We start from the raw sequence: 56,978 nt of genomic DNA, 5'->3' as shown, positions 1-56,978 counted from the left end.
GAGCTGGTGATGCCGCTCGTCGAGGGCGAGTGGAACCGCGCCACGCCGTGCCCCTCCTGGTCGGTGCGCGACATCGTGTCGCACATCATCGGGATGGAGTGCGAACAGCTCGGCGACCCGCGCCCGATCCACACCCTGCCGCGCGATCTCTACCATGTGCAGAGTGAGTTCGCGCGCTACATGGAGATGCAGGTCGATGTGCGCCGGCACCACACCGCGCCGGAGATGACCTCGGAGCTGGAGTACACGGTCATCCGCCGGGCGCGGCAGCTGCGCAACGAGACCCGGCCCCCCGACACCATGGTCCGCGCCCCGCTCGGCGCCGAGCAGACCCTGGAACTGGCCCTGCGGATGCGGGCGTTCGACGTGTGGGTGCACGAGCAGGACCTGCGGTGGGCGCTGGGCAAGCCGGGCAACCTCGACTCGCCGGGCGCGTACGTGGCCCGTGACATCCTGTTGCACACCCTGCCGAGAGTCGTCGCCAAGGACGCGGGCGCCCCGCCGAACTCGGCGGTCGTCTTCGACATCCACGGCCCGGTCGAGTTCCTGCGTACGGTACGGGTCGACGCCGACGGGCACGGCACGATCGACGGCGCGCCCTCGCTCGGCCCGCTCGTCACGATCGCGATGGACTGGGAGACGTTCGTACGCCTCGCCTGCGGCCGGGTGCGCCCGCACGCGGTGGCGGACCGCGTGAAGACCGAGGGCGACCAGGAGCTGGCGGCGGCGATCCTGCGGGACTTCGCGGTCACGCCGTAGGGCCCGGGGCCCCCGGCCCGCACGCCGCAGCCGCCGAGGCCCGTCACGCCGGTACGTGCACCGCCTCCACTCTGCTCGCGACCAGGCGCTCCCGCTCGCGGTGCGCCGCGCGGCCGCGCAGCCGCAGGATCTGGGTGACGCCCAGCGCCTGGAGGACGAACACCGAGGCGAACGCGATCCGGTAGTTGTCGCCGGTCGCGTCGAGCAGCACGCCCACCGCGAGCAGCGTCGTCATCGAGGCCACGAAACCACCCATGTTGACGATTCCCGACGCCGTGCCCAGCCGCTCCGGCGGGTTGGCCGGGCGGGCGAAGTCGAACCCGATCATCGAGGACGGGCCGCAGGCGCCCAGCACCACGCAGAGGGCGATCAGCAGCCACATCGGCGTGTGCGGGGCCGGGTAGGCGATGGCGGCGGCCCACAGCGCGGCGGTCGCCGCGACCGTGCCGAGGGCGAGCGGCGCGCGGGCCGCGTGGTGGCGGGCGATGACCTGCCCGTACACCAGGCCCACCACCATGTTGGAGAGCACCACCAGGGTCAGCAGCTCGCCGGCCGTCCCGCGCGAGTGCCCCTGCGCCTCGACCAGGTACGGCATCCCCCACAGCAGCAGGAACACCATGGCCGGGAACTGCCCGGTGAAGTGCACCCACAGGCCGAGCCGGGTGCCGGGCTCGCGCCAGGACTCGGCGATCTGGCGGCGTACATAGGCGGCCCCGGCATGCGTGACCGGCGCCGGCTCGTGGCCCTCGGGGTGGTCGCGCAGGAAGAGCAGCAGCAGGACCAGGACGACCGCGCCCGCGAGCGCGCTGCCCGCGAAGGTCGCGGTCCAGCCGATGCCGTGCAGCGTGCGGGAGATGACGATGGTGGAGACGAGGTTGCCCGCCATCCCGAAGAGGGCCGCGACCTGGGCTATCAGTGGGCCGCGCCGGGCGGGGAACCAGCGCGCGCCGAGCCGCAGGACGCTGATGAACGTCATCGCGTCGCCGCAGCCCAGCAGGGCGCGGGAGGCGAGAGCGGTGCCGTACGAGGGCGAGAGCGCGAAGCCGAGCTGCCCGGCCGTGAAGAGCACGACGCCCAGGGTGAGCACCTTCTTGGTGCCGAGCCGGTCGACCATGATGCCGACGGGGATCTGCATCCCCGCGTACACGAGCAGCTGGAGTATGGAGAAGGTGGAGAGCGCCGAGGCGTTGACGCCGAACCGGTCGGCGGCGTCGAGCCCGGCCACGCCCAGGCTGGTGCGGAAGATGACGGCGACGAAGTAGACGCTGACGCCGATGCCCCAGACGAGGGCGGCGCGGCGGCCTCCTGGCGGGTCACCGGGGAGAGAGGCGCTCACCCCTGAGGCGCCGGAGTTCATCGTTCCTCACCCCGGACCAGCACCTTGACCCAGCTCAGATGCTGGCGCACACAGTGCGCGGCGCGCTCGGCGTCACCGGCCCGGATGGCGTCCAGCATCTCCTGGTGCTCGGCGATGTTCTTGGCGATCCGGTCGGGCTGGGCGTGCATCACGGCGACGCCCATCCGCAGCTGCCGGTCGCGCATCTGGTCGTAGAGCCGGGAGAGGATCTCGTTGCCCGCGTTGCGGACGATCTCGGCGTGGAAGCAGCGGTCGGTGACGGCGACGGCGGCGAGGTCGCCGGCCGCCGCGTTCGCCTTCTGCTCCTCCAGGAGCTCTTCGAGCCGTGCGATCAGCCGTCCGGGCGCGGGAACGGCCTTGCGCGCCGCGAACTCCTCGACCAAGAGCCGCGTTTCGACCACGTCGGCGGTCTCCTGTGCGGAGACGGCGAGGACGAGGGCGCCCTTCTTGGGGTAGAGCCGGATGAGCCCTTCCACTTCGAGCTTGAGCAGCGCCTCGCGCACGGGCGTGCGCGACACCCCGACGGCCTCGGCCAGCTCGCCCTCGGTGAGGAGCGTGCCGCCCTCGTAGCGCCGGTCGAGTACGGCCTGCTTGACGTGCATGTAGACGCGGTCGGCGGCGGGCGGCTGCTTCACGGAGGCCGGGGCGGGCGTGACGGCGGAGGCGGGAGCGGTCGGCATGGGCACAGGATAGATACAACAGGTGTACGTCAGAAAGGGGCGTCCGGATGCCGGAACGCCCCCGGGCGTTCGGATGCCAGAACGAACGCCCCTCGCCTCGCGGCCGCATGGCCGTGCCCCCGGACGCTGACGTCCGGGGGCACTCACACGCGCTTACGCCCAGGTGATCAGCCGCTTGGGCTGCTCCAGGATCGCCGCCACATCGGCGAGGACCTTGGAGCCCAGCTCGCCGTCGACCAGGCGGTGGTCGAAGGAGAGCGCCAGGGTCGTGACCTGGCGGGGCTTGACCTTGCCCTTGTGGACCCAGGGCTGGAGCTTGATCGCACCGACCGCGAGGATCGCGGACTCGCCCGGGTTGAGGATCGGGGTGCCCGTGTCGACGCCGAAGACGCCCACATTGGTGATGGTGACCGTGCCGCCCTGCATCGCCGCCGGGGACGTCTTGCCCTCGCGGGCCGTCGACACCAAGTCGCCCAGGGACGCCGCCAGTTGCGGCAGCGTCTTGTCGTGGGCGTCCTTGATGTTCGGGACGATCAGGCCGCGCGGCGTGGCGGCCGCGATACCCAGGTTCACATAGTGCTTGAGGACGATCTCCTGCGCCGCCTCGTCCCACGAGGCGTTGACCTCGGGGTTGCGCTTGATGGCGACGAGCAGGGCCTTGGCGATGAGCAGCAGCGGGTTGACCCGCAGGCCCGCCATCTCCTTGTCGCCCTTCAGCTCCTCGACCAGCTTCATCGTGCGCGTGACGTCCACCGTCACGAACTCGGTGACGTGCGGCGCGGTGAACGCCGAGCCGATCATCGCCTGCGCGGTCGCCTTCCGTACGCCCTTGATCGGGACACGGGTCTCGCGCTCGCCCGAGGCGACAACGGCCGCGACGGGCGCGGGAGTTGTTTCACGTGAAACACCGGCGGGCGCGGCACCGGCCGACGCGGCCTGCTCGGCCACCGGGGCGGCTGCCGCGTGGACGTCCTCGCGGGTGATGACGCCGTCCGGGCCGGTCGGGACCACACGCGCCAGGTCGATGCCCAGGTCCTTGGCCAGCTTGCGGACCGGCGGCTTCGCCAGCGGCTTGGCGGCCGGGGCGGCGCCGTGGCCGTTCAGCTCGGCCTGCACGGCGGCGGCCGCGGCCTGCACGGGAACCGAGGCCCCCTTGCGCGGGCGGCGCTTGGTGGAGGACTCCGCGACCCCGTAGCCGACGAGGACGGGCTGGCGGCCCTTGGGCGCCTCGGGCTCCTCGGCCGGTGCCTCGGGGACGGGCGCCTGGGCGGGGGCTGCGGCCTCGGCGGCCGGCTCACCGGAGCCCGGGGCCACGTCCACCGAGATGATCACCTCGCCGACGTCGACCGTGGTGCCCTCGGGGAAGCGCAGCTCGTGCACCACCCCGTCGAACGGGATCGGCAGCTCGACGGCCGCCTTCGCCGTCTCCACCTCACAGACGACCTGGCCGTCGGTGACGGTGTCACCGGGCTGGACGTACCACTTGAGGATCTCCGCCTCGGTGAGCCCCTCGCCGACGTCCGGCATCTTGAACTCGCGGAAGCGGGCAGAAGTTTCAGTCATGGTCACGGGACTCCTCAGTACGCCAGCGAGCGGTCGACGGCGTCGAGCACCCGGTCCAGACCCGGCAGGTACTCCTCCTCCAGGCGCGCCGGCGGGTACGGGGCGTGGTAGCCGCCGACCCTGAGCACCGGTGCCTCCAGGTGGTAGAAGCTGCGCTCGGTGATCCGCGCCGCGATCTCCGCGCCCGCGCCGTAGAACACCGGCGCCTCGTGGACGACGACCAGCCGGCCGGTCTTCTCCACCGACGCCTGGACCGCGTCGAAGTCGATCGGGGACATCGAGCGCAGGTCCAGGACCTCGATCGACTTGCCCTCCTCGGCGGCGGCCGCGGCCGCCTCCACGCAGACCTTCACCATCGGACCGTACGCCACCAGCGTCAGGTCCGAACCGGCCACGACCGTACGGGCCTTGTGCAGCGGGTCGGGGATGGTCTCGGTGTCGACCTCGCTCTTGTCCCAGTAACGCCGCTTGGGCTCGAAGTAGATGATGGGGTCGTCGGACTGGATGGCCTGCTGCATCATCCAGTACGCGTCGGAGGCGTTGGAGGGCGAGACCACCTTGAGGCCCGGCACGTGCGCGAAGAGCGCCTCCGGGGACTCGCTGTGGTGCTCGACCGCGCCGATGCCGCCGCCGTAGGGGATGCGGACGACGACCGGCAGCTTGATCTTGCCGAGCGCGCGGGCGTGCATCTTCGCGAGCTGGGTGACGATCTGGTCGTACGCCGGGAAGACGAAGCCGTCGAACTGGATCTCCACGACCGGGCGGTAGCCGCGCAGGGCCAGGCCGATCGCGGTGCCGACGATGCCGGACTCGGCGAGCGGGGTGTCGATGACCCGGCCCTCGCCGAAGTCCTTCTGCAGCCCGTCGGTGACCCGGAAGACGCCGCCGAGCTTGCCGACGTCCTCACCCATGATCAGGACCTTGGGGTCGTTCTCCATCGCCTTGCGCAGCGACTCGTTGATCGCCTTCGCGATGGGAAGCTTCTGTACGGTCATGGCTACTTGCCCTCCCCCGCGGCGAAGCCGCCATCGGACTCAGTCGCGAACGACGCCTGGTAGGCCGCGAACTGGGCCCGCTCCTCGTCGACGAGCGCGTGCCCGTCGGCGTAGATGTTCTCGAAGATGGCCATCCGGTCCGGGTCGGGCATGGCGCGGACCGCCTCGCGGACCCGCTTGCCGAGCGTCTCGGACTCCTCTTCGAGGGAGGTGAAGAACGCCTCGTCGGCGTGGCCCTCGTTCTCCAGGTACGTCTTCAGCCGCAGGATCGGGTCCTTGGCCTCCCACGCCTCGCGCTCCTCGTCGGCCCGGTACTTCGTCGGGTCGTCGGAGGTGGTGTGCGCGCCCATCCGGTACGTGAACGCCTCGACCAGGGTCGGGCCCTCGCCGCGCCGGGCCCGCTCCAGGGCGGACCGGGTCACCGCGAGACACGCGAGGACGTCATTGCCGTCGACCCGGACGCCGGGGAAGCCGTAGCCCTGGGCGCGCTGGTAGAGCGGCACCCGGGTCTGCCTCTCGGTCGGCTCGGAGATCGCCCACTGGTTGTTCTGGCAGAAGAACACGACCGGGGCGTTGTAGACGGCGGAGAAGGTGAACGACTCCGCGACGTCGCCCTGGCTGGAGGCGCCGTCACCGAAGTACGCGATCACGGCCGAGTCCGCGCCGTCCTTGGCCACGCCCATGGCGTAACCGGTCGCGTGCAGCGTCTGCGAGCCGATGACGATCGTGTACAGGTGGAAATTGTTGCTGTTGGGATCCCAGCCGCCGTGGTTAACCCCCCGGAACATGCCGAGGAGATTGGTGGGATCGACCCCGCGGCACCAGGCGACACCGTGCTCCCGGTACGTCGGGAACACATAGTCGTCGTCGCGCAGGGCGCGGCCGGAGCCGATCTGGGCGGCCTCCTGGCCGAGCAGCGAGGCCCACAGGCCCAGCTCGCCCTGGCGCTGCAGTGCGGTGGCCTCGGCGTCGAAGCGCCGGGTCAGCACCATGTCGCGATAGAGCCCGCGCAGCTCTTCGGGGGTCAGGTCAACGTCGTAGTCAGGGTGCTCGACCCGCTGGCCCTCGGGCGTCAGCAGCTGTACGAGCTGAGGGTCGGCGACAGCCTTCCCGGCGCTGCTACCGGTGCGCTTGCTGCTGCGTCGCGGTTTGCGCGCGGCAGTGCTCTCCACGGTCACGTGCGTGCTCCTCCGTCTGTCCGGCCCCCGGGTTCGCCGGTGTGGCCAGTTGCGGCTCCTCGCCTGCTTCCGGTCGCGGTGCACGGGGGTGGGTGCGCCTCACCGGGAACCAGGCGTGACAGGTGCCCCGGCGAGCGCCCTGTCATAGGCACGTTACCCAGTGCTGCGCATTCCTGCGAAACCCCATTTGACCTGCGATTTTGCTTGGATTTCCAAGTAAATCGAGAAAGTGGGGAACAACCACTGGTCACAGCACTGATGACAGCCTTGCAGGCCGCCGGAACAACGGCACGTTATCCCGGTCACCTACGGCACGGGAAGAGCGAATGTGTGAGACTGATTCGGTGCGCGAACCAGGCAAAATCACTGTATTCCTGCTCGACGACCACGAAGTGGTCCGCCGTGGCGTCCACGAAATGCTCTCCGTCGAGGACGACATCGAGGTGGTCGGCGAGGCCGGCACAGCGGCGGATGCCCTGGTCAGGATCCCTGCGACGCGTCCGGACGTGGCCGTGCTCGACGTCCGGCTGCCGGACGGCAGCGGTGTGGAGGTCTGCCGCGAGATCCGTTCCCAGGACGAGGACATCAAATGCCTGATGCTGACCTCGTTCGCCGATGACGAAGCCCTCTTCGATGCGATCATGGCCGGTGCGTCCGGATATGTCCTCAAGGCGATCCGGGGCAGCGAGCTGCTCTCGGCGGTACGGGAGGTGGCGGCGGGCAAGTCCCTCCTCGACCCGGTCGCCACGGCCCGCGTCCTGGAGCGGCTGCGCGACGGCGGCGAGAACAAGCGCGACGACCGCCTGGCGAGCCTGACGGAACAGGAACGCAAGATCCTCGACCTGATCGGCGAGGGCCTGACGAACCGGGTGATCGGCGAACGCCTGCACCTGGCGGAAAAGACGATCAAGAATTACGTCTCCTCCCTGCTGTCGAAGCTGGGGATGGAGCGGCGGTCCCAGGCGGCGGCCTACGTGGCCCGCATCCAGGCCGAACGGCACTGAGCCCTGCCGGGCGGCCGCGTTCGCCTGCGGGCCGGCGAGGGTTGCCCGTGCCCGCGCGGCGCAGCCGCCTGGACGACGAGCCCTTCGCGCCCGCCCATCTATGCCTCGAACCCCAGTTCGTAACGGTCCACCTGTTGGACTATTCCACAGAGCGACACCTGCGCCACGCCGCGTGATCTAACATCTGGCGCGTGCCGCGCTCATATGCAACCCCGCCCGTGAGGAACCTGCTGCGCCGATACGCCTCGCTGGGCGAGCCGCTCACCTGCGAACCCGTCGCCCAGGGCCTCCTCAACCGCGGCTACCGCCTCTCCACCACCCGCGGCGAGTTCTTCCTCAAGCACCACCTCGACGGCGACCGCGAGGCCATCGCCCGCCAGCACGACGCCACCCGCCGCCTCCAGGCGCTCGGCGTGCCCGTCGCGCCCCCCGTACCGGACGCCGACGGCGACACCGTCACCGTCCTGGAGGGCCGCTGCTACGCCCTGCACCCCTGGGTCCACGGCCGCCACCGCGACGGCGCCCAGCTCGGCGCCGTCGGCTCGCGGCGGCTCGGCGCGCTGCTCGGGCTCGTGCACATCTGCCTGGAGAAGGTGATGGAGGGGCGCGGGCCCGCCGCCGACCACCTCAGCGCCGACCCCGCCGACACCTTCGCCCTCATCGACGACCTGCTCGCCCGCGCCCGCCGGCGCCGCCCCCGCGACTGCTTCGACGAGCTCGCCGAACACCGGCTGCGCGAGCGGCGCCACCTCATCGAGCAGCACGCCCACCGCCGCCCGCCACCGCAGGAGGCAGGCGGCTGGGTGCACGGCGACTTCCACCCGCTCAACCTGCTCTACCGCGGCAAGGAGCCCGCCGCGATCGTCGACTGGGACCGCCTCGGCGTCCAGCCCCGCGCGGAGGAGGCGGTACGAGCCGCCGTGATCTTCTTCGTACGCCCGGCCGGGGAGCTGGAGCTGGACAAGGTACGGGCGTACGCCCGCGCGTACCGGGGAGCCACCGGCGCGGACCCGGCGGAACTCGCCGCCGCCGTCCACCGCGTGTGGTGGGAACGGCTCAACGACTTCTGGATCCTGCGCTGGCGCTACCAGCTCGACGACCGAAGGGCCGACCCGCAGTTCCCTGCGGCGTCGGCCCTGGCGGTCTGGTGGACCCGCGAATACGAGGCGGTGTGCGAGGCGTTCGCGGGGTGAGCCACGGACTCCCGCTGGGTCAGGGGACCTTGGGCGTGCTGCCGCCGGCGCTCTGACCCGCGGTCGTGCCGGTGGTGGTGCCCTGGTTCGTCCCCGCGTTGGTGCCCGCGGTCGTCCCCGTGGTGGTGCCCTGGTCCGTGCCCGACGTCGTCCCGGACGTCGTCCCCTGGTTCGTCCCCGAGGTCGTGCCCTGATCCGTCCCGGACGTCGTGCCCTGGTCGGTGCCCGAGGTCGTGCCCTGATCCGTCCCGGACGTCGTGCCCTGGTCGGTGCCCGAGGTCGTCGTCCCCTGGTTCGTGCCCGACGTCGTCCCGGACGTCGTGCCCTGGTTGGTGCCCGGCGACGGCGTGCGCTTCTTGCTGTGCTTGGGCGTCGGCGTGTACGGCGGCGGGTAGTCGCTGCCACCCGTCGTCGACGTCTGGTCCTGGCCGCGGCTGGCCTGGTCGTCGGGGCTCGGCGACGTCTCCGACTCGTCGGACGGCGACGGACTGTGGGAGATCGCCGGCTTCTTCGGCGTCTCCCCGCCACCCTTCTTGCCCGCCGCGTTCACCGCGAACGCCACGCCCGCCGCGATCGCGATCATCGCGAGCACCACGAACAGGACGATCTTGCCCCGGCCGCTCGAAGGGCGTCCGTTGCCGTTGTAGCCGCCGTTGTTGTAGCCGTTGTAGCCGCCCGAGCCATAGCCCCCGTCGTACCCGCCGTCGTCCGGGTTCATCGGCGGCAGGATCGGGCCGCGGAACTGCGAGGTCTCCCCGTGCACGGGGTGGCCCATGGCGCTGGTCGGCGTGGTCATGCCCATGGGAGCGGTGTGGGCGCCCTCGTGCATGACCTCGACCGGACCGGTGTTCCAGGTGCCGGTGTGGCCGCCCTGCGCCTGGAGCATCTGCAATCCGTACTGGACCAGGCCGCGCATCTCCTCGGCGGACTGGAAACGGTCGTCCGGGTCCTTGGCGAGAGAACGCATGACGAGGCCGTCGAGTTCCGGCGGCGCCACATCGGCCACCTGCGACGGCGGCACCGGCGTGTCCTGGACGTGCTGGTACACCACCGACAACGGTGTCTCGCCGGTGAAGGGCGGGCGCAGCGCGAGCAGTTCGTACAGCAGGCAGCCCGTCGCGTACAGGTCGGAGCGGTGGTCGACGGCCTTGCCGAGCGCCTGCTCCGGCGAGAGGTACTGCGGCGTGCCCATGACCATGCCGGTCTGCGTCATCGTCGACTGCGCGCCGTGCAGGGCGCGCGCGATGCCGAAGTCCATCACCTTCACGGCGCCGCTGTGCGTGATGATCACGTTGGCGGGCTTGATGTCGCGGTGCACGATGCCGTGCTGGTGCGAGTACGCCAGCGCCTCCAGGACCCCGGAGACGATGATGAGCGCCTGCTCCGGCGGCGGCGCGTCCGCCTGGACCAGCAGGTCACGGATGGTGCGGCCCTCGACCAGCTCCATCACGATGTAGGGGACGGTCCGGCCGCCCACCACGTCCTCGCCCGAGTCGTACACCGCCACCACCGCGTGGTGGTTGAGCCCGGCCACCGACTGGGCCTCGCGCGTGAAGCGGGCCTTGGACACCGGGTCCTCGGCGAGATCGGCGCGCAGCAGCTTGACGGCGACCGTACGGCCCAGGCGCACGTCCTCCGCCGCGAAGACCTCCGCCATGCCGCCCCGGCCGAGCCGGTGCGTCAGCCGGTAGCGGCCGTCACCGACGAGTCCGCCGACCCACGACTCGTGGTCCTGCGCATCGGGCATCCCGGCGCCGTTTCCCTCGGGTTCGGGTGCCATCAGTCCTCGCCGTCGTGTCTGGCCGCGTCCGCGGTGGTTCCTTACGGTCTTACGGTTGTGCAGTAGTGCACGCTACAGCGTTCGTCCAGGGCACCGGTTCGGGATGGACCGGCCATCCAATCGGTTCCGCGTGTACCCATGCAAATTCCATGCGATTCCTGTAACGCTTACGAGACGCTTGTTGCGCGTACGGTCACGGAACGGGCACCCGGCTTGACGTGTCGACCGCCTCCGGCAGACTTGGCCCGGCTGCATCTCCCGGGGGGCGACCCCCGGACCCCCGGCAGGACACCCACCGGGGATCCCGCACGCCGCGAAGAACAGTGGACCACCGGCACCCAGGGGGATGCACAGTCATGAGCCAGGACGGCGCACAGGGCCGCTATGCGGGCGGCTCCATCGCGGGCGGGCGCTACCAGCTGCGCGACCTCCTCGGCGAAGGCGGCATGGCCTCGGTCTACCTGGCGTACGACGCCGCGCTGGACCGCCAGGTGGCGATCAAGACCCTGCACACGGAACTCGGCCGGGAAGCGTCGTTCCGCGAGCGCTTCCGCCGCGAGGCCCAGGCCGTCGCCAAGCTCCAGCACACCAACATCGTGTCGGTCTTCGACACCGGTGAGGACGAGCTGGGCGGCGCGACCATGCCGTACATCGTCATGGAGTACGTGGAGGGCCAGCCGCTCGGCTCGGTGCTGCACAGCGACATCCAGCAGTACGGCGCGATGCCCGCCGACAAGGCCCTCAAGATGACCGCCGACGTGCTGGCGGCCCTCGAGGTCAGCCATGAGATGGGCCTGGTCCACCGCGACATCAAGCCCGGCAACGTGATGGTGACCAAGCGCGGCGTGGTCAAGGTCATGGACTTCGGCATCGCGCGCGCCATGCAGTCCGGCGTCACCTCGATGACCCAGACCGGCATGGTCGTCGGCACCCCGCAGTACCTCTCGCCCGAGCAGGCGCTGGGCCGGGGCGTCGACGCCCGCTCCGACCTGTACTCGGTCGGCATCATGCTCTTCCAGCTGCTCACCGGCCGGATCCCGTTCGACGCGGACTCGCCGCTGGCCATCGCGTACGCGCACGTCCAGGAGGAGCCGGTCGCGCCGTCCTCCATCAACCGGTCCCTCCCGCCGGCCCTGGACGCGCTGGTGGCCCGCGCGCTGAAGAAGAACCCGAACGAGCGCTTCCCCAGCGCGGCCGCGATGCGCGACGAGATCGCCCGTATCTCGGCGAGCGGCCAGACCGCCGCCGCGCCCGTGATCACCGGCGGCGGCCCGGTCCCCAGCGGCCAGGGCGTCGGCTCGACGGTCTTCCCGCCGCTGGACTCCTCGGCCCAGCCCGGCTACCAGGGCAGCGTCCAGACCCCGTACCAGGCGAGCCCGTACGGCCCGCCGACGCCGGCCCCGACGCCCCAGCCCTCGTACGGCTACCCGCAGCAGCAGCCGATGCAGCCGCAGGCGATGCAGCAGCCGATGCAGCCGCAGGGCGCGATGCCCGCGCAGCACACGCCGCCGCCGTACACGATTTCCCCGAGCACCCCGGCCGCCGCGGGTTCTTCTTCGAAGAAGAACACCCCGCTGATCGTCGGCGTGGTCGCCGTGGCGGTCCTCGCGGTCGGCGGCCTGGTCGCGGCGCTGGTCATGAACAACGGGGGCGACTCGGACTCCGGCGGCGACAGCAAGAAGTCCGGCGAGAACGTCGCGGGCCACAAGGGCCCGGAGCGCAGCCGGACGCTGGACCCCACCAAGTGCACCAGCCCCCAGAAGTCGCCCCTGGACCCGTCGAAGGTCCAGGCACCCGACTTCTCCTACAAGGACATCCTGTCGGTGAAGTCCTGCATCCAGGCGGCGGGCTGGAAGGTCAACACCACCGTCGTGGACAACGGGCAGTGGGGCCAGGACGTGGTGGTGACGCAGTTCCCGGCGGCGGGCGTCGACGTCGACCCCAAGGGGGCCCAGTTCGACCTGACGCTGTCGTCGGGCAACCCGCCGCAGCAGTAGCCGCAGATGTAGCCGCAGAAGTAGCCGCAGCGGTAGGGGACCCGGGCGGCGCACACCCGGGTGACGCACCCGGGATGCCTGGCGGGTCGGCGCATGTGACGCTGACTCCATGGCTTCAGGGCTCCGGGCACGGCTCCGGACACTCGGCGTGGGCGCCGCGCTGGCGGGCCTGCTGCTGGCGGCCCCGCCTGCCATGAGCCGACCCGTTATGAGCGGACCCGCCGTGACCCGGCCCGCCGTGACCCGGCCCGCCATGAGCCGACCCGTTATGAGCGGACCCGTTACGAGCCGACCCGTTACGAGTCAGCCGCCCGTCATGACCCCGCTCGCGTACGCCGAGGACCCGGCGCCGGACGCCGCCCCCTCCTCCCTGGACCAGCGGTTCGCGGGCAACCGGGCCGGAGAGGGCCGGGCCCGGCCGGGCCGCCCGCCGGGGACCCTCCCGTACGTACCGGACGAGTCGGCGCAGCCGATCGCCGACGCGTTCCGCTCGCCCCCGCCGCCCCCGAGCGCCCAGCCGGCGGTGGCCGGCAGGAGCCGGCCGTCGCGGATGTCCACCACCTCGGACCTCCGGGTCCACGTCCTGTCGATGGGCGCGGGCTTGACCCTGACGGGCCTGGGCCTGGGTTTCCTGGCCCTGCGCCTGCGCCGCCCGTAACGCATTGCCCCTTTTCCGGGGGGTGGATCACGTCTCCCTGGGGGCACAACGTGAGGTGAGGCACGTGTGCGAGAGAATGGGCGGCATGGAGATGCCGAGGAACGAACAGTCGCCGGACAGCCCCCACATCCTGGTCGTCGGACAGGACGGCATGGCCATCGGCGGCGGTGACGACGAGTCGCGCGAGGTCCCGGTGACGGAGATGGTCGAACAGCCTGCCAAGGTCATGCGGATCGGCAGCATGATCAAGCAACTTCTGGAAGAAGTACGCGCGGCTCCTCTGGACGAGGCAAGCCGCGTACGCCTGAAGGGCATCCACGCCTCCTCGGTCAAGGAGCTGGAGGACGGCCTGGCCCCGGAACTGGTCGAGGAGCTGGAACGCCTCTCGCTCCCCTTCACGGACGAGGCGATCCCCTCCGAAGCGGAACTCCGCATCGCCCAGGCCCAGTTGGTGGGCTGGCTGGAAGGCCTCTTCCACGGCATCCAGACGGCCCTGTTCGCCCAGCAGATGGCAGCCCGAGCCCAACTGGAACAAATGCGCCGCGCCCTCCCCCCCGGCACCTCCCACGACGACGAGGAAGGCCCGGGGATGCGGTCGGGCCCGTACTTGTAGGAGGACCCGTACGTGTAGGAGGAGTGAGGCGGGGGCGGGGCTGCCTGCGGGCTTGTGGGGCCGGGGGCAGCGCCGCGCGCTGTGGGTGGCAGGCGGGGTGCTGGGGGCAGGGGGACTGCGGCCTGGGCCCCACGCGCAACTTGTGCCGCCAGGGCGCACGGCCTGGAGGGCCATCTCCGCCTCCCAAGCCACCTGTGACGCGCCGGTGTACGGCCTGGGCCCCAAGCCACTTGTGCCGCCAGGGTGCACGGCGAGCACCACGATCCCCCTGAGGGGCGCGGGGAACTGCGCGACCAGCCCCCACCGGCCCGCAGCCGTCGCACACAAGCGGGGTGCAGGGGCGCAGCCCCACCAGGGGTGCAGCCCCGCCAGGGGTGCCGGGGCGTAGCCCCCGCCCAGCGGTCCGGGGACGGAGTCCCCGGGAACCCCCTCCCCCCCCCACCCACCCCCACCCCCGGAGGGTTTGGGGAAAGGGCGGGGAGGGGCTCAAACCACCAACAAAACCTTCCCCACGTGCTTCCCCGCCTCCAACACCCGATGCCCCTCCGCCGCGTCAGCCATCCCCAGCACCCGATCCACAACCGGCCGCACCCGCCCCGCAGGGACCAGCGGCCACACATGCTCCCGAACCGCCGCCACGATCGCCGCCTTCTCCGCCGCCGGCCGCCCCCGCAGGGTCGTCGCCGTCACAGCGGCCCGCTTGGCCATCAGCGCCCCGAGGTTGAGCTCACCCTTCACCCCGCCCTGCATCCCGATGACGGCCAACCGCCCGTTGACCGCCAACGCCCGTACGTTCCGGTCGAGATACTTCGCCCCCATGATGTCGAGGATGACGTCCGCCCCGGCCCCGTCCGTCGCCTTGCGGACCTCCTCCACGAAGTCCTGCTCGCGGTAGTCGATCAGCACGTCCGCGCCCAGCTCCGCGCACCGCGCCAGCTTCGCGGGCCCACCCGCCGTGACGGCGACCCGCGCCCCCACCGCCTTGGCCAGCTGGATCGCCATCGTGCCGATCCCGCTCGCACCCCCGTGCACCAACAGCGTCTCGCCGGGCCGCAGATGGGAAACCATGAACACGTTGGACCACACCGTCGCGACCGCCTCCGGCAGCGACGCCGCGACCGTCAGCTCCACGCCCTCCGGCACCGGCAACAGCTGCCCTACCGGCACCGCCACCTTCTCCGCGTATCCGCCGCCGCTCAGCAGCGCGCACACCTCGTCGCCCACGGACCACCCGGACACCCCGGGCCCCAGCGCGACGATCCGCCCGGAGCACTCAAGGCCCGGATACGGCGACGCCCCCGGCGGCGGCTCATAGTGCCCCTGCCGCTGCAGCACATCCGCACGGTTGACGGCCGCCGCCGCCACCTCGACGAGGACCTCGCCCTCGCCCGCCACCGCATCGGGCACCTCGGCCCAGACCAGCGCTTCGGGACCACCCGGCTCAGGAATCGTGATCGCATGCATGCGACCGACGCTACTCCGCCACCCCCTCCGAGGCCGCCCCGCCCGCCCGTACGATCGTGATCAGCCGGTCCGTCAGCTGAAGCGGGCTGGCCCGCACGTCGTCGTACGCCAGCAGCCGGTGGCCGCGCAGCACACTCACCGTGAGTTCCTCGGTCTCCCGGACCCCCCGCCCCACCTCGCTCTTCTTCACCGGCCGTTCGACGATGTCGAGCCCGCTGCCCTGCTGGATCAGGTCCTCCATCACCGTGCCCGCGCTCGGGCTGAGCACGGACAGCCCGAGCAGCCGCCCCGCCGCGCTCGCGCTCGTGATCACCGCGTCCGCCCCGGACTGCCGCAGCAGAGACGCGTTCTCCTCCTCCCGCACCGCCGCGACGATCTTCGCCCCCCGGTTGAGCTGGCGTGCCGTCAGAGCGACCAGCACCGCCGTGTCGTCGCGCTGGGTGGCGATCACGATCTGACGGGCCTTCTGCAGCTCGGCCCGGAGCAGCACATCACTGCGCGTGGCGCCCCCGATGACCCCGACGAACCCCTCCGCGTTGGCGGCCTCGACCACCTTCGCGCTGGGGTCGACGATCACGACCTGCTCCTTCTTCAGCCCGGTCGCACACAGCGTCTGGATCGCCGCGGCCCTTCGTCCCGAAGCCGACGACGACGGTGTGATCTCGCAAGTTCGCCTTCCAGCGCTTGAGCCACCACTCCTCCCGGGTCCGCTCCGTGAGGACCTCGAGAGTCGTACCGACCAGGATGATCAGAAAGAGCACGCGCAACGGTGTCACCAGGAGGATGTTGGTGAGCCTGGCGCTGTCGCTGTACGGGACGATGTCGCCGTAACCCGTCGTGGAGAGCGTGACGGTGGCGTAGTAGGCGGCGTCCAGCAGGTCCAGAGCGCTGTCGGCGTTGTCGTGGTAGCCGGAACGGTCGATCCACACGATGAACGTGGTCAGCACCAGTACGCCGAGCGCCATCAACAGTCGCTTGCCGACCTGCCGCAACGGCCGGTCAACCACTCGCCGCGGCAGCTTCACCCGCCGGATGACCAGGTTCTCCCCGGCCTGCCGGGCGATCGCGTCCTGTCCGGGCAGTTTCACGTGAAACGCCGTTGTCGCGTGCAGGAGTTGGGGCACGCATGACGGGTCACACGACGAACCGGGTGGAGGTGCGGACGGAGACCAGAGTGAAGGTGCGGGCAGGGGCCCAGGCGGAGGTGCATGCGTAGCCCCGGGCGGAGGTGCATGCGTAGCCCCGGGCGGGATGTTTCACGTGAAACACCCGCTCGCAACACGGGACTTGAGCATCCAGGGGGCTGGGAGGCCGCACGTTTCACGTGAAACGCCCGTCGCCCGGCCCCAGTTGACCCCACGGCAGATCCAGGACCTCGACCTCCTGCCCCGCCTTCGCTCCGCCGGGCGGGACCACCGCCAGCCCGTCCGCCGCCGCGATCCCGCGCAGCATCGCCGGGCCGTTGTAGTGCAGCGGCACCACCCGGTCGGCCCGGTGCACCACGGGCACGAGCCGGGTGTCGTACGGATGCCCGTGCACCTCGTCGCGCAGCGCGGCGGTGTACGGGCCGGTGGACGCGGCACCGCCCGCGCGCCCCGCGAGCTCCCGCAGCAGGGGCTCGGCGAGCGTGAGCAGCGCGGAGACGGCCGCGAGCGGATTGCCCGGCAGCCCCACCAAGTGCTTCCCGGCGGCGCTCCGGGCCAGCAGCATCGGATGCCCGGGGCGCACGGCGACCCCGTCCACGAGCAGCTCGGCGCCCATCGCCCGCAGCACGGGGTGCACATGGTCGACGGGCCCGGCCGCCGTACCGCCGGTCGTCACCACCAGGTCGGCCTGCGATCCGGTCACGGCCGCCAACAGCACCTCGGCGTCGTCCTTGAGCCGCCGGGTGGCGACGACCTGCGCGCCGAGCATGCGCAGCCAGGGCCCCAGCATCGGGCCGAGCGCGTCCCGGATCAGCCCCTCGTGCGGCAGCCCCTCGGCCAGCAGCTCGTCGCCGAGGACGAAGATCTCGACGCGGGGCCGTGGCACAGTGCTCAGCTCGTCGTACCCGGCGGCCGCCGCCAGTCCCAGGACAGCCGGGGTGACCAGCGTGGACACGGGCAGCAGCTGGTCGCCCGAGCGGCACTCCTGGCCGCGCGGACGGATGTCCTGCCCGGTGACGACCTCCCGCTCGGCGTGGAGCAGCGCCTTGGCCTCGTCCGTACGGGCGTGCTCGCTGCGGATGACGGCGGTCGCCTCGGCGGGGATGCGCGCCCCAGTGGCGATCCGCACGGCCTCGCCGTCCGCGAGGGGAACGGGCGCGGTGTGCCCGGCGAGGATCCCTTCGGCCGCGCCCCGGATCCGCCAGGGCCCCGGGCCCGCGACGGCCCAGCCGTCCATGGCGGAGGTGTCGAAGGAGGGCAGATCGGTGAGGGCCGCGAGGGGGGCGGCCAGCGTCTCGCCGAGGGCCTGGGCCAGCGGCACCGCATGGCTGCGGCGGGGCGCCGCCCGTCCGGCCGCGACGGCGGTGTCCCTGGCTTGGTGCCAGGGGACGGCGCGGTGGCGGGGGCGGGGCCCCGGTGCGGGGCCGGGGGCGGGGACGGGAGCACTCACGAGGGCCAGCGCCTCCTCCACTCCGTCGTCGACGGGCGACACGGACGGTTCGGCGCCGGTCATGGGTTGAGCTCGTCCTTCTCGGCGGCCCACCGGTTGGCGAGGGCGGCGGCCTTGCGAGCCGCCTCGGCGACGTCGGCGCCCTCCCCGCCCGCCTTGGCGGCCGCGTAGCCGACCAGGAAGGTCGTGAGCGGCGCGGCGGGCCGGGCCACGCCGTGGGCGGCGTCCCTGGCCAGGTCGAGCAGCACGCCGGTGTCGACGTCCAGCTCGATGCCGAGTTCGTCCTTGACTGCGGTGATCCATTCGTCCAGCACGTTCCCATGCTCCCTGATCCGGGCCCGGGCCGCCGCGATGTCCTCCCAGGTGTCGCAGTCGAACGAGGCGAGCGGCTGGGGGGCGGGGAGGTGGGCGAGGTCGAGTTCCCCGGTCAGCAGCCGCAGGGGGAGCCCGCCGAGGCCGCCGTGTTCGGCCGTGAGGAGGGCGAGTTCACGGCGGAGCGGCTCGGTCCGGTAGACGGCGACGAGCGGCTGTGCCCGCCCGCTCTCGTCGACGCACAGGACGCCTTCGCGCGCGCCCGTGCCGAGCGTGTCGAGGAGGGACGCGACGGTGGGCGCACCCAGGAAGGGGAGGTCGGCGGAGAGCGCGAGCACCGAGGGGGCGGTGGTCAGCCGCAGCCCGGCGTCGAGCGCGGCGAGGGGCCCGCCACCGGCCGGCTCCTCCCGCGTCCACACCACGGGCCGCGCCGTGGTCCGGCGCCCCCCGACCACCACGGTGACCCCGGCCCCGGCGCAGGCGGCGAGCACACGGTCGAGCAGCGCCCTGCCTCCCACCCGCACCCCGGGCTTGTCCACCCCACCGAGCCGCCGCGCGGCCCCTCCGGCGAGCACGATGGCGTCATAGGGGGTCGTCATCCCAGCAGTATGGGGCGCTCGGGGTACGAGAGGCATCGCCCGGGGGCAGGCGGCAGCGCACCCGGGCACGGGGGTGGGGTAGCGGCGTGTCTCCGCTACCCCCGCCCGGCCACAGCTGCGGTTACGACCACAGCTATGGCCCATCTACGGCCACAGCCGCATCCGCACAGCCGCAGCTACAGCTACAGCGACCGCAGCAGGACCGCTGGCTGCTCCACGCAGTCCGCCACGTACCGCAGGAAGCCGCCCGCCGTACCGCCGTCGCACACCCGGTGGTCGAACGTCAGCGACAGCTGGACGACCTGACGTACCGCCAGCTCGCCCTGGTGTACCCACGGCTTGGCCATGATCCGGCCCACTCCGAGCATCGCCGCCTCGGGGTGGTTGATGATCGGGGTGGACCCGTCCACCCCGAACACCCCGTAGTTGTTCAGCGTGAAAGTGCCTCCGGTCAGGTCGCCGGGCGTCAGCGCGCCCGCCCGGGCCGCCTCGGTCAGCCGCGAGAACTCCTCGCTCAGCGACGCCGCGCTGCGCGCCTGCGCGTCCCGGACGACCGGCACGACGAGGCCCCGCTCGGTCTGGGCGGCGAAGCCCAGGTGCACCGCCGGCAGCCGCACGATCTCCCGCGCCGCCGTGTCCACCGTCGAGTTGAGCTCGGGGTAGCGGTCGAGGGCCGCCGTACAGATCCGGGCCAGCAGAGCCAGTACGGAGATCTTCGGACCCCCCACCGCGTTCATCGCGGCTCGCGCCGCCATGAGTTCGGTGGCGTCCGCGTCGACCCAGCACGTGGCGTCGGGGATCTCGGTCCGGCTGCGCGCCAGCTTGTCGGCGACCGCGCCCCGTATCCCGCGCAGCGGTATCCGCGTCCCGGCGGTGGCGGAACCGGCCGCCACCGGCACGGGCCCGGGCGCCGCCGTGACGGGCTCGGCCGCCACCCGCAGCGCCGACTCCACGTCGGAGCGCAGGATCAGCCCGTGTGGCCCGGAACCGGTCAGCTCGCGCAGGTCCACCCCGTTCTCACGGGCCAGCTTCCGTACGAGGGGCGAGATGACGGGCACGGGGCCGCCGCTCGCCGCACCGGACGCGGTCTGGTTCGTGGCCGCCGGAGCAGCGGCGCGCGCGTGGTCCGGCGCGGCCTTCGCCGGGGGCGCGGACGGCGCCACCGGGGCGGCGGCGGGCGGCGCGCCCACCGGCGCCGGGCGCACCCGTCGCCGCCGCCGTACGGCCTCGCCCGTCCCGTAGCCGACCAGCACATTGCCGGAGTACTCCGACGACTCGGCCTCGGCCGCCTCGGGCGCGCCGACCGCGACGGTCAGCAGGGGCGCACCGACCGGCAGTTCCGTGCCCTCCTCGCCGAACCGCGCCGTCACCACGCCCCCATAGGGGCACGGCACCTCCACCATCGCCTTGGCGGTCTCGACCTCGACCACCGGCTGGTCGATCGCCACGACGTCGCCCACCGCCACCAGCCAGCGCACGATCTCCGCCTCGGTGAGGCCCTCGCCGAGGTCCGGCAGCTTGAATTCCAGGACCTTGGGCATCAGCTCTCCGCCTCCCACTGCAGTCGCGCCACCGCGTCCAGGACCCGGTCCACGCCCGGCAGGTGGTGCTTCTCCAGCATCGGCGGCGGGTACGGGATGTCGAACCCGGCGACGCGCAGCACCGGCGCCTCCAGGTGGTGGAAGCAGCGCTCGGTGACCCGGGCCGCTATCTCGCCGCCGGGGCCGCCGAATCCGGTCGACTCGTGGACGACGACCGCCCGGCCCGTACGCCGCACCGAGGCGCACACCGTCTCGTCGTCGAAGGGCACCAGCGAGCGCAGGTCGACGACTTCCAGGTCCCAGCCCTCGGCCGTGGCCGCCTCGGCCGCCTCCAGGCAGACCGGGACGGAGGGCCCGTAGGTGATCAGCGTGGCGCTGCGGCCGGGACGGCGCACGACCGCCTTGCCGATCGGCGCCACCTCGGTGGGCGCGTCCGGCGACCACTCGGCCTTCGACCAGTAGAGCCGCTTGGGCTCCAGGAAGACGACCGGATCGTCGGAGGCGATGGCCGCGCGCAGCAGCCCGTACGCGTCCTCGACGGTGGCGGGAGTCACCACATGCAGCCCGGGGGTCGCCATGTAGTACGCCTCGGAGGAGTCGCTGTGGTGCTCGACCCCGCCGATCCCGCCCCCGTACGGCACGCGCACCACCAGCGGCATGCCCATGGCGCCGTTCGTGCGGTTGCGCATCCGGGAGACATGGCTGATCAGCTGCTCGAACGCCGGGTAGGCGAACGCGTCGAACTGCATCTCCACCACGGGCCGCAGCCCGTACATCGCCATGCCGACCGCCGTGCCGAGGATCCCGGCCTCGGCGAGCGGGGTGTCGGTGCAGCGGTCCTCGCCGAACTCCTTGGCGAGCCCGTCGGTGATCCGGAAGACCCCGCCGAGCGTGCCCACGTCCTCTCCGAGGACATGGACCGAGGGGTCCTCGGCCATCGCGTCGCGCATGGCGCGCTGCAGCGCCTGCGCCATGGTGGCGGGCTTCGCCGCGACCGTGGTCATCGCTCCCCCTCGTGCTCGTCCTCGTGCGCCGCCAGCTCGGCCCGCAGCTGGGCTTCCTGCTCGCGCAGCTGGGCCGTCTTCTCGGCGTAGACGTGCGCGAAGAGGTCCATGGGGTCAAGCTCCGCGTCCGCATTCATCCGCTCGCGAAGAGCGGCGGCCATCGTCTCGGCGGCGTCGGCCGCGGCCTGCTTCCCGCTGTCATCGAGGAATCCGCGGCTGGTCAGCTCGGCCTCCAGGAGCCGGATCGGGTCGTGGTCGCGCCACGCCTCCACTTCGGCGTCCACCCGGTAGCGGGTGGCGTCGTCGGCGTTGGTGTGCGCCTCGATCCGGTACGTCACGGCCTCGATCAGCGTGGGACCCCCGCCTCGGCGGGCGCGCGCGACGGCGTCGGCCAGCACTTCGTGGACCGCCGCCGCGTCGTTGCCGTCGACCAGCCGGCCCGGCATCCCGTACCCGACGGCCTTGTGGGCGAGGGAGGGGGCCGCGGTCTGCTTGGCCAGCGGCACCGAGATCGCGAAGCCGTTGTTCTGCACGAGGAAGACGACCGGGGCCTGCCAGACGGCCGCGAAGTTCAGCGCCTCGTGGAAGTCGCCCTCGCTGGTGCCGCCGTCGCCGACCATGGCGAGCGCCACCACGTCGTCGCCCTTGAGGCGGGCGGCGTGCGCCAGGCCCACCGCGTGCGGCAGCTGGGTGGCGAGGGGGGTGCACAGGGGGGCGATGCGGTGCTCGTGCGGGTCGTATCCGGTGTGCCAGTCGCCGCGCAGCAGGGTAAGGGCCTGTACGGGGTCGAGTCCGCGGGCCACGGCGGCGAGGGTGTCCCGGTAGCTGGGGAAGAGCCAGTCCTGCTCCTGGAGCACCAGCGCGGCCGCGACCTCGCAGGCCTCCTGGCCGGTGGAGGACGGGTAGACCGCGAGGCGGCCCTGCTTGGTGAGGGCGGTGGCCTGCGCGTTGTACCGCCGGCCTCGGACCAGCTCCGCGTACAGCCGCAGCATCAGGGCGCGGTCGAGCGGGGCGTCCGTGCCGAGCACGCGGTACGGCTCGGGGTCCGGGAGCAGCGGGGCGGGGTCGGTGCGGGGCCTCCAGGCAGGGGGAGGGGTGGGCCGGTAGGCGGCGGCACCGGCACCGGGCAGCTCTTGGACCGTCATGACGAAGCACCTCCTCGTGGGAGCGGGAAGGAGGCACGACAGTGTGATGCGCCTCACCTACCGATTGTTCGGTCGAGAGCGCATTTTGGCTACAGGCACCGCGAGCCTGTGGACAAACGGTTCTGCACAGCCTGGGATAGAGACAGGTCGTCCATGCTAGGGAGGCGGGGGGACATGGCAGCTGAACAAATGGCCGACGAGGGCCAGGGCACCCAGGGCACGGTGGCGCGTCCGCTGGACGCCGTCGACCGCGACATCCTGCGCATGCTCCAGACCGACGGCCGCGCCTCGATACGCTCCGTGGCCGAGCGTGTGCACGTGTCCCGCGCCAACGCCTACGCCCGGATCAACCGTCTGCTGGACGACGGGGTGATCCGTGGCTTCACCGCGCGCGTGGACCACGAGCGGGCCGGCCAGGGCGCGTCCGCGTACATCACGCTCAAGATCGTGCAGAACTCGTGGCGCACGGTCCGCGAGCAGCTCCAGGCGCTGCCGGGGGCCGCACACATCGCCCTGGTCAGCGGCGACTTCGACGTGCTGCTCCTGGTGCACTCGCCGGACAACCGGGCGCTGCGCGAACTGGTCCTGACCAAGCTCCAGTCGATCCCCGAGGTGCTGTCCACGCGGACCCTGCTGGTCTTCGAGGAGACCGACCTGGACCCGGGCCCGGGCACGCCGTAGGCGTGCGCACGGCATTCATGACCTGGATGGCGATCTGGACTCAGTGGGGCGTCAACGCCACGCGCGCGTCACGGGTGGGTGCGCAGCCCGTCGAAGGCCAGGTGGACGATCGCCTCGGTGACCTGGGCGCGCTCCGCCTCCCCGTCGCGCTGCGGCCGGTACCACTCCACCAGGGAGTTGACCATGCCGAACAGCAGCCGGGTCGCCAGGCGTATGTCGATGTCGGAACGGAGGTCGCCGTCGGCGGCCGCCGCCTTGAGCAGGTCGGACACACGCTGGTCGAACTCCCGGCGGCGCTCCATCGCCCAGCGCTCGGTCTTGGTGTTGCCGCGTACGCGCAGCAGCAGCGTGACGTACGGCAGCTCAGCCATCAGCACTTCGACCGTTCGGCGAGTGACGTATTCGACCCGCTCGATCGCCCGCCCTCGGCTGGCATCCGGCTCGTCCAGGACGGCGAAGAGGCCGTCGATGGCGCGGCTGACGGCCCGCCGCAGCAGCTCCTCCTTGCCCGCCACATGGTGGTAGATCGACGACTTGGAGATGCCGGCCGCCTTGGAGAGGTGCTCCATGGACGTGCCGTCGTAGCCGCGCTCGTTGAAGACCCGCACGGCGACCGTGAGCAGGGTCTCCGGGGTGTACGTGTCCCGCTTGGCGGTGGTCATGAGGCGGTCTCCTCGCCGTTGCTGTACGACTGCCGGTAGAGGGCGAGCGAGGGCGCGTACCGCCCGGTGGGGCAGCGCTCGTGCATCGCCGACAGCAGGTCGTACGCCCAGTCCCGGCCGAGCCTGCGGCTCCACTCGACGGGTCCGAGCGGGTAGTTGACGCCCAGGCGCATCGCGGTGTCGACGTCCTCGGGCGTCGCGACGCCCCGGGCGACCGCGTCGGCGGCGAGGTCCGCGAGCATCGCGACGGTACGGGCGACGATCATGCCGGGAACGTCCCCGATGACACTGACCTTCTTGCCGAGCTTCTGGAAGAGGCCCACGGCCTCGCTCACCGCGCGCGTGGAGGTGTCCTCGCTCGCCGAGAGCGCGATGCGGGTCGCACCCCGGTAGTCGAGGGCGAGGTCGAAGTAGACGACGTCCGCGTACTCGACGGAGGTGCGCCCGTCGGCCGGGACGAGCTGGCCGTCGCCCGGCAGCCCGATGTACGGGCCGCCCGACTCGACGGTCTTCACCTCGATGCCCGCCTCCCGCGCCATCGCGACCAGCTCGGCGGCGGGCCCGAGGTCACCGACGACCGTGATGGCCGAGGGAGCGTCGGCGGGACCGGCGGTGTGCGGCTCGGGCCGCACCGCGTCGTCCCCGTACGGGTACCAGCCGCGCCCGCTCTTGCGGCCGTGCAGGCCCGACTCGACCAGCCTGCGCTGGGCCAGCGACGGGGTGAACTTGGGGCTCTGGAAGAAGGACTCCCACACCGAGCGGGTCACGGCCTCGTTGACGTCCTGGCCGATGAGGTCGGTCAGCTCGAAGGGGCCCATGGCGAAGCCGCCGCTCTCGCGCAGCACGGCGTCGATGGTGGCGGGGTCGGCGCCGCGCTCCTCGTAGACCGCGAAGGCCTCCGCGTAGAAGGGCCTGGCGATGCGGTTGACCAGGAAGCCGGGGGTGTCGGCACACCGCACCGGCGTCTTGCCCCACGCCTTCGCCGTCTCGTACGCGCGCGTGGCGGCCGCCTCCTCGGTCGCGAAGCCGGAGACGACCTCGACGAGGGGGAGCAGCGGGGCCGGATTGAAGAAGTGCAGGCCCACGAAGCGGCCCGGGTGGCGCAGGGCACCCGCGACGGCCGTCACGGACAGGGAGGAGGTGTTGGTGGCGAGCAGGCAGTCCTCGGCGACGACCTCCTCGATCGCGGTGAACAGCTCCCGCTTGACGTCGAGTTGCTCAAGGACCGCCTCGACGACCAGCGCGGCGTCCGCGAGCTCGGCGAGCTCCTGGGCGGGGTGCAGCCGGGCGAGGGCCGCGTCGCGCTCGGCCGAAGGGATCCGGCCTTTCTCGACGAGCCGCGCGAGGCGGGCCGTGATGGCATCGGCGGCCTCCCGCGCCCGGCCGGGGACGGCGTCGTACAGCCGCACGGGGTGCCCGGCCACCAGGGCCACCTGGGCGATGCCCTGGCCCATGGTCCCGGTGCCGACAACGGCGACGGCACGGTCCGGTCCGACGGCGTGGCTCTGTTCGATGGCGGTCATGACGCGATCCTCCCCGATGAGTTATCCACAGGTTCGACGGACCCCCTTGTCCCGACCGATCGTTCGGTTACTCTAACTCTGTCCGCCCGTCCCTGCCCAGCTCGACGAGGAGTTGGTCCGTATGGCCGCCCAGCTCAGCCCCCAGCAGCTCACCGAGACCCACCGGACCACGCTCGACCAGGCCCTGGAAGCGATCCGCACGCGTGCGTACTGGTCCCCCCACCCCGAGCACCCCAAGGCGTACGAGAACGACGGCAAGGCCGCCTTCGACGCCCTGCTCGGCTCCCGCTTCGACCTGGACCAGCCCGGCACCGACGACTGGACGGGAGCGGAAGTCTCCCCGTACGGAACCGAGTTGGGCATCACCTACCCGCACCCGGACCTGGAGGTGCTGCTGCCCGCGATGAAGGCCGGCATGGGCGCCTGGCGGGAGGCGGGGCCCGAGACGCGCGCCCTGGTGTGCCTGGAGATCCTCTCCCGCATCTCCGCCCGCACCCCCGAGCTGGCGCACGCGGTCATGCACACCAGCGGCCAGGCCTTCATGATGGCCTTCCAGGCGGGCGGCCCGCACGCCCAGGACCGCGGCCTGGAGGCGGTGGCGTACGCGTACCAGGAGCAGACCCGTACCCCCTCGGACACGGCGCACTGGTCCAAGCCGCAGGGCAAGCGCGATCCGCTGGAGCTCAGCAAGACCTTCATCCCGACCGCGCGCGGCATCGCGCTGATGATCGGCTGCAACACCTTCCCGACGTGGAACGGCTACCCGGGCCTGTTCGCCTCGCTGGCCACCGGCAACCCCGTCCTGGTCAAGCCGCACCCGCGCGCGGTGCTGCCGCTCGCCCTGACCGTCCAGATCGCGCGCACGGTCCTGGCGGAGGCGGGCTTCGACCCGAACCTGGTGGCGCTGGCCGCCGAGCGCCCCGGCGAGGGCATCGCCAAGACACTGGCCGTCCGCCCCGAAATCAAGATCATCGACTACACGGGGTCGACGTCCTTCGGCGACTGGCTGGAGGCCAACGCCCGCCAGGCCCAGGTCTACACCGAGAAGGCCGGCGTCAACACGGTCGTCGTGGACTCCACCGACGACTACAAGGGGATGCTCTCCAACCTGGCCTTCTCGCTGTCCCTCTACAGCGGCCAGATGTGCACCACCCCGCAGAACCTGCTGATCCCCCGCGACGGCATCAGCACGGACGCGGGAGCCAAGTCCTACGACGAGGTGGTGGCCGACCTCGCCGCCTCGGTCGGCGGCCTGCTCGGCGACGACGCGCGCGCCAACGCGATCCTGGGCGCGCTGGTCAACCCGGATGTGAAGAACCGCCTGGAGGCCGCCTCCGGCCACGGCGAAGTCGCCCTGGCCTCGCGCGAGATCGCCAACCCCGACTTCCCGGACGCGGTGGTGCGCACCCCGGTGATCGTCAAGCTGGACGGCGCCAAGCCGGACGCGGAGGCGGCCTACCTGTCGGAGTGCTTCGGCCCGGTCACGTTCGCCGTGGCCGTCGACTCCACGGCCGGCGCGGTGGAGCTGCTGCGCCGCACGGTCCGCGACAAGGGCGCCATGACGGTCGGCGCGTACACGACGTCGCAGGAGGTGGAGCGCGCGATCGAGGAGGTCTGCCTTGAGGAGTCCGCCCAGCTCTCCTTGAACCTGACGGGCGGCGTCTACGTCAACCAGACGGCGGCGTTCTCCGACTTCCACGGCTCGGGCGGCAACCCGGCGGCGAACGCGGCGCTGTGCGACGGCGCGTTCGTGGCCAACCGCTTCCGGGTGGTGGAGGTCCGCCGCCAGGCCTGACGCGCGCGTACCGGAGCCCGCACCGGGCCCGGCGGCCTCGGGCCGCGGGCCCGGGCCTCAGGACTCGGGCCTCACGCCTCGGGACTCGGGCCTGGGGCCTCGGGCGTCAGCGCTCGGCTCTCGGGCTTTACGCCTCAGGCCTGACGCCTCAGAACGCCGGGTCCGGGATCGCGGCGTAGCGCTGCACCCAGGCGTGCATCGCGATCGCGGCCGCCGCGCCCGCGTTGATCGACCGGGTCGAGCCGAACTGGGCGATCGAGCACACCGCCGAAGCGTGCTCGCGCGCCTGCTCGGTGAGCCCCGGCCCCTCCTGCCCGAACAGCAGCACACACCGCCGGGGCAGCACGGTCCGCTCCAGCGGAACGGCGCCGGGCAGATTGTCGATCCCGATGATCGGCAGGCCCTCCGCGGCCGCCCACGCCGTCAGCGACTCGGTGTCCGGGTGGTGGCGTACGTGCTGGTAGCGGTCGGTGACCATCGCGCCGCGCCGGTTCCAGCGCCGCCGCCCCACGATGTGGATCTCCTTCGCCAGGAAGGCGTTGGCGGTCCGTACGACGGAGCCGATGTTGAAGTCGTGGCCCCAGTTCTCCACCGCCACATGGAAGTCGTGGCGGCGGGTGTCCAGGTCCGCGACGATCGCCTCGCGCGTCCAGTAGCGGTAGGCGTCGACGACATTGCGCCGGTCGCCGTGCGCGAGCAGCTCCGGGTCGTACCGCTCCCCCTGCGGCCAGGGCAGCGGGTGCGGCCCGACGCCGACCTCGGGCGCGAAGCCGTCGTCGTACTGAAGCGGCTCCTGCTGCCCCTGCGACCCCGGCGACCCCTGCGGCCCCTCGGCCGGGGCCTCGGCGGAGAGGGAAAGACCCGGGACCTCGGCGGAAGGGGAAGCGGAAGAGGAAACGGAAGGCGACGGGTAAGGGCTGGGACTGGTCTCGCTGCTCACGCCACGAGCGTACGGGGCCGCTGCTCCTCGTCCGTACGCCGCTGCGGTGCCACCCGTACCGCGACCCGCTCGCGCAGCCGCCCGAGACGGCCGCCCAGCCACCGCAGAAACCCGGTCGGCAGGAACACCGCGTCCGCCGCGATCATCGCGAGCGAGAAGAACGGCAGCCCGAGCAGCAGGGCGATGCCCGCGTGCTCCATCATCATCGCCACCAGCAGGACGTTCTTGACCCGCCGATTGAAGAGCGTGAACGGGAACGCGACCTGGACGGCGACCGTTCCGTAAGTGAGCAGCATGACGATCAGGCCGCTGCCGCCGAGGATGTCCGACAGGGCGGGCCAGGGCGAGAAGTAGTCCAGGTGCAGCGGGTAGTAGAGCGCGGTGCCGTCCTGCCAGCGCGAACCCTGGATCTTGTACCAGCCGGCGGTCGCGTAGATCAGACAGACCTCAGCCATGATCACGACCATGGTGGCGTTGTGCGCGAGGTTGGCCACGATGTCGAGCAGGGCGCGCGGCTCTCCCTGCGCGTAACGCCCGGCCGCCCACCACAGTGCCTGTACCGCCCACAGACCCCAGAAGATCAGCAGCCAGCCCCCGCTCGCGTCACCGAGCAGCGTGACGGCGACGAGAGCCAGCCCGAGGACGGCCCACAGCACGGGCCCCACCCGGTCCACCGCCGGCTCGCCGGACTCGACGGCGCGGGCGGCGGTCCGCTGGCGGCGCCGCGCGTCCAGCGACCAGACCTGGCCGCAGCGGGTGAGCACCAGGTAGATCGCCATGAGGTGGATGACGTTGTCACCGCCGTCCCCCATGAAGACGGACCGATTCTGCAGCGACAGAACACCCACCATGAACAGCACGGACATGGTGCGGGTCCGCCAGCCGAGCATCAGCAGCGCGCTGGAGAGCACGGCGACGGCGTACACGACCTCGAACCAGAGCGTGCTGTCCGTCCACAGCAGCGCCGTGAAGGCGTGGTTGCCGGAGACGAGCCGCTGGGCCATGTCCCAGCTCCACGGGCCGTCGGGGCCGTACAGCTCACGGCGGTGCGGCAGCTCGCGCAGTAGGAAGAGCAGCCAGGTCGCGGAGAACCCGATGCGTACGACGGCGCTCTGGTACGGCCCGAGCGCGGCGCCCGTAACCCGGCGCAGGGCCTGGGCGGGCTTGGACTCCTGGGGGGCCGCGGACAGCTGGGAGGGGTGCGGCGTGGGGGTGGTGTGAGGTTTGGGAGCCGTGGGAGGCGTCTGGGGTGCTGTGGGAGGCATCTGGGGTGCTTGGTGCTCACGGGACGCATGCCAGCCCTGAGCCTCGGGGGACGTACGCGGCGTGTGTGACTGGTCGCCGGTCGCCCCATGGGTCGCGCCCCTCACGGGCCCGCTCACCGCTTCCCTCATGGACACGCTCATCGACTCGCTCATGGACTCGCTCATCGGGCGGCCTCCGTCCGTGCGTCAGCGGAACCGGCGCCGCCGGGGAGGTCGGCGGGGGTCACGGTCCACCAGGGGACGACCCGGTAGTACGGCCGGGTGTCGATCTTCTCGTCGCTCCACGGCGGAGCCTTCACGGACGTGGTCACGGACCTGACCTGTACACGCTCGACGGTCCCGCCGTCACGCCGCGCGCCGAGGCGGAGCATCACGATCCGGTGGATGTAGCGGTCGGAGAGCTCGCCGCGCAGGCCGTTGGGCTTGTTGTCGTCGGTGTGGGAGTTGATGAAGAACTCCCAGCCCCGGCGCAGCTCGTTCTGCTGGCTGTGGCTCGGCAGCGGGTTGCCGCGGATGCCGGAGCCGTCCCCGGCCGACAGGTCGATCCAGCCGGTCGTCTTGCGGTTCCCGTCCGGCATGCGGATCTCGGCACGGACCTGGACCGCGATGTTCTGCTGGAGGGGGTTGGGGGCGAAGAGCTTCCAGTTCTGTTCGAACTCGGGATAGATCCAGTCGTCGACGACTTTGCCGTGCTGCTTGGTGACCGTGTTGGACGGCGCTACGTGCAGGAACACCATGGCGATGTGGACGACCGCCACGACGGCGACGACGGCCAGCGCGAGCGCGGCGGCCACCTGGTACGGGAGCGAAAGCCCGGCGATACCGCGCCCGGGGACGCCGGAGGCGTCCTGGCCGCTGGGGACGTCCTGGCCGCCGGGGACGTCCTGGCCGCCCTGGGCGCCAGGGGCCCCTAGAACGCCGGGAGCGGGGTGCTCGGGGGCTGTGGAGCCCGTGGAGCCCGTGGAGCCTGCGGCGGCCGCGAGATCGGCCGAGGCTGGAGCGGGCGCGCCGGGCCCGGGGGTGGGCGTGTTCGAGGTGCCGGATACGGGCGTGTTCGAGGTGCCGGACGCGAGGGCGTCCGAGGTACGAGACGCGGAGGCGGGCGCGTCCGACGCACCGGGCGGAGTCACGCGGGTTACGTCTTCGCTGCTCGCAGCGGGTGCGGCAGCGCCAGGGGCGGCCTGCCGGCCGCCGTCGGCGGCGTCGGGCCCGGGCCGCCCGGCCTGCTCCTCCCCGCCCGGCACGTCCTTCTCGTCGTACGAATCCATCCCGCCCCGATCCCGGTTGGCTCCACTGGGTTATCCACAGGGTTGACACCCTACGGGCCGTCGACTCACCATTGAAGTCAATGAACCGAACGATCGGTCGGGAGTGGGTAGCCCGGCGGACGGCCCGGAATCGACAGCTCGGCAGGGGGCTCGGATGACGGCAGTGACCGCGGAGACCGGCACCAACAAGCACGGCTCACCAGCGGCGGACGAGAAGGACGCGTCGATGTACGCGGCGGCGTTCGACGCCGCCGTGGCCGCCGACGAGCGCATCGAGCCGCGCGACTGGATGCCCGAGGCCTACCGGGCCTCGCTGGTCCGCCAGATAGCGCAGCACGCCCACTCCGAGATCATCGGAATGCAGCCCGAGTCCAACTGGATCACCCGCGCGCCCTCACTGCGCCGCAAGGCGATCCTCATGGCGAAGGTGCAGGACGAGGCGGGCCACGGGCTGTATCTCTACAGCGCGGCGGAGACCCTCGGCGTGAGCCGCGACGAGCTGCTCGACAAGCTCCACTCGGGCCGCCAGAAGTACTCGTCGATCTTCAACTACCCCACCCTGACCTGGGCGGACGTCGGCGCCATCGGCTGGCTCGTGGACGGCGCCGCCATCACCAACCAGGTCCCCCTCTGCCGCTGCTCGTACGGGCCGTACGCACGGGCGATGGTCCGCGTCTGCAAGGAGGAGTCCTTCCACCAGCGCCAGGGCTACGAGCTGCTCCTCGCCCTCTCCCAGGGCACCCCCGAGCAGCACGCGATGGCGCAGGACGCGGTGGATCGCTGGTGGTGGCCCTCGCTGATGATGTTCGGCCCTCCCGACGACGAGTCGTCCCATTCGGCGCAGTCCATGGCCTGGAAGATCAAGCGGCACTCGAACGACGAGCTGCGCCAGCGTTTCGTCGACATATGCGTGCCCCAGGCCGAGGCGCTCGGCCTCACCCTCCCCGACCCCGACCTGCGGTGGAACGAGGAGCGGGGACACCACGACTTCGGGACGATCGACTGGACCGAGTTCTGGGACGTCCTCAAGGGCAACGGGCCCTGCAACGAACAAAGGCTCACCCAGCGGCGCCGCGCCCACGAAGAAGGCGCCTGGGTCCGCGACGCGGCAGCCGCGTACGCGGCCAAGCAGCACAAGAACGGGGAGGCGACGGCATGACCACACACGACTGGCCGCTGTGGGAGGTGTTCGTGCGCTCGCGCCGCGGACTGTCCCACACCCACGCCGGAAGCCTGCACGCCCCGGACGCCCAGATGGCGCTGCGCAACGCGCGCGACCTCTACACCCGGCGCTCCGAAGGCGTCTCCATCTGGGTGGTGCCCTCCACCGCCGTCACCGCCTCCTCCCCGGACGAGAAGGACTCCTTCTTCGAACCGGCCGGCGACAAGCCCTACCGCCACCCGACCTTCTACGAGATCCCGGAAGGGGTGAAGCACCTGTGAGGGCCCCGACCCCGCAGAAGACCACGGACACCGTGAAGGCCCCCGCCGCGCTGGTCCTCGGCGACGACGCGCTGGTGCTCTCGCACCGCCTGGGGGAGTGGGCCGGACACGCCCCCGTCCTCGAAGAGGAAGTGGCCCTCGCGAACATCGCCCTCGACCTGCTCGGCCAGGCCCGCGTCCTGCTGTCCCTCGCGGGCGACGAGGACGAGCTGGCCTACCTGCGCGAGGAGCGGGCCTTCCGCAACCTCCAGCTGGTCGAGCAGCCCAACGGCGACTTCGCCCACACCATCGCCCGCCAGCTCTACTTCTCGACCTACCAGAAGCTGCTCTACGGACAGCTTGCGGCAGGCGACAGCGAACTCGCCGGGCTCGCCGCCAAGGCCGTCAAGGAAGTCGCCTACCACCAGGACCACGCCGAACAGTGGACCTTGCGCCTGGGCGACGGCACCGACGAGAGCCACCGGCGGATGCAGCGCGCGTGCGAGGCGCTGTGGCGGTTCACCGGAGAGATGTTCCAGCCCGTCGACGGCGTCGACATCGACTGGCAGGAGACCGAGCGCACCTGGCTGGCCTCCGTCACCTCGGTGCTGCGGCAGGCCACCCTCACCGTCCCCGAAGGCCCCAGGACCGGCGCCTGGGCCGCCGGAGCCGGCCGCCAGGGCCTGCACACCGAACCGTTCGGACGGATGCTCGCCGAGATGCAGCACCTGCACCGCAGCCACCCGGGGGCGACATGGTGACCGGGACGGGTACGGGGACGAGGACGGACGCGGGCACGGGTACGGGTACGGGTACGCGGACGGATGCAGGTGCAGGTACGGAGGCGGCCGCGACGACCGGCACGACCGCCACGGCCGACATGACGCCGCTGGAACAGGAACTGGCCCGGCTCGCCGGATCGGTCCCCGACCCCGAGCTGCCCGTGCTCACCCTGGAGGAGCTCGGCGTCATGCGCGGAGTCCACCTGGAGAGCCCCGGCAAGGTCACCGTCCGCCTGACCCCCACCTACACCGGCTGCCCCGCCATAGAAGCGATGACCGCCGACATCGAACAGGTGCTGCACGAGAACGGCGTCCCCGACGTCTCGGTCGTCCGCGTGCTCTCCCCCGCCTGGTCGACGGACGACATCAGCGCCGAAGGCCGCCGCAAACTGGCGGAGTTCGGGATAGCGCCGCCCCGGCCCCACACCGCCGAGGGACCCGTCGCCCTCACCCTCTCCGTGCGCTGCCCCCACTGCGGCTCCACCGACACGGAGCTGCTGAGCCGGTTCTCTTCCACGGCCTGCAAGGCACTGCGCCGCTGCGTTGCCTGCCGCGAACCATTCGATCACTTCAAGGAGTTGTAGATGTTCCATCCACTCCGGGTGAGCGAGGTCGAACGGCTCACGGACGACTCGGTGACCGTCACCTTCGACGTGCCGCCGGACCTGCGCGAGGCCTACCGCCACCGCCCCGGCCAGCACCTCGCGCTGCGCCGCATGGTGCAGGGCCAGGAGATCCGCCGCACCTACTCGATCTGCGCACCCGCCGTCGAACAGCCGGGCACACCCGTCCTGCGCGTCGGCATCCGCCTCGTCGAAGGCGGTGAGTTCTCCACGTACGCCTTCAAGGAACTCACCGTCGGCGACGTCGTCGACGTCATGGAGCCGATGGGACGCTTCATCCTGGAGCCCCGCCCTGGATACTTCGTGGCCATCGTCGGCGGCAGCGGCATCACCCCGGTGCTGTCGATCGCCACGACCCTGCTGGAACGGGAACCCGAAGCCCGCTTCTGCCTCATACGCAGCGACCGCACGGTGTCCTCCACCATGTTCCTGGAGGAGACGGCCGACCTGAAGGACCGCTTCCCCGACCGGTTCCAGCTGGTCAACGCGCTCTCCCGGGAAGAGCAGCAGTCCGGACTGCCCTCCGGACGGCTCGACCAGGAACGGCTGACGACCCTGCTGCCCGCGCTGCTTCCGATGGAAGAGGTCGACGGCTGGTACCTGTGCGGACCGTTCGGCCTGGTGCAGGGCGCCGAGCGGGCCCTGCGCGAACTCGGCGTCGCACGCGGCCGCATCCACGAGGAGATCTTCCACGTCGACGAGGCCCCCGTGAAGAGCACCGCGGCGGCCTCCGCCCCGGCGCACGCCACGCTGACCGCGACGCTCCACGGCCGCTCCGGCACCTGGCCGGTGCAGGACGGCGAGAAGCTCCTGGACACGGTGCTACGAGCCCGCTCGGACGCCCCGTACGCCTGCAAGGGCGGGGTGTGCGGCACCTGCCGCGCGTTCCTGGTCTCGGGCGAGGTGCGAATGGACCGCAACTTCGCCCTGGAGGAGGACGAGACCGAGGCGGGGTACGTGCTGGCCTGCCAGTCCCACCCGGCGACGAAGGAAGTGGAGCTGGACTTCGATCGGTGAGGCTGTGTGATGCAGGAGTCACCAACCATTCCCATCCGCTGGAACCTGTTCTATCTTGACGGTCCGTCAGATCCGGTGCGCGCACATGCGGAGGACAGGGCTGTGGACTTCACCTTCACCGAGGAGCAGCAGGCCGCCGTCGAGGCAGCGAAGGCGGTCTTCTCGGGAGTCGCGCCCGACGCGGTACCGAGCCCCGCGCTGACTCGGGGCGCGGTGGCCGAGGAGTTCGACCGCCCCCTGTGGGCCAAGCTAGCCGAGTCGGACCTGCTGAGCCTGGTGATCGACCCACAGCACGGCGGGGCGGGCCTCGACCCGATCGCCCTCTGCCTGGTGCTGCGCGAGGCCGCGAAGGTGCTGGCCCGGGTGCCGCTGCTGGAGAGCAGTGCGGTGGCGATGGCCCTACAGCGGTACGGGAACCCCGAGTTGGCCCACGACCTGCTTCCCGCGGCAGGCCGGGGCGAGTTGGTGTTCACCGTCGGGGCCAACGGCCGCACGGGCCACGACCCCGCCGAACTCGCGGTCACGGCACGACAGGAGAGCGCCGGGAGCGACGGGGGCGGCGGGAGCGACAGCGGCGGCGGCTGGGTGCTCGACGGGGTGCAGACCGGAGTGCCCTGGGCGCAGAACGCGGACCGTATCGCCGTGCCCGCGCACACCGGCGAGGGCCGCGCCGTACTCGCGCTGGTCCCCCGCACCCACGCAGGGATCACACTCGCCGAACAGATCTCCACCAGCGGCGAGCGCTACGCCGAGGTCCACCTCGACTCCGTACATATCGAAGCGCGCGCAGTCATCACGGCCGAAGGGGCCTGGGAGTGGCTGCGCGATCTGCTCACCACCGGCACCTGCGCGCTCGCGCTCGGCCTCGGCGAACGCGTACTCGCGATGACCAGCCAATACACCGGGAAACGCGAACAGTTCGGGTTCCCCGTCGCCACCTTCCAGGCCGTCGCCGTCCAGGCGGCCGACCGCTACATCGACCTGCGCGCGATGGAGGCCACGCTGTGGCAGGCCGCGTGGCGCATCAGCACCGGCGCCGGGGGAGCACTGCCCGTCACCGGTGATGTGGCGGTGGCGAAGATCTGGGCCTCCGACGGAGTACGCAGAGTCGTGCAGACCGCCCAGCACCTGCACGGCGGCTTCGGCGCCGACACCGACTATCCCCTCCACCGCTACCACGCCTGGGCCAAGCAACTGGAACTGTCGCTCGGCCCAGCCGCGGCCCACGAGGAAACCCTCGGCGACCTGCTGGCCGCGCACCCGCTCGGATAGCCGGGCACAGCACGACTCGCTCCGTACGCGAGCGACTCAGCCGGCAGTCAGCGGGGCAGGCCCACGGACGTCAGAGGACGCGGGCCGGACTGTCGTTGTCGGTGACCATCGGGCGCCCGGCGGCGTCCCACGCCTGCATACCGCCGTCGACGTTCACAGCGTCGATACCCTGCTGCACCAAATACTGCGTGACCTGCGCGGACCGGCCGCCGACCCGGCACATCACATACGCCCGGCGGCCGTCCTCGACGGCCTGCGTCACATCCCCGAAGCGCGCCACGAAGTCGCTCATCGGCACGTGCAGCGCGCCCTCGACATGCCCGGCCGCCCACTCGTCGTCCTCACGGACGTCCAGCACCAGGGCGTCGGCCGGCACGGCAGCGACATCCACGGACGGCAGCTGGGCGAAATTCATGGGTCATGCCTTCTCTCGTACACATCGGCCGTGTCAGCCGTGTCGGCCGTGTCGGTCACAGGGGCCGCACCGGCCGCAACGGTTGTCTCGGCCACTCAGCGGTATCAGCCGTATGGCCTGGTCACTGGGAACGCTACTGCACCAGCTCGGCCAGAACAGCCTCACGCCCGGCCACCTCGGCCAGCAGCTGCTCGGCGATCTCCTCCAGAAGCCGGTCCGGGTCATCGGGCGCCATCCGCAGCATCGAGCCGATCGCGCTCTCCTCCAGCTCCCTGGCCAGCACGGCCAGCAGCTCCTTGCGCTGGGCCAGCCACTCCAGCCGGGTGTAGAGCTCCTCGCTCTCGCTGGGCCGCGCCTCCTCCGGCACCGGCCCCGCCGCCCACTCCTCGGCGAGCTCCCGCAGCAGCTCCTCGTCACCGCGGCCGTAGGCGGCGTTGACCCTGGTGATGAATTCCTCCCGGCGGGCCCGTTCCGGTTCCTCCTGCGCGAGATCGGGGTGCGCCTTGCGAGCCAGCTCGCGGTAGAGCCTGCGCGCCTCCTCGCTGGGGCGAACCCGCTTCGGCGGCCGTACGGGCTGGTCGGTGAGCATCGAGGCCGCCTCGGGGGACATCCCGTCCGAGTCCATCCAGTCGTGGAACAGCTCGTCGACCCCGGGCATCGGCTGCACCACGGCTCGCGCCTCACGTGCCTTGCGCAGGTCCTCCGGATCGCCGGTGAGCGCGGCCTTGGCCTCGGCGATCTGGGCGTCGAGCTCGTCGAGCCGGGCGTACATCGGGCCGAGCTTCTGGTGGTGCAGGCGGGAGAAGTTCTCCACCTCCACGCGGAAGGTCTCCACGGCGATCTCGAACTCGATCAACGCCTGCTCGGCCGCCCGCACAGCCCTGTCCAGCCGGGCTTCGGGCCGTTCCGCGTTCTCGGGGTCCTCGGGCCGGGCGGTCGTCTCTTCGGCAGGTTCGTCCGTCACTGCTCCAGCGTACGGGCGCGGGGGTGGGGGCCCCTCCCTCCCCCTCCCCCACCCCCTCCCCGCTCCAGCCGCCCCACCGCCTCCCGGCGACATCCCCCACAGCCCACCCCGAGCCGACCCCACCACGCCCGCGCCCGAACCGAGCCCGAATCCGGACGCGCGCCGCACCGGCACCCGAACCCGCACCCGCACCCGCACCCGCACCCGCACCCGCACCCGCCCAGCCTCACACCTCCAGCCTCACGCCTCACACCCCCAGCTCTGCCGCCACCCGTCCGTCCCTGATCGCGGCGAGCAGCGTCGCGTGGTCGGACTCCGTGCGGTCGGCGTAGAGGACCGCGAAGCCGGCCACGGCCTCGTCGAGCTCTTCGTTCTTGCCGCAGTACCCGGCTATCAGGCGCGGGTCGGCACTGTGGGCGTGGGCGCGGGCCAGCAGTGCGCCCGTCATGCGGCCGTAGTCGTCCAGCTGGTCGGCGGCCAGGGCCGCGGTGTCGACGCTGCCCTTGCGGTTGCGGAACTGCCGTACCTGGTAGGGGCGCTCGTCGACCGTGGTCCAGCCGAGCAGGATGTCGCTGACGACCTGCATCCGCTTCTGGCCGAGGACCACGCGGCGGCCCTCGTGGCCCGCATCCGGGGCGTGGAAGCCGGCCTTGGCCAGGTGCGGCAGCAGGGCGGAGGCGCGGGCCTCCTTGACCTGGAGCACCAGCGGCTCACCTCGGTGATCGAGGAGCAGCACCACGTACGACCGTGTTCCGACGCTGCCGGTGCCGACGACCCGGAAGGCCACGTCGTGTATCGCGTACCGCGCGAGCAGCGGCAGGCGGTCCTCCGAGAGGGTTTGCAGGTAGGGGCCGAGCGAGGCGGCCACCGCGGCTGCCTCGGCGTCGGGCACCCGGCGCAGCACCGGCGCAGCGTCGACGAAGTGGCGGTGTCCGTCGGCGCTCTGCTCGGTGGCCTTGGCGGCGAAGCGGGCGCTGGTGTTGTTGCGGGCCTTGGCCGACACCCGCTCCAGGGTGCCGAGCAGGTCCCGTGCGTCGGTATGGGAGACGAGCTCCTCGTCGGCTATCGCGTTCCAGGCGTCCAGCACCGGCAGTTTCGCGAGGAGCCGCATGGTGCGCCGGTAGGCGCCGACCGCGTCGTAGGCCGCGGCCCGGCAGGTGTCCTCGTCGGCGCCCGCGGCCCGGCCGGCCAGGACCAGGGAGGCGGCGAGGCGCTTGAGGTCCCATTCCCAGGGGCCGGGCACGGTCTCGTCGAAGTCGTTCAGGTCGATGACGAGTCCGCCGCGCGCGTCGCCGTAGAGACCGAAGTTCGCCGCGTGGGCGTCGCCGCAGATCTGGGCGCCGATTCCGGTGACGGGGGTACCGACGAGGTCGTGGGCCATCAGTCCGGCGGCGCCGCGCAGGAAGGCGAAGGGGGAGGCCGCCATGCGGCCCACTCTTATCGGTGTGAGCTCGGCCACGCGGCCCAGGTTGGATTCCTCGACGGCCCGGACCGCGTCGGGTCGGTCGGTGGAGAGGACCAGCGAGTCGTGCGAGGAGCGGGGTACGCGGTCGCGCAGCGCCTTGCCGTCGCTCTTCGGCGAGCCTGCCGTATGGCCGGGTCCCCGGCCGTGGTGGTGGCGGAAGCCCGGCACCTCGGGAATCCGGATCTGTCCCACGTCGGGCACCGCTCGCAGGACCGGAACCACCGTCTCGACATCGCTCATCGCGTGCCGCCTCCCCCGTGCTCGTTCAACATCAACAGCTCGAATGCCATGACGGTACCGTCGGCGGCCGACAGCCGTCTCCCCCTGTGGATAACTCCCGGCGGGGGCCATCGGGCAGGCCACCGCCGGGAGTTGTCCACAGCCAAACGCCCGAGGTCAGACGCCGACCGCTTCCTCCAGCTCCTCCTCGACCCCGTCCTCGAGTTCCTCGTCTCCCTCCCGGCCTCCGTCTCCGCCTGCGACACCCGCACCGGCCCCGGCCCCGGCGGCCACACCCACACCAGCTGCCACACCCGCACCAGCTCCAGCCCCAGCTCCAGCCCCCGCACCGGCTCCCGCCCCCGCAGCCACCGCGTCCGCGCCCCGCCTCCGCTCGGCCAGCGCCGCGATGCCCATCAGCGCGACGCCCGCCAGCAGCCAGAGCGCCAGGACCAGCACGTGGCCGCCGAGGCCGTTGCCCGCGAAGTACACGTGGCTGCGGGCGCCCTCGATGAACCCGGCGCCGTTCCAGAAGGCGTGCAGGGCGCCGAAGAAGCCGGGCTGGAGTTCGGGCCGGAAGATGCCGCCCGAGCTGGTGAAGTTGAGCATCACGAACAGCACCATCACGCCGAGCGTCGTCCACCTCTTGAGGAAGGTGTGCAGGCCGACGCCGATCAGCAGGATCCCGGCCGAGTACAGCCACGCCATGCCCCAGACGCCGCCGAGTCCGGTGTCGACGAGGTGGAACATCGGGCCCGCGAAGACCGCTCCGATGCCGCTGACCAGGAGGGACATGCCCAGCGCCAGCAGCGCCCTGATCCGCAGCGGCAGCACCGCCCCGGCGCCGCCGATCACCGCGACGGAGGCGTACGAGCCGATGCTCAGCGCGACCAGCAGGAAGAAGATGCCCTGGCCGGTCGGGTCGCCCTTGGCGAGGTCCGTCACGTCGGTCACCTTGAGGGGCGCGTTCTGCGCCGCCGCCACCTTGGTGAAGACCTTCTCGACGGCCGTGGCACTCGTGTCGGAGGAGGCGGAGGCGACGAGGAGTTCGGGCTTGGCGCCGGGGATGTAGGCGCCGTACACGTGCTGCCGCTCAAGGCCGTCGACGGCGGTCGCGCGATCGGGCACGGTACGGACGTCGAGCGCGCCCGCGCCCTTGTCCTGGAGGGTCTGGGCGAGCACCTGCGCGCTCGGGCCCGAGCCGACGATGTCGACCCGCAGGTCGTGCGGCTGCGGGTTGTGGAAGGCCCCCAGATACGCGAGGCCCATCCCGACACACATCAGCAACGGGGTGAGGAGATGGCTGAGCACATGGCGCAGGGGGCTGGGAGCGGTACCGGCGGACACCAGAACTCCAATGGTTGGCTTATACAACTCACTCGATATGTTGTACCATACAACCACTTTCGGGGAATGGCGAACTCCCAGATCAGAGCCCCAATGCCGCCGCGCGCACCACCCGCCTCACCGGCAAGCCGCGCCCAGCTCCACCCTTAGCCCCAGCCCCCGCTCCGGTGTTTCACGTGAAACAACCCCCGCACCGCCTGCCGCGCGCCGCTTACCGCCCACGGCTGCCGCGCGCCCCCGGCCGCGTCCCGCCCCCCCACCCCGCCTACAACCCCGCATCCCGCGCCAGCAGCGCCGCCTGCACCCTGTTCTCGCACTCCAGCTTCGCCAGGATGCGGCTCACATACGTCTTCACCGTGGCCTCGCTCATATGGAGCCGCTTCCCGGCGTCCGCGTTGGACAGGCCCTCGCCGAGCAGCGCCAGTACGTCCCGCTCCCGCGCGGACAGCACCTCCACCCGGCGCCGCGCCTCCTCACCCCGGGCCGCCGTGCGCCCCGTGGCCAGCTGGTCCACGACGTGCCGGGTGGCGCCGGGCGACAGATAGGCGTCCCCGGCCGCCGCCGCCCGTACCGCGGCGATCAGCTCGGCCGGGGCGGTGTCCTTCAGGAGGAAGCCGGCGCCCCCATGCTCCAGCGCGCGCAGCACGTTCTCCCGCTCGCCGAACGTCGTGAGGATGATCACGCGGGCCGCCGGGGTGCTCCTGCGCAGCTCGGCCAGCGCGGTCAGGCCATCCATCACCGGCATCTGGATGTCGAGCAGCACCACATCGGCGCCATGCGCCCGCGCCGCCTCGATGGCCTCCCGGCCGTTCGCCGCCTCGGCCACGACCTCGATGGCCGGGTCCGACGTGAGGATCATCCTGATGCCCGCCCTGATCAGCGGCTCGTCGTCCGCGATCACGACCTTGATCCGCAGGCCGTGCACCGACCCCGGACTGCCCGGGGTCCCCGGGGTCCCCGGGGTCCCCGGTACTCCCGGGCCTCCCAAACCCCCTGGACCGCGTGGATCCCCTGGTCCGAGTGGACCGAGTGGACCGCCTGGACCCGTCACGCCTGCTCCTGTCCTCGCGCCGCGCCGACCTGCTCCCGCCGCGCACCGCGCTAGCGCTCGACCTCGTACGACTGCTTCTCGATCAGCTTGCCGTCCTTGAAGCAGAACCGGAAAACGGGCTCGGTCCTGACACTGTCGCCGAACTTGGACGACCTCAGCACCAGGCAGCTCGAACCGGCGGGCTCCGCCGGGCCCTTGCCGGGCAGCCCCGTCGTGAGGAACGTGTCTCCGGCGGGCAGCCGGTCGCGTACCTCCTGCTCGGAGCTTCCGACCTTGATGTCCTGGTACTCGGCCGGATCGGTCATCCCCTCGTCCGCGGCCCCGGCGAAGAAGAACAGCCCGACACCCGCGGCCACCGCGAGCAGCACCACCACCGCGAAGGCGATCCCGCACCCCAGGGCGACGCCCCCGGCCCTGTTCCTGCTGCTCATGGCCAACTCCCTCTCCGCGACGTTCAGGTCGACGTTCCAGCCGACAGGCCCGCCGGCCCACTGCCGGCCGGTCCCCGTCGCACCGGCCGGGCCACTGTCGCCGTACGGGAGCGCCCCCGGCTGCTGCCGGAAGTCGTCGGCCGTATCGACGAAGGTCGTCGCCTCGGCCGCCCCGTACGGGAGCACCCCGGCCACCCGGAAGCCCCCGTCGTCGGTCCGCCCCGTGTGGACCATGCCGCCGACCAGGCGGGCCCGTTCGTGCAGCCCGGTCAGGCCCTGGCCGCCGCTGACCACGTCGCCCCGGGCGAGCCCGGGCGCCGGCCCATTGACGACCTCGACGACGAGCGAGTCGGGCTCGTAGCGCAGTTCCACGCCGATGGGGGCGGCGGGCGCGTGCTTGTAGGCGTTGGTCAGCGCCTCCTGGACGATGCGGTACGCCGCGTGGTCGGACGCGGGGGCCAGTCGCCGGGGCTCCCCCGTCTCGCGCAGCTCCACCGTGGTGCCCGCCGCCCGGGCGGCCGCCACCAGGGCCTCGACGCCCGCCGTGCCGCGGGCGGCGCGCTGTGCCTCGTCCGTGTGGTGGTCCGGCGCCTCGACGCCGTCGCGCAGGATGCCGACGACCGCGCGCAGTTCGTGCATGGCGGCGACCGAGGCCTCCCGCAGCACCCCGACGGCCTCGCGCTGGCGGCCCGTCAGCGCCGGGTCGACCTCAAGAGCCCCGGTGTGCACGGAGATCAGCGCCAGTCGGTGGCCGAGGCTGTCGTGCATGTCCTGGGCGATGCGCTGGCGTTCGCGCAGTCTGGCTTGTCCGGCGACCATCGCGCGCTCGCGCAGCAGCTGCGCGTTGCGCTCCTGCATGGTCTGCAGCAGGGTCCGGCGCTGGTACCAGTAGCGGCTGGCGAGGCCCGGTACGACGGCGATCACCATGAAGAAGAGCGACGCGAACAGGGCGATGACGAACAGCGGCCCCTCGCCGGACTCGGTGAGCGCGATACCGGCCAGATATCCGGCGAACGCGGCACAGAACGCGACCAGGGCCCGTCCCGCCCCGGCGATGCGCCGCCCCGCCGAGCAGGCCACCACGAGCAGCAGCAAGGTGGCGCCCGCGGTGGTCCCGCTGAGCGTGGCCGTGGCGATGAGCACGCCCGCGGGGAACCTGCGGCGCAGCGGCGTCAGGACGAGGACGGCGACGGCGACCAGGGCGGGCGCCACCAGGCCGCCGGTGGCCAGCAGGCTCACACCGGAGGCGGCCAGGGCCAGCAGGAGGGCGAGGGCCGACTCGCCGACGGTCCGGCGGCGCGACCAGGGCTCTGGCCCCGCCAGCCGTCGGCGGGCGTCCTGGATCTTCGATGACACATCCACGCCCGCACCCTAGGCAGCGGCCCGGGCGCCGGACGGCTCTCTTTCGTCGCGCCCCGCCGAGACGAAAGTCTCCGTGGCGATCGGGAGCGAGCGAGGGGGAGCGCTGGGGAGTGCTCGGGTGCGAGCCGGAGTGATCCGGACCGATCGCGAGCCATCGGGACGGCCGCCGACGCGCTCGGTCGCCGCGTCGTTTCCCGTATCCGAGTCAATTCCCGTACCCGGGAACGCGGAAGCCCCGCCGGTCGTTTGACCTGCGGGGCTTCCGTTCGGTGGGCGAGGGGGGATTTGAACCCCCACGTCCCGAAGGACACTGGCACCTGAAGCCAGCGCGTCTGCCGTTCCGCCACTCGCCCGAGTGGTGTCCGAGGCCTTCGCACCTTTTCGGTGCGCTTGCCTGGCGACGTCGAGAAGATTAGCACGCTGCGCAGGGTGGATTCACATCCGTTGTTTCCGCTGCCCCTGGCGGGCAGGAGAGGGGAGGAAGGACGACGTACAGCGACGGCTCGGGGACCCACAGGAACCTCACAGGGCTCCGATGGGAACGGGGAGGGGCCGCACCCACTCCTCCACGGTGCACCCCGGGTGCGGGACACTGTCAGGAGGCCACCTCTACGATCCGTGTGAGAGGTGACACTCGTCCACCGGTCACAGAAGGGGAACCAGCCGATTTCCCGACGCGTGGATACGATCAGTAAGCAGTACCAGGACGACATCGACGGAGGAGGTGCCCCATGGGAGTCCTGAAGCGTTTCGAGCAGCGTCTCGAAGGCCTGGTCAACGGCACCTTCGCGAAGGTCTTCAAGTCCGAGGTCCAGCCCGTCGAGATCGCCGGCGCCCTCCAGCGCGAGTGCGACAACAACGCGACGATCTGGAACCGCGAGCGGACCGTCGTCCCCAACGACTTCATCGTCGAGCTCAGCGCGCCCGACTTCGAACGCCTGAGCCCGTACTCGGGCCAGCTGGGCGACGAACTGTCCGGCCTGGTCCGCGACTACGCCAAGCAGCAGCGGTACACGTTCATGGGGCCGATCAAGGTCCATCTGGAGAAGGCCGACGACCTCGACACCGGCCTGTACCGGGTGCGCAGCCGTACGCTCGCCTCCAGCACCGACCAGCAGGACCTGCACAACCAGCAGGAGCAGTACGGCAGGCCTCCCGGCCCGGCCCGTCCCGCTCCCGCCGCACCGCCGCAGCCCGCCCAGGGCCGCGGCGGCTACGGCTATCCGCCCGCCGCGGCACCGCCGATGCCCGCCGTCCCGCCCCCCGGCGGGAACGGCGGCCCCGGCCGCCCCGGCGCGGACCGCCGCCCGACGGCTCCCGGCCCCATGCCGGGCTCCCAGGTGCGGCGCTGGATCGAGATCAACGGCACCCGCCACCAGATCTCCCGCCCGACGCTGGTGCTGGGTCGCAGCACCGACGCCGACGTGCGGATCGACGACCCCGGCGTCTCGCGCCGGCACTGTGAGATCCGGACCGGAACGCCCTCGACGATCCAGGATCTCGGGTCCACCAACGGCATCGTGGTGGACGGGCAGCACACCACCCGCGCTACGCTCCGCGACGGCTCGCGGATCGTCGTGGGCAGTACCACCATCGTTTACCGGCAAGCCGAAGGGTGAAGCGGGGGCAATGTCAGAGCTGACCCTCACGGTCATGCGGTTGGGTTTCCTCGCCGTACTGTGGCTGTTCGTCATCGTGGCCGTTCAGGTCATCCGCAGCGACCTGTTCGGCACCCGGGTCACCCAGCGCGGTTCGCGCCGGGGCAGTGACACGGGTAGCCGGCAGACCGGTGGCCGCCAGGCCGCCGCCGCTGCCGCCGCGCCGCCGCCGCAGCGCGGCCAGCAGGCCCCGTCCGGCGGCCGCCAGCGCCGGGGCGCGCCGACCAAGCTGGTGGTGTCCGAGGGCACCCTCACCGGCACGACGGTGGCGCTGCAGGGCCAGACCATCACGCTGGGCCGGGCGCACGACTCGACGATCGTCCTCGACGACGACTACGCATCGAGCCGTCATGCCAGGATCTACCCGGACCGGGACGGCAACTGGATCGTCGAGGACCTCGGTTCCACCAATGGCACCTACCTGGACCGGACGCGGCTCACCACCCCGACCCCGATTCCGCTGGGCGCGCCGATCCGCATCGGCAAGACCGTCATCGAGCTGCGGAAGTAGTACGACAATGAGCGAGCGGAGCGAGCGAGCCGCGGCGGTCCGGACGGCGGACCGGGACGGGCTCCCGACCGGAGGGTGGGCAGTGTGGCTCGACATGACCGGCTGTACCCCGAGCCGACGGGCGAGGTGGGCATGAGTCTCTCCCTGCGCTTCGCCGCCGGATCCCACAAGGGCATGATCCGCGAGGGCAACGAGGACTCCGGTTACGCGGGTCCGCGTCTCCTCGCCATCGCCGACGGCATGGGCGGCCAGGCCGCCGGTGAGGTCGCCTCATCCGAGGTGATCTCCACCCTGGTCACGCTCGACGACGACGTGCCCGGCTCCGACATCCTCACCTCGCTCGGTACGGCGGTGCAGCGCGCCAACGACCAGCTGCGCATGATGGTCGAGGAGGACCCCCAGCTGGAGGGGATGGGCACCACGCTCACCGCTCTGCTGTGGACGGGCCAGCGTCTCGGCCTGGTGCACGTGGGCGACTCGCGCGCGTATCTGCTGCGCGACGGCGTGCTCACCCAGATCACGCAGGACCACACCTGGGTGCAGCGGCTCGTGGACGAGGGCCGCATCACCGAGGAGGAGGCGACGACGCATCCGCAGCGCTCGCTGCTGATGCGCGCGCTGGGCAGCGGCGACCACGTCGAGCCGGACCTGTCGATCCGCGAGGTGCGGGGCGGCGACCGCTATCTGATCTGCTCCGACGGCCTGTCGGGGGTGGTGTCCCACCAGACGATGGAGGACACCCTCGCCAGCTACCACGGCCCGCAGGAGACGGTGCAGGAGCTGATCCAGCTCGCGCTGCGCGGCGGCGGCCCGGACAACATCACGGTGATCGTGGCGGACGTCCTGGACGTCGACTCCGGCGACACGCTGGCCGGGCAGCTCAGCGACATCCCGGTGATCGTGGGCGCGGTCGCCGAGAACCAGCTCCAGCTCAACGACGACGGGGCGATGCAGACCCCGGCGGGCCGTGCCTCGGGCCTTGGCCGTCCCACCCCGCCGCAGGGGGGCTTCGGCCCGCCCGGCAGCGGTGAGGACAGCGGCTACGGCGCCCCGCCCGAGGGCACCTTCGGCACCTACTCGGACGAGGACTTCGTCAAGCCGCGGCGCGGCAGGTGGCTGAAGAGATCCCTCTACATCGTGCTCGCCCTGGCCGTGGTCGGCGGCGGGCTGTACGGCGGTTACCGCTGGACGCAGACCCAGTACTACGTCGGCACCAAGGACGAGCACGTCGCGCTCTACCAGGGCATCAGCCAGGACCTCGCCTGGGTGAAGCTGTCGAAGGTGGAGACCGACCACCCCGAGATCGAACTCAAGTACCTGCCGCCGTACCAGCGCAAGCAGGTCGAGGCGACGATCGCCGAGAGCAGTCTCAGCAAGGCCCAGGCCAAGATCACCGAACTGTCCACGCAGGCGTCGGCGTGCAAGAAGGACGAACAGCGGCGCGCCGCCGAGAGCCAGAACCCGCCGAAGACCGGTACGACGGCCTCCCCGTCGCCCGGCAAGACCGGTTCCACCAAGACCACCGCCACTCCCACGCCCGGCCCCAGCCTCTCGGAGGAAGAGCAGAAGCTGGTCCCGCAGTGCGGTAAGCAGTAGGCAGCCGTAGGGGGCCTTTCCACACCATGAGCGTTGTCACCAACACGACCACCATCGGCGCGATCGACGCACCGAGCCGCCGCAACACCGAGCTCGCGCTGCTCGTCTTCGCCGTCGCCATCCCGGTGTTCGCGTACGCCAACGTGGGCCTGGCCATGACCGGCAAGCTGCCATCCGGCATGCTCGGTTACGGCCTCGGCCTCGGGCTGCTCGCGGCCGTCGGGCACCTCGTGGTGCGCAAGTTCGCCCCGTACGCGGACCCGCTGCTGCTGCCGCTGGCGACGCTGCTGAACGGGCTGGGCCTGGTGATGATCTGGCGCCTGGACCAGTCGCCGCGTCTGATCCAGCGGGCCAAGACCTCCTTCGGCGCTTTCCACCCGGACGCGCCCAAGCAGATGCTGTACACGGCGATCGGCGTGGCGCTGTTCATCGGCGTGCTCATGCTCCTGAAGGACCACCGGATCCTTCAGCGCTACACGTACATCTCGATGGCGTGCGCGCTGTTCCTGCTGGTCCTGCCGATGTTCTTCCCGGCGGTGAACGGCGCCAAGATCTGGATCTCCATCCCCGGTCTGGGCACGATCCAGCCCGGCGAGTTCGCGAAGATCATCATCGCGGTGTTCTTCTCCGGCTATCTGATGGTCAAGCGGGACGCGCTGGCGCTGGCCAGCCGCCGCTTCATGGGCCTGTACCTGCCGCGCGGCCGCGACCTCGGCCCGATCCTCGTGGTGTGGGGCGTCTCGATCCTCATCCTGGTCTTCGAGACCGACCTCGGTACCTCGCTGCTCTTCTTCGGCCTGTTCGTGATCATGCTGTACGTGGCCACCGAGCGGACCAGCTGGATCGTCTTCGGTCTGGTGATGTCGGCGGCCGGCGCCGTCGCGGTGGCGTCGTTCGAGCCGCACGTGAAGCTGCGTGTGGACGCCTGGCTCGACCCCTTCGGCTGCTACAAGACGACCGGCGCCTGTGAGCAGATCGGCCAGGCGATCATGTCGTTCGGCTCCGGCGGCACGCTCGGTACGGGCCTGGGCCAGGGCAACTCCGACCTGATCGGCTTCGCCGCCAACGCCGACTTCATCCTCTCCACCGTCGGCGAGGAGCTGGGCCTGGCCGGGATGATGGCGATCCTGCTGATCTACGGCTTGATCGTGGAGCGGGGCGTGCGCACCGCGCTCGCCGCCCGTGACCCGTTCGGCAAGCTGCTGGCCATCGGCCTGTCCGGCGCGTTCGCGCTGCAGGTCTTCGTGGTCGCCGGCGGTGTCATGGGGCTCATCCCGCTGACCGGTATGACCATGCCGTTCCTCGCGCAGGGCGGATCCTCGGTCATCGCCAACTGGGCGCTGATCGGCATCCTCATCCGGATCAGCGACACCGCGCGCCGCCCGGCGCCCGCCCCTGCCCCGTCCCCCGACGCCGAGATGACCCAGGTGGTCCGACCGTGAACAAGCCCCTGCGACGGATCGCGATCTTCTGCGGGCTGCTGATCATGGCCCTGATGATCCGCGACAACTGGCTCCAGTACGTGCGCGCCGACGAGCTGAACGCGCACAAGTACAACCGGCGCGTCCAGATCGAGCGGTTCGCCCACGAGCGCGGCAACATCATCACGGCCGACGGCCAGCCGATGACCGCGTCCAAGGAGACCTCGGGCAGCGACTTCAAGTTCAAGCGGGCCTGGAACAACGGCAGCCTCTGGTCGCCGGTGACCGGTTTCAACTCGCAGGCCTTCGACTCCTCGCAGCTGGAGAACATCGAGGACAAGATCCTCTCGGGCAACGACGACCGGCTCTTCTTCGACCGGACGCTCGCGATGTTCACCGGGGAGAAGAAGCAGGGCGGCAACGTCGTCACCACCCTCAACAGCGCCGCCCAGAAGGCCGCCTTCGAGGGGCTCGGCGACAAGAAGGGCGCGGTCGCCGCGATCGACCCGCGCACCGGCGCGATCCTGGCGCTGGCCTCGACGCCGTCGTACGACCCGTCGGTCTTCGCGGGCAACTCCAAGGCGGACTCCGCCGCCCGCGAGAAGCTGCTCAAGGACAAAGACAAGCCCATGCTGAACCGGGCGCTGCGCGAGACCTACCCGCCCGGCTCCACGTTCAAGGTGGTCACCGCCTCGGCGGCGCTGGAGAACGGGCTGTACTCCAGCATCGACGAGCCGACCCGCTCGCCGGTGCCGTACCAGCTGCCGCAGTCGACGATGCCGCTGAAGAACGAGGGGAACATCCCCTGCGAGAACGCCAACCTCAAGGTGGCGCTCCAGTGGTCCTGCAACACCGTCTTCGGCAAGATCAGCGATGACCTCGGCAACAAGAAGATGATCGACGAAGCCAACAAGTTCGGCTTCAACGACGAGATCTTCACCCCGGTCCGCGCGGACGCGAGCGTCTATCCCAAGGACAACCGGCCGCAGAACGCGATGGCCGGCATCGGCCAGGCCTCCAACCGCGCCACCCCGCTCCAGATGGCCATGGTGGCCGCCGCCGTCGCCAACGACGGCAAGCTGATGAAGCCGTACATGGTCGACCAGCTCCAGGCACCCAACCTCGACATCCTCTCCAAGACCCAGCCGGAGAAGATGAGCCAGCCGCTGTCGGCGGCCAACGCCCAGAAGGTCCAGGCGCTGATGGAGAACGTCGTCACGGACGGCACGGGCAAGAAGGGCGCCATCGACGGCGTCACCGTCGGCGGCAAGACCGGCACCGCCCAGCACGGCCTCAACAACGCGGAGAAGCCGTACGCCTGGTTCATCTCGTACGCCAAGACCGACCAGGGCTCCCCGGTCGCGGTCGCGGTCGTGGTCGAGGACGGCGAGGCCAACCGCGACGACATCTCCGGCGGCGGTCTGGCCGCCCCCATCGCCAAGGCCGTGATGAAGGCGGTGCTCAAGAAGTGATCAAGGGACGTTTCACGTGAAACAGTCCTCGTTTCACGTGAAACGTCTCTCGCGCCCTGTACCGGTCCGGTATCAGCTGGCGGTCACGGACGGATCAGCTACCGGTGCCCGGTAGCGTATGCGCGAACAGCACACCGCCGGACCACACACACGGGTGCGGTCGGGACTAACGGAGAGGGCTGGAACGTTATGGAAGAGCCGCGTCGCCTCGGCGGCCGGTACGAGCTGGGCCAGGTGCTCGGCCGTGGTGGCATGGCCGAGGTCTACCTCGCGCACGACACCCGGCTCGGCCGCACCGTCGCCGTGAAGACGCTGCGGGCCGACCTCGCCCGCGACCCGTCCTTCCAGGCCCGGTTCCGCCGTGAGGCCCAGTCCGCCGCCTCGCTCAACCACCCGGCGATCGTCGCGGTCTACGACACCGGCGAGGACTACGTCGACCAGGTCTCCATCCCGTACATCGTGATGGAGTACGTCGACGGGTCCACTCTGCGTGAGCTGCTTCACTCCGGGCGCAAGCTGCTGCCCGAGCGCACGCTGGAGATGACGGTCGGCATCCTGCAGGCCCTGGAGTACTCCCACCGGGCCGGCATCGTCCACCGCGACATCAAGCCGGCGAACGTCATGCTGACGCGCACCGGCCAGGTCAAGGTCATGGACTTCGGCATCGCGCGGGCCATGGGCGACTCCGGCATGACGATGACGCAGACCGCGGCCGTCATCGGCACCGCCCAGTACCTCTCCCCGGAGCAGGCCAAGGGCGAGCAGGTCGACGCCCGCTCCGACCTGTATTCGACGGGGTGCCTCCTCTACGAGCTGCTGACGGTGCGGCCGCCGTTCGTCGGTGACTCGCCGGTCGCGGTCGCCTACCAGCACGTACGGGAAGAGCCGCAGCCGCCGAGCAACTTCGACCCCGAGATCACGCCCGAGATGGACGCGATCGTCCTGAAGGCGCTGGTCAAGGACCCGGACTACCGCTACCAGTCGGCCGACGAGATGCGCGCCGACATCGAGGCCTGCCTCGACGGCCAGCCGGTCGCCGCGACCGCCGCCATGGGCGCGGCCGGCTACGGCGGCTACGACGCGTACACCTCGGGCCCCCAGGACCAGCCGACGACCGCGCTGCGTCCCACGGACGCGGCGGGCCAGACGTCCATGCTGCCCCCGGTCAACCCGGACGACGGCGGCTACGGCTACGACGACCGCCCCGACCGCCGCCGCCAGAAGAAGTCGCACACGTCGACGATCCTGCTGGTGCTCGCCGGTGTGCTGGTGCTCGTCGGCGCCATCCTGATCGGCAAGTCGGTCTTCGGCGGGGGCGGCGACAGCGGCCTCGTGCCGGTGCCGCAGTTGGTCGGCGAGACCCAGAAGTCCGCCGAGAGCCTGACGGCGAACGTCGGCCTCAAACTGACCGTGTCCAAGAGCGAGCCCTGCGCCGACCAGCCCAAGGGCAGCGTCTGCAGCCAGACCCCGACCAGCGGCAAGCTGAAGAAGGGCGAAGCCGTCACGGTCGTCGTCTCGACCGGCGCACCCAAGGTCGAGGTCCCGGACGTCACGGAGAAGAAGAAGGACAACGCGACCCAGCTCCTGCAGGAGAAGGGCTTCAGCGTGAAGACGACCGCGGTCGAGTCCGAGCAGGAGGAAGGCACGGTCGTCAGCCAGGACCCCAAGGGCGGCGACCAGGTCGAGAAGGGCTCCGAGGTCACGCTCTCGATCGCCAAGAAGAAGACGACCAAGCTGCCGGACGTCAAGGACAAGGACTACAACGCGGCCGTGGCGCAGCTCAACGGCCTCGGGTTCACGAACATCTCCCGCCAGGACGTCGACTCGGACAAGCCCGCGGGCCAGGTCGTCGACCAGTCGCCCAAGGGCAACAGCGACCAGACCAAGGACGTCCAGATCGTCCTGAAGGTCTCCAAGGGCCCGCAGACGCCCACGCAGGTCCCCGTGCCCAGCGTGTTCGGGATGACCGTCAAGCAGGCCACGGAGAAGCTCAACGCGGCCGGATTCAGCAACATCCAGTTCGCGCCGGGCAGCTCCGTCGATGAGAAGGCCCGGGTCACCTCGCAGACCCCGCCGGCCAACACCCCGTCCGACCCGGCCACCACGGCGATCGTCCTGACGACGATCGGCGGCGGCGGAAACCAGGGCCAGAACGGCGGCACCTTCCCGTTCGGCGGCCCGTCCGGCGGCTGACCGGCAGCACAGCGCAAAGCCCCGGTCCCCTTCACGGGGGGCCGGGGCTTTTCCGTACGTACGCGGTGTCCGTCGTCCACGCGGGGCTCGGGGCCCCTAGGGCCTGTCGTCAGGCGTCGCAGGACAGACGGGAATTTGACGACAGGCCCTAGCGCAGCTCGACGGGCTTGGTGCGCTTCTCGTCGACCTTCTGGGTGCGGACCAGTTCGCCCCACACGATGTAGCGGTAGTCGGAGGTGTAGACGGGCGTGCACGTCGTCAGCGTGATGTAGTGACCCGGCTTCTTGGCACCCGACTCCTTCGGCACCGGCTGGAGGACGTCGACGTTGTACTTAGACGTCTCCGTCAGCTCCGCGAACGTCTTGTAGACGTACCAGGTGTCCTTCGTCTCGAAGACGATCGGATCGCCGGTCCTTATCTTGTCGATGTTGTGGAACTTCGCACCGTGGCCGTCGCGGTGCGCGGCGAGCGTGAAGTTGCCCTTGGCACCGCTCGCGGGCAGGACCGCCTTCAGCGGGTCGGTGTAGTAGCCCGCGACGCCGCCGTTGAGGACCTCGGTGTCGGTGCCCTTCTTGACCAGCACCTCGCCGTTCTTCATGGCGGGTACGTGCAGGAAGCCGATGCCACCCTTGGTGTCGAGGGCGCCGGGGCCGCTGTTCGCCCAGTCGCGGCGCACGTCCTTGCTCTGCTTGGCCGCCTCGCGGTCCGCTATGACGTTGGTCCACCACAGCGAGTAGACGACGAAGAGGCCGAGCACCAGCCCGGCCGTGATCAGCAGCTCGCCGATGACGCTGACGACCCCGGCGACCGCGCCGCGGCGGCGCGGTCGCGGCGGGACGGGGGCCTCGGCCTGCTGCTCGTCGTGCTCGGTCCTCAACTCCACCGCACCTGCCTGTCGTTCCGTCAGCCGGCGAGCGCGTCGGGCACGCCCTTGCTGCGCGGTCGTTCGTCGACCATCTTGCCCCACACGATCATTCGGTACGTACTCGTGAATTCGGGGGTGCAGGTCGTCAGCGTCAAGTAGCGGCCCGGCCGGGTGAAGCCCGAGCCGACCGGGATCGGCTTGAGCACCGAGACGTTCTTGGGGCTGGTCGACGGGAGCATGCCGGTGATCGCGTACGTGTAGTACGCCTGCTGGGTCTCCACGATCACCAGATCGCCCGGCTTGAGCCGGTTGATGTAGCGGAAGGGCTCGCCGTGCGTGTTGCGGTGCCCGGCGACCGCGAAGTTGCCTGTCTTGTCGCCCGGCATCGCGGTCTTGAGGCTGCCCTGGCCGTAGTGGCCGACCATGCCCTTGTCGAGGACCTTGTGCTTGTTGGTGCCCTCGGCGACGGGGACGACCACGTCCAGCTTGGGGATGTGCATGATGGCGAAGCCCTTGCCGGGCTCGAAGGCACCCGGAGCCTTCTTGCCGCTGTCCCAGTCGTGCGTGATCTTCTTCGCCTCGCTGCCCGCCTGCTGATGGGCGCGGATGTTGGTCCACCACAGCTGGTAGGTGACGAACAGGAGCATCACCACGCCGAGCGTGATGAACAGTTCGCCGACGATCCTGCTGGCCACCACGGCCGCGCTGTCCTTGCGCGCCTTGGCGGCGCGGCGCGCCTCGGCGCGCGTCAGCGGACGGCCGGCCGACACGGTCTCCGCGGACGCGGACGCGGACGCGGCCGGGGCACGGTGCCCCCGCGCCTTGGCGGCCCGGCGGCGCTCGGCACGCCCGCCGGTGGGGGGCGCGGGCGGCTCGGGCATGCGCTTGAGCGCCATGGTGGAGTCGTCGAAGGGCACGCCACCGGGCTCCCCGGCCAGAGGCAACGGCTCAGGACCGGGCTCCGGCAGCGGCTCCGCCACGGGGGCCGGAGCAGGGGCCGGAGCAGGGGCCGGAGCAGGGGCCTGAGCAGGGGCCTGAGCGGCGGTCCGACCGGCCTGCGCGTACCACTCCTGAGGCTCGGGACCGAGCGGCGCGGGCTCGTGGCCGAGGGATGCCGGCTCGTGGCCGAACGCCGCGGGCTCGTGGTCGAACGGTGCGGGCTCGGGCACGTCCGCCTGCGGGATGTTGTCCGCCCTGAACCACGGCGACCCGTGACCGCCCGCCGGGAGGGGGTCCGTCAGCGGGTCGTACTCGTGCTCGGGCCGGACGGCCGTCACGCCGCGGCCTTGCCCACCACCGGTGCCAGGCCTGCCGACCGCTCGACGGCTCCCGTGTCCCCGCACCGCACCAGCCAGTTGGCGAGCATCAGATGGCCGTGTTCGGTCAGGACGGACTCCGGGTGGAACTGGACGCCCTCCACGGGCAGTTCCCGGTGGCGGAGCCCCATCACGATCCCGTCGGCCGTCCAGGCGGTGACCTCCAGCTCCGCCGGCAGCGTGGCTGGCTCGGCGGCCAGCGAGTGGTACCGGGTCGCGGTGAACGGCGAGGGCAGCCCCTGGAAGACCCCGGCGCCCTCGTGCAGGACCGGCGAGGTCTTGCCGTGCAGCAGCTCGGGCGCCCGGTCGACCACACCCCCGTACGCGACCATCATCGACTGCATGCCGAGGCAGACGCCGAAGACCGGCACGCCGGTCGCCGCGCAGTGGCGCACCATGTCGACGCAGACACCGGCCTGCTCGGGCGCGCCCGGGCCGGGCGAGAGCAGCACGCCGTCGAAGCCGTCCTGCGCGTGCTCCAGGGACACCTCGTCATTGCGTACCACCTCGCACTCGGCGCCCAGCTGGTACAGGTACTGGACCAGGTTGAAGACAAAGCTGTCGTAGTTGTCCACGACGAGAACGCGTGCGCTCATCGGGTCGCTCCCATGCCCTGGTCGACGGTGACATCGTTGAACGGCAGCAGCGGCTCCGCCCACGGGAAGATGTACTGGAAGAGCACATAGACAATCGCCAGTACCAGTACGAGCGAAGTGAACGCCCGTACCCACGCGTTGCCCGGCAGATGCCGCCAGATCCAGCCGTACATGCTGTCCGCTGTCCCTTCCGACGATCGTTACCGCACCAGACTAAGGGGCGGCGCCGTGAACAGGGGCTCAGCTGGTCAAAGCTTGGGGCTTGCCCGCGGTCACCGGAGCGGTGGAGTCGAGGTGGCCCCAGGCGATCAGCCGGTGGCTGCTGCCCCACTCCGGATCGCAGGTGGTGAGGGTCAGATAGCGGCCCGGGGAGCGGAACGGCGACTTGGCGGGCACCGGATCGATGACCCCCGTGTCGCTCGGCACGGTCCGGTAGGGCTTGTTGTCGACGCGGTAGGTGAACCAGGTCGTCCCGTCGGTGAGCACCACCGCGTCGCCGGGCCGCAGCTCGGGAAAGTCCTTGAACGGGTCGCCGTAGGTGCGCCGGTGCCCGGCCACCGAGAAGTTGCCCGGCTGCCCCAGGCGCGTGGTGGTGGCGTAGTGCCCGAGGCCCTTCTGGAGGTCCTTGACCCCGGTCCCCTCCAGCACCGGCTTGTGCCAGTCCCTGCCCAGCCTGGGGATGTACATGACGGCGAAGGACTTGCCCTCGGTGTACGGGGCGGGGGCGGGCGGCCCGGTCCGCTGCGGCGCGCTCGTGGCGGGGGCGCGGGCCCACTGGTGGTGCAGCTGGGACATCTGGCTGTCGGCGGCGCTGTCCGCCTTCACCCCGGTCCAGTACAGGAGGTACACGACGAAGAGGACGATCAGGGTGCCGACCGTGATGCACAACTCGCTGAACGCCCGGACGACCAGCCGCACCGAGACACCGGGCATCGAGACACCGGGCACCGAGACACCAGGCACCGGGCCGCCTCCTCCCGCGCTATCCCACCGGCTTCGCGTAGTGGAGATCCACTGTGCCCGAGTAGCCGGGCAGAGTCATCGGCTTGTGCTCGTCGACTTTCCAGCCGAGCCCGTACGCCTTCACGTACAGCTGGTAGTTCTGGATCGCCGGGGAGTCGGTGAGCGCCTGGCGCAGCTTCCCGGGCTCGCCCACCGCGGTGATCTTGTACGGGGGCGAGTAGACGCGGCCCTGGAGGATCAGGGTGTTGCCGACGCAGCGCACGGCGCTGGTGGAGATGAGCCGCTGGTCCATGACCTGGATGCCCTGGGCGCCGCCCTGCCACAGCGCGTTCACCACGGCCTGGAGGTCCTGCTGGTGGATGACCAGGTCATTGGGTTGCGGGGCGGGGTAGCCGGGGGCGGCCACGGCGTTGGGCGGGGCGTCGTTGAGGGTGACGCTGAGCGCCTTGCCGGTGACCTTCTCGGTGCCGGCCGCGTCCTTGAGCGCGGCGAGCTGCTGGTCCTGCGCCTTGGTGGAGCCGTTGTCGCGCTGGGCGAGGGCGTCGACGTCGTTGCGGACGGTGGCGGTGGACTGGTCGAGCTCGGCGTTCTTGCGGCTGCGCTGCTGGATCAGGTCGGAGAGCTTCAGCAGCGAGGCGTCGGTGCGGATGTTGGTGCCCTTGGCGGTGTTGAAGCTGGTCACGAAGATGAGTCCGGCCAGGGCGAAGACGGCGGCGGAGAGCAGCCGGACGGGGCGGGCGCGGAAGCGGCGGCCCGGGCCGGCGGGCTCGTCGGGGAGCCCTTCGGGGGAGTCGGCGGAATTGCTCAACGTACCCTTATCTCCTTCGGCGCCACGGAAGCACTACGCTAACGGACGCCTGGGGGCAGCAGTCATCCCCGGTTGCCCCTCCGCCGCCGCCCAGCCACAGTTCCCTGCGCGGTCACGCAGCGCATCGACAGGAGTGTTCCTCGTGCCGAAGTCACGTATCCGCAAGAAGGCCGACTTCACGCCGCCGCCGGCGGCGAAGCAGGCCACCGCCATCAAGCTGGGCAGCCGGGGCTGGGTGGCCCCGGTGATGCTGGCGTTCTTCCTGATCGGGCTCGCCTGGATCGTCCTCTTCTATGTGACCGAGGGCGATCTGCCGCTGAAGTCCTTCGGGAACTGGAACATCGTGGTCGGCTTCGGCTTCATCGCCGGTGGCTTCGGTGTCTCCACGCAGTGGAAGTAGCTCCTCCACAGCCTCCTCGTCAAGCCTTGCCCACAGGTTATCCACAACGCTATCCACACTGGGGAAAAGGTCAGACGATCTGTGGATAACCTCCGCCGTGTTGACGCCGGTGTGACTGCACTCTTCCACACCGGCCCACGGCCCGCCCCTTGTCCCTGCTGGGAAAACCCAGGTCAGCGACAAGGGGCACAGCTGTTCCCCACCGGATGCACAAGATCCGACACACACTGTGGACAAC

At 71.3% G+C, this 56,978-nt stretch carries 50 protein-coding genes, 1 tRNA gene and 1 pseudogene (1 of these 52 running past the window's edge); 21 read left to right on the top strand and 31 right to left on the bottom strand.

Translation table 11 applies throughout. The features are described 5' to 3' along the window. A protein-coding gene (locus tag AB0G17_RS05840) for a maleylpyruvate isomerase family mycothiol-dependent enzyme (protein WP_361376033.1) crosses the window boundary here: on the top strand, nt 1-759 show its 3' portion. Its footprint begins 66 nt before the window's first position; 759 of the gene's 825 nt are visible here — the last part of the coding sequence; its start codon lies off the left edge, out of view; the stop codon is at nt 757-759. A 43-nt stretch (nt 760-802) separates the two neighbouring features. Here AB0G17_RS05840 and AB0G17_RS05835 read toward each other — a convergent pair whose 3' ends face one another. From AB0G17_RS05835 to pdhA (AB0G17_RS05815), 5 genes are all read right to left on the bottom strand, one after another. Continuing rightward, nucleotides 803-2,116: an MFS transporter gene (locus tag AB0G17_RS05835; protein ID WP_361376030.1), complete on the bottom strand. Its 1,314-nt coding sequence runs from the start codon at nt 2,114-2,116 to the stop codon at nt 803-805. Further along, nucleotides 2,113-2,796 carry a GntR family transcriptional regulator gene (locus tag AB0G17_RS05830; RefSeq protein WP_361376027.1) on the bottom strand — a complete coding sequence of 228 codons (684 nt, stop codon included), beginning with the start codon at nt 2,794-2,796 and terminating at the stop codon, nt 2,113-2,115. Before AB0G17_RS05830 ends, AB0G17_RS05835 begins: the two co-directional genes overlap by 4 nt. Before the next feature lie 153 nt (nt 2,797-2,949). Next, nucleotides 2,950-4,359 (bottom strand): dihydrolipoamide acetyltransferase family protein, encoded by a 1,410-nt coding sequence (locus AB0G17_RS05825; RefSeq protein ID WP_361376024.1) that lies wholly within the window; start codon nt 4,357-4,359, stop codon nt 2,950-2,952. 14 nt (nt 4,360-4,373) lie between these two features. Continuing rightward, entirely contained in the window at nt 4,374-5,354 is a 981-nt protein-coding gene (locus AB0G17_RS05820; RefSeq protein WP_361376021.1) for an alpha-ketoacid dehydrogenase subunit beta, read from the bottom strand. A 2-nt stretch (nt 5,355-5,356) separates the two neighbouring features. Next, the gene (pdhA, locus tag AB0G17_RS05815) at nt 5,357-6,532 is read right to left on the bottom strand and encodes a pyruvate dehydrogenase (acetyl-transferring) E1 component subunit alpha (RefSeq protein ID WP_361376018.1); all 1,176 of its coding nucleotides are present in this window, start codon (nt 6,530-6,532) and stop codon (nt 5,357-5,359) included. 344 nt (nt 6,533-6,876) lie between these two features. Here pdhA (AB0G17_RS05815) and AB0G17_RS05810 point away from each other — a divergent pair, with 344 nt between their 5' ends. Together AB0G17_RS05810 and AB0G17_RS05805 are read left to right on the top strand one after the other, a co-directional pair. Next, nucleotides 6,877-7,536, top strand: coding sequence for a response regulator transcription factor (locus AB0G17_RS05810; protein WP_361376309.1), 660 nt, complete (start codon nt 6,877-6,879; stop codon nt 7,534-7,536). Between the two features lie 191 nt (nt 7,537-7,727). After that, nucleotides 7,728-8,729 (top strand): phosphotransferase, encoded by a 1,002-nt coding sequence (locus AB0G17_RS05805; RefSeq protein WP_361376015.1) that lies wholly within the window; start codon nt 7,728-7,730, stop codon nt 8,727-8,729. Between the two features lie 19 nt (nt 8,730-8,748). Here AB0G17_RS05805 and AB0G17_RS05800 read toward each other — a convergent pair whose 3' ends face one another. After that, the gene (locus AB0G17_RS05800) at nt 8,749-10,509 is read right to left on the bottom strand and encodes a protein kinase (RefSeq protein ID WP_361376012.1); all 1,761 of its coding nucleotides are present in this window, start codon (nt 10,507-10,509) and stop codon (nt 8,749-8,751) included. A gap of 356 nt (nt 10,510-10,865) precedes the next feature. Here AB0G17_RS05800 and AB0G17_RS05795 point away from each other — a divergent pair, with 356 nt between their 5' ends. From AB0G17_RS05795 to AB0G17_RS05785, 3 genes are all read left to right on the top strand, one after another. Further along, a complete protein-coding gene (locus AB0G17_RS05795) occupies nt 10,866-12,506 on the top strand; it encodes a protein kinase (RefSeq protein WP_361376009.1) in 1,641 nt (546 codons plus the stop codon). A gap of 316 nt (nt 12,507-12,822) precedes the next feature. After that, complete coding sequence (locus tag AB0G17_RS05790; protein WP_361376006.1) at nt 12,823-13,164, top strand: hypothetical protein; 342 nt, start codon at nt 12,823-12,825, stop codon at nt 13,162-13,164. Nucleotides 13,165-13,249: 85 nt separating this feature from the next. Further along, nucleotides 13,250-13,777 carry a bacterial proteasome activator family protein gene (locus tag AB0G17_RS05785; protein WP_361376003.1) on the top strand — a complete coding sequence of 176 codons (528 nt, stop codon included), beginning with the start codon at nt 13,250-13,252 and terminating at the stop codon, nt 13,775-13,777. Between the two features lie 486 nt (nt 13,778-14,263). Here AB0G17_RS05785 and AB0G17_RS05780 read toward each other — a convergent pair whose 3' ends face one another. From AB0G17_RS05780 to pdhA (AB0G17_RS05750), 7 genes and pseudogenes are all read right to left on the bottom strand, one after another. Next, complete coding sequence (locus AB0G17_RS05780) at nt 14,264-15,241, bottom strand: NAD(P)H-quinone oxidoreductase (RefSeq protein ID WP_361376000.1); 978 nt, start codon at nt 15,239-15,241, stop codon at nt 14,264-14,266. 10 nt (nt 15,242-15,251) lie between these two features. Next, nucleotides 15,252-16,329 (bottom strand): annotated as a pseudogene (locus AB0G17_RS05775) (potassium channel family protein). Nucleotides 16,330-16,561: 232 nt separating this feature from the next. Then, nucleotides 16,562-17,899, bottom strand: a complete 1,338-nt coding sequence (locus AB0G17_RS05770) for a molybdopterin molybdotransferase MoeA (protein WP_361375997.1) — start codon at nt 17,897-17,899, stop codon at nt 16,562-16,564. After that, nucleotides 17,896-18,747, bottom strand: coding sequence for a DUF6457 domain-containing protein (locus AB0G17_RS05765; RefSeq protein WP_361375994.1), 852 nt, complete (start codon nt 18,745-18,747; stop codon nt 17,896-17,898). The genes AB0G17_RS05770 and AB0G17_RS05765 overlap by 4 nt, the downstream gene beginning before the upstream one ends. Nucleotides 18,748-18,929: 182 nt before the next feature. After that, nucleotides 18,930-20,288: a dihydrolipoamide acetyltransferase family protein gene (locus AB0G17_RS05760; RefSeq protein WP_361375991.1), complete on the bottom strand. Its 1,359-nt coding sequence runs from the start codon at nt 20,286-20,288 to the stop codon at nt 18,930-18,932. Further along, nucleotides 20,288-21,292 carry an alpha-ketoacid dehydrogenase subunit beta gene (locus AB0G17_RS05755; RefSeq protein WP_361375988.1) on the bottom strand — a complete coding sequence of 335 codons (1,005 nt, stop codon included), beginning with the start codon at nt 21,290-21,292 and terminating at the stop codon, nt 20,288-20,290. Before AB0G17_RS05755 ends, AB0G17_RS05760 begins: the two co-directional genes overlap by 1 nt. Beyond that, nucleotides 21,289-22,437 carry a pyruvate dehydrogenase (acetyl-transferring) E1 component subunit alpha gene (gene pdhA, locus AB0G17_RS05750; RefSeq protein WP_361375985.1) on the bottom strand — a complete coding sequence of 383 codons (1,149 nt, stop codon included), beginning with the start codon at nt 22,435-22,437 and terminating at the stop codon, nt 21,289-21,291. Before pdhA (AB0G17_RS05750) ends, AB0G17_RS05755 begins: the two co-directional genes overlap by 4 nt. 174 nt (nt 22,438-22,611) lie before the next feature. Here pdhA (AB0G17_RS05750) and AB0G17_RS05745 point away from each other — a divergent pair, with 174 nt between their 5' ends. Then, nucleotides 22,612-23,118, top strand: coding sequence for an Lrp/AsnC family transcriptional regulator (locus tag AB0G17_RS05745; protein WP_361375982.1), 507 nt, complete (start codon nt 22,612-22,614; stop codon nt 23,116-23,118). A gap of 68 nt (nt 23,119-23,186) precedes the next feature. On the opposite strand, the gene AB0G17_RS05740 is transcribed toward AB0G17_RS05745, so the two are convergent. Beyond that, nucleotides 23,187-23,780, bottom strand: a complete 594-nt coding sequence (locus AB0G17_RS05740) for a TetR/AcrR family transcriptional regulator (RefSeq protein ID WP_361375979.1) — start codon at nt 23,778-23,780, stop codon at nt 23,187-23,189. Further along, nucleotides 23,777-25,303, bottom strand: coding sequence for a 3-hydroxyacyl-CoA dehydrogenase (locus tag AB0G17_RS05735; RefSeq protein WP_361375976.1), 1,527 nt, complete (start codon nt 25,301-25,303; stop codon nt 23,777-23,779). The genes AB0G17_RS05740 and AB0G17_RS05735 overlap by 4 nt, the downstream gene beginning before the upstream one ends. A 121-nt stretch (nt 25,304-25,424) precedes the next feature. Here AB0G17_RS05735 and paaN point away from each other — a divergent pair, with 121 nt between their 5' ends. Beyond that, complete coding sequence (gene paaN / locus AB0G17_RS05730; protein ID WP_361375973.1) at nt 25,425-27,098, top strand: phenylacetic acid degradation protein PaaN; 1,674 nt, start codon at nt 25,425-25,427, stop codon at nt 27,096-27,098. Nucleotides 27,099-27,246: 148 nt separating this feature from the next. Here paaN and AB0G17_RS05725 read toward each other — a convergent pair whose 3' ends face one another. From AB0G17_RS05725 to AB0G17_RS05715, 3 genes are all read right to left on the bottom strand, one after another. Then, entirely contained in the window at nt 27,247-28,038 is a 792-nt protein-coding gene (locus AB0G17_RS05725; RefSeq protein ID WP_361375970.1) for a TrmH family RNA methyltransferase, read from the bottom strand. After that, nucleotides 28,035-29,303, bottom strand: coding sequence for an HTTM domain-containing protein (locus AB0G17_RS05720; protein WP_361375967.1), 1,269 nt, complete (start codon nt 29,301-29,303; stop codon nt 28,035-28,037). Before AB0G17_RS05720 ends, AB0G17_RS05725 begins: the two co-directional genes overlap by 4 nt. A 161-nt stretch (nt 29,304-29,464) precedes the next feature. Further along, nucleotides 29,465-30,571, bottom strand: a complete 1,107-nt coding sequence (locus AB0G17_RS05715) for a DUF5819 family protein (protein ID WP_361375964.1) — start codon at nt 30,569-30,571, stop codon at nt 29,465-29,467. Nucleotides 30,572-30,797: 226 nt separating this feature from the next. Between AB0G17_RS05715 and paaA the strand changes: the two genes are divergently transcribed. From paaA to AB0G17_RS05685, 6 genes are all read left to right on the top strand, one after another. Continuing rightward, nucleotides 30,798-31,730, top strand: a complete 933-nt coding sequence (gene paaA, locus AB0G17_RS05710) for a 1,2-phenylacetyl-CoA epoxidase subunit PaaA (RefSeq protein ID WP_361376306.1) — start codon at nt 30,798-30,800, stop codon at nt 31,728-31,730. Next, nucleotides 31,727-32,014 carry a 1,2-phenylacetyl-CoA epoxidase subunit PaaB gene (gene paaB, locus AB0G17_RS05705; protein ID WP_361375961.1) on the top strand — a complete coding sequence of 96 codons (288 nt, stop codon included), beginning with the start codon at nt 31,727-31,729 and terminating at the stop codon, nt 32,012-32,014. The genes paaA and paaB overlap by 4 nt, the downstream gene beginning before the upstream one ends. Beyond that, a complete protein-coding gene (gene paaC / locus AB0G17_RS05700) occupies nt 32,011-32,754 on the top strand; it encodes a 1,2-phenylacetyl-CoA epoxidase subunit PaaC (RefSeq protein WP_361375958.1) in 744 nt (247 codons plus the stop codon). The genes paaB and paaC overlap by 4 nt, the downstream gene beginning before the upstream one ends. A gap of 119 nt (nt 32,755-32,873) precedes the next feature. Next, nucleotides 32,874-33,359, top strand: coding sequence for a 1,2-phenylacetyl-CoA epoxidase subunit PaaD (gene paaD, locus AB0G17_RS05695; protein WP_361376303.1), 486 nt, complete (start codon nt 32,874-32,876; stop codon nt 33,357-33,359). After that, nucleotides 33,360-34,415, top strand: coding sequence for a 2Fe-2S iron-sulfur cluster-binding protein (locus AB0G17_RS05690; RefSeq protein ID WP_361375955.1), 1,056 nt, complete (start codon nt 33,360-33,362; stop codon nt 34,413-34,415). Between the two features lie 102 nt (nt 34,416-34,517). Further along, entirely contained in the window at nt 34,518-35,687 is a 1,170-nt protein-coding gene (locus tag AB0G17_RS05685) for an acyl-CoA dehydrogenase family protein (RefSeq protein WP_361375952.1), read from the top strand. A gap of 70 nt (nt 35,688-35,757) precedes the next feature. On the opposite strand, the gene AB0G17_RS05680 is transcribed toward AB0G17_RS05685, so the two are convergent. The 7 genes from AB0G17_RS05680 to AB0G17_RS05650 all read right to left on the bottom strand — a co-directional run bounded on the left by AB0G17_RS05680 (nt 35,758) and on the right by AB0G17_RS05650 (nt 43,294). Further along, on the bottom strand, nt 35,758-36,102 hold the full coding sequence (locus AB0G17_RS05680; protein WP_361375949.1) for a rhodanese-like domain-containing protein: 345 nt from the start codon (nt 36,100-36,102) through the stop codon (nt 35,758-35,760). A gap of 133 nt (nt 36,103-36,235) precedes the next feature. Beyond that, nucleotides 36,236-37,066, bottom strand: a complete 831-nt coding sequence (locus tag AB0G17_RS05675) for a hypothetical protein (protein WP_361375946.1) — start codon at nt 37,064-37,066, stop codon at nt 36,236-36,238. A gap of 247 nt (nt 37,067-37,313) precedes the next feature. After that, a complete protein-coding gene (locus tag AB0G17_RS05670; RefSeq protein ID WP_361375943.1) occupies nt 37,314-38,771 on the bottom strand; it encodes a DUF2252 domain-containing protein in 1,458 nt (485 codons plus the stop codon). A gap of 156 nt (nt 38,772-38,927) precedes the next feature. Then, the gene (locus AB0G17_RS05665; RefSeq protein WP_361376300.1) at nt 38,928-40,031 is read right to left on the bottom strand and encodes a hypothetical protein; all 1,104 of its coding nucleotides are present in this window, start codon (nt 40,029-40,031) and stop codon (nt 38,928-38,930) included. A gap of 331 nt (nt 40,032-40,362) precedes the next feature. Then, nucleotides 40,363-41,022, bottom strand: a complete 660-nt coding sequence (locus AB0G17_RS05660) for a response regulator transcription factor (protein WP_361375940.1) — start codon at nt 41,020-41,022, stop codon at nt 40,363-40,365. A 176-nt stretch (nt 41,023-41,198) separates the two neighbouring features. Next, nucleotides 41,199-42,935 (bottom strand): histidine kinase, encoded by a 1,737-nt coding sequence (locus tag AB0G17_RS05655; protein ID WP_361376297.1) that lies wholly within the window; start codon nt 42,933-42,935, stop codon nt 41,199-41,201. Nucleotides 42,936-43,211: 276 nt separating this feature from the next. Further along, nucleotides 43,212-43,294 (bottom strand) — tRNA-Leu (locus tag AB0G17_RS05650). A gap of 378 nt (nt 43,295-43,672) precedes the next feature. On the opposite strand from AB0G17_RS05650, the gene AB0G17_RS05645 reads away from it, so the two are divergent. From AB0G17_RS05645 to pknB, 6 genes are all read left to right on the top strand, one after another. After that, nucleotides 43,673-44,560 (top strand): DUF3662 and FHA domain-containing protein, encoded by an 888-nt coding sequence (locus AB0G17_RS05645; protein WP_361375937.1) that lies wholly within the window; start codon nt 43,673-43,675, stop codon nt 44,558-44,560. Between the two features lie 10 nt (nt 44,561-44,570). Beyond that, nucleotides 44,571-45,110, top strand: coding sequence for an FHA domain-containing protein (locus AB0G17_RS05640; RefSeq protein ID WP_361375934.1), 540 nt, complete (start codon nt 44,571-44,573; stop codon nt 45,108-45,110). Between the two features lie 132 nt (nt 45,111-45,242). Next, entirely contained in the window at nt 45,243-46,706 is a 1,464-nt protein-coding gene (locus AB0G17_RS05635; RefSeq protein ID WP_361376294.1) for a Stp1/IreP family PP2C-type Ser/Thr phosphatase, read from the top strand. A 26-nt stretch (nt 46,707-46,732) separates the two neighbouring features. Beyond that, on the top strand, nt 46,733-48,148 hold the full coding sequence (locus AB0G17_RS05630) for an FtsW/RodA/SpoVE family cell cycle protein (protein ID WP_361375931.1): 1,416 nt from the start codon (nt 46,733-46,735) through the stop codon (nt 48,146-48,148). Then, nucleotides 48,145-49,599, top strand: coding sequence for a penicillin-binding transpeptidase domain-containing protein (locus AB0G17_RS05625; RefSeq protein WP_361375928.1), 1,455 nt, complete (start codon nt 48,145-48,147; stop codon nt 49,597-49,599). The genes AB0G17_RS05630 and AB0G17_RS05625 overlap by 4 nt, the downstream gene beginning before the upstream one ends. A 189-nt stretch (nt 49,600-49,788) precedes the next feature. Next, a complete protein-coding gene (gene pknB / locus AB0G17_RS05620) occupies nt 49,789-51,792 on the top strand; it encodes a Stk1 family PASTA domain-containing Ser/Thr kinase (RefSeq protein WP_361375925.1) in 2,004 nt (667 codons plus the stop codon). A 148-nt stretch (nt 51,793-51,940) separates the two neighbouring features. On the opposite strand, the gene AB0G17_RS05615 is transcribed toward pknB, so the two are convergent. From AB0G17_RS05615 to AB0G17_RS05590, 6 genes are all read right to left on the bottom strand, one after another. After that, entirely contained in the window at nt 51,941-52,675 is a 735-nt protein-coding gene (locus tag AB0G17_RS05615) for a class E sortase (RefSeq protein ID WP_361375922.1), read from the bottom strand. A 20-nt stretch (nt 52,676-52,695) separates the two neighbouring features. Further along, entirely contained in the window at nt 52,696-53,934 is a 1,239-nt protein-coding gene (locus AB0G17_RS05610) for a class E sortase (RefSeq protein ID WP_361375919.1), read from the bottom strand. Then, complete coding sequence (locus AB0G17_RS05605) at nt 53,931-54,569, bottom strand: aminodeoxychorismate/anthranilate synthase component II (RefSeq protein ID WP_361375916.1); 639 nt, start codon at nt 54,567-54,569, stop codon at nt 53,931-53,933. The genes AB0G17_RS05610 and AB0G17_RS05605 overlap by 4 nt, the downstream gene beginning before the upstream one ends. Beyond that, nucleotides 54,566-54,742 (bottom strand): hypothetical protein, encoded by a 177-nt coding sequence (locus AB0G17_RS05600; RefSeq protein ID WP_361375913.1) that lies wholly within the window; start codon nt 54,740-54,742, stop codon nt 54,566-54,568. The genes AB0G17_RS05605 and AB0G17_RS05600 overlap by 4 nt, the downstream gene beginning before the upstream one ends. Before the next feature lie 67 nt (nt 54,743-54,809). Further along, entirely contained in the window at nt 54,810-55,502 is a 693-nt protein-coding gene (locus tag AB0G17_RS05595) for a class E sortase (protein WP_361376291.1), read from the bottom strand. 49 nt (nt 55,503-55,551) lie between these two features. Then, on the bottom strand, nt 55,552-56,340 hold the full coding sequence (locus AB0G17_RS05590; RefSeq protein WP_361375910.1) for a DUF881 domain-containing protein: 789 nt from the start codon (nt 56,338-56,340) through the stop codon (nt 55,552-55,554). Between the two features lie 142 nt (nt 56,341-56,482). Here AB0G17_RS05590 and crgA point away from each other — a divergent pair, with 142 nt between their 5' ends. Continuing rightward, nucleotides 56,483-56,740, top strand: a complete 258-nt coding sequence (gene crgA, locus AB0G17_RS05585; RefSeq protein WP_101389137.1) for a cell division protein CrgA — start codon at nt 56,483-56,485, stop codon at nt 56,738-56,740. The last annotated feature ends 238 nt before the right edge of the window (nt 56,741-56,978 follow it).

The organism is Streptomyces sp. NPDC023838 (genome assembly GCF_040639555.1).
In the GTDB taxonomy this organism is placed as follows: Bacteria; Actinomycetota; Actinomycetes; order Streptomycetales; family Streptomycetaceae; genus Streptomyces.
This window is presented reverse-complemented; position numbering and strand designations above follow the sequence as displayed.

Bases quoted from the DNA above. Each gene is read 5' to 3' on its own strand.
- AB0G17_RS05690 (WP_361375955.1), top strand. From the start codon at position 33,360: ATGTTCCATCCACTCCGGGTGAGCGAGGTCGAACGGCTCACGGACGAC.
- pknB (WP_361375925.1), top strand. From the start codon at position 49,789: ATGGAAGAGCCGCGTCGCCTCGGCGGCCGGTACGAGCTGGGCCAGGTG.
- AB0G17_RS05635 (WP_361376294.1), top strand. From the start codon at position 45,243: ATGAGTCTCTCCCTGCGCTTCGCCGCCGGATCCCACAAGGGCATGATC.
- AB0G17_RS05830 (WP_361376027.1), bottom strand. From the start codon at position 2,796: ATGCCGACCGCTCCCGCCTCCGCCGTCACGCCCGCCCCGGCCTCCGTG.
- AB0G17_RS05770 (WP_361375997.1), bottom strand. From the start codon at position 17,899: ATGACCGGCGCCGAACCGTCCGTGTCGCCCGTCGACGACGGAGTGGAG.
- AB0G17_RS05740 (WP_361375979.1), bottom strand. From the start codon at position 23,780: ATGACCACCGCCAAGCGGGACACGTACACCCCGGAGACCCTGCTCACG.
- AB0G17_RS05835 (WP_361376030.1), bottom strand. From the start codon at position 2,116: ATGAACTCCGGCGCCTCAGGGGTGAGCGCCTCTCTCCCCGGTGACCCG.
- AB0G17_RS05720 (WP_361375967.1), bottom strand. From the start codon at position 29,303: ATGCCTCCCACAGCACCCCAGACGCCTCCCACGGCTCCCAAACCTCAC.
- AB0G17_RS05785 (WP_361376003.1), top strand. From the start codon at position 13,250: ATGGAGATGCCGAGGAACGAACAGTCGCCGGACAGCCCCCACATCCTG.
- AB0G17_RS05795 (WP_361376009.1), top strand. From the start codon at position 10,866: ATGAGCCAGGACGGCGCACAGGGCCGCTATGCGGGCGGCTCCATCGCG.
- AB0G17_RS05595 (WP_361376291.1), bottom strand. From the start codon at position 55,502: ATGCCCGGTGTCTCGGTGCGGCTGGTCGTCCGGGCGTTCAGCGAGTTG.
- AB0G17_RS05760 (WP_361375991.1), bottom strand. From the start codon at position 20,288: ATGCCCAAGGTCCTGGAATTCAAGCTGCCGGACCTCGGCGAGGGCCTC.
- AB0G17_RS05755 (WP_361375988.1), bottom strand. From the start codon at position 21,292: ATGACCACGGTCGCGGCGAAGCCCGCCACCATGGCGCAGGCGCTGCAG.
- AB0G17_RS05780 (WP_361376000.1), bottom strand. From the start codon at position 15,241: ATGCATGCGATCACGATTCCTGAGCCGGGTGGTCCCGAAGCGCTGGTC.
- AB0G17_RS05670 (WP_361375943.1), bottom strand. From the start codon at position 38,771: ATGAGCGATGTCGAGACGGTGGTTCCGGTCCTGCGAGCGGTGCCCGAC.
- AB0G17_RS05765 (WP_361375994.1), bottom strand. From the start codon at position 18,747: ATGACGACCCCCTATGACGCCATCGTGCTCGCCGGAGGGGCCGCGCGG.
- AB0G17_RS05645 (WP_361375937.1), top strand. From the start codon at position 43,673: ATGGGAGTCCTGAAGCGTTTCGAGCAGCGTCTCGAAGGCCTGGTCAAC.
- paaB (WP_361375961.1), top strand. From the start codon at position 31,727: ATGACCACACACGACTGGCCGCTGTGGGAGGTGTTCGTGCGCTCGCGC.
- AB0G17_RS05745 (WP_361375982.1), top strand. From the start codon at position 22,612: ATGGCAGCTGAACAAATGGCCGACGAGGGCCAGGGCACCCAGGGCACG.
- pdhA (WP_361375985.1), bottom strand. From the start codon at position 22,437: ATGACGGTCCAAGAGCTGCCCGGTGCCGGTGCCGCCGCCTACCGGCCC.
- AB0G17_RS05605 (WP_361375916.1), bottom strand. From the start codon at position 54,569: ATGAGCGCACGCGTTCTCGTCGTGGACAACTACGACAGCTTTGTCTTC.
- AB0G17_RS05640 (WP_361375934.1), top strand. From the start codon at position 44,571: ATGTCAGAGCTGACCCTCACGGTCATGCGGTTGGGTTTCCTCGCCGTA.
- paaN (WP_361375973.1), top strand. From the start codon at position 25,425: ATGGCCGCCCAGCTCAGCCCCCAGCAGCTCACCGAGACCCACCGGACC.
- paaA (WP_361376306.1), top strand. From the start codon at position 30,798: ATGTACGCGGCGGCGTTCGACGCCGCCGTGGCCGCCGACGAGCGCATC.
- AB0G17_RS05735 (WP_361375976.1), bottom strand. From the start codon at position 25,303: ATGACCGCCATCGAACAGAGCCACGCCGTCGGACCGGACCGTGCCGTC.
- AB0G17_RS05600 (WP_361375913.1), bottom strand. From the start codon at position 54,742: ATGTACGGCTGGATCTGGCGGCATCTGCCGGGCAACGCGTGGGTACGG.
- AB0G17_RS05820 (WP_361376021.1), bottom strand. From the start codon at position 5,354: ATGACCGTACAGAAGCTTCCCATCGCGAAGGCGATCAACGAGTCGCTG.
- AB0G17_RS05790 (WP_361376006.1), top strand. From the start codon at position 12,823: ATGACCCCGCTCGCGTACGCCGAGGACCCGGCGCCGGACGCCGCCCCC.
- AB0G17_RS05680 (WP_361375949.1), bottom strand. From the start codon at position 36,102: ATGAATTTCGCCCAGCTGCCGTCCGTGGATGTCGCTGCCGTGCCGGCC.
- AB0G17_RS05715 (WP_361375964.1), bottom strand. From the start codon at position 30,571: ATGGATTCGTACGACGAGAAGGACGTGCCGGGCGGGGAGGAGCAGGCC.
- AB0G17_RS05665 (WP_361376300.1), bottom strand. From the start codon at position 40,031: ATGTGTGTCGGGATGGGCCTCGCGTATCTGGGGGCCTTCCACAACCCG.
- AB0G17_RS05800 (WP_361376012.1), bottom strand. From the start codon at position 10,509: ATGGCACCCGAACCCGAGGGAAACGGCGCCGGGATGCCCGATGCGCAG.
- paaD (WP_361376303.1), top strand. From the start codon at position 32,874: ATGACGCCGCTGGAACAGGAACTGGCCCGGCTCGCCGGATCGGTCCCC.
- AB0G17_RS05630 (WP_361375931.1), top strand. From the start codon at position 46,733: ATGAGCGTTGTCACCAACACGACCACCATCGGCGCGATCGACGCACCG.
- AB0G17_RS05825 (WP_361376024.1), bottom strand. From the start codon at position 4,359: ATGACTGAAACTTCTGCCCGCTTCCGCGAGTTCAAGATGCCGGACGTC.